Origin of the sequence: Schaalia sp. lx-100 (genome assembly GCF_021083625.1) — a bacterium.
In the GTDB taxonomy this organism is placed as follows: domain Bacteria; phylum Actinomycetota; class Actinomycetes; order Actinomycetales; family Actinomycetaceae; genus Pauljensenia.
Map to the genome: position 1 here is coordinate 115343 of NZ_JAJNRP010000003.1, position 57671 is coordinate 173013.

A 57671-nucleotide genomic window follows, 5' to 3' on the forward strand; every position below is an offset into this window, starting at 1 on the left:
TAAAAAAGTAGTTGTTTCCGGTTCAGGTAACGTTGCTATTTACGCGATCGAAAAATTGCAGCAACTAGGTGCCACAGTGATCGCATGTTCAGATTCCTCAGGATACGTCGTTGATGAAGCAGGTATTGATCTTGCCCTGCTCAAAGAGGTCAAAGAAATTCGACGAGGCCGTATCTCAGACTATGCTGCTGAACGCTCCTCAGCTCGTTTTATCTCAGGCGGTTCAATCTGGGATGTTCCCTGTGACGTCGCTTTACCTTGCGCCACCCAAAATGAACTCCCTCTGGAAGCTGCTCGTAGCCTCGTCAAGAACGGAGTTGTTTTGGTTGCTGAGGGCGCGAATATGCCAACCACCCCAGAAGCCATCGATTTCTTGCAATCAGCGGGTGTGCTCTATGCCCCAGGTAAGGCATCAAATGCTGGTGGTGTTGCGACTTCCGCTTTGGAAATGCAACAGAATTCCGGTCGCACATCATGGACTTTCGATGTTGCTGAAGATCGTTTACATTCGATTATGGTGAATATTCACCGTAACTGTTTGGAAACGGCTGAAGAATACGGTGTTGCCGGCGATTATGTCGCAGGAGCAAACCTCGCTGGATATATCAAAGTCGCTGATGCGATGGTGGCACACGGACTTATCTGATAGTCAATAGCGCAACAAAGAGGGCAGGGCCATATGGGTCCTGTCCTCTTTGATATTGGAAAATAAACGCATAGGAAAACCGAGTAACACAAACAGCAGTATGAAGCGACTTTTACCGTCATAACCTTGAGAAAAGGTGTCATAATTCCAACAAAATAGCTCAGAACCTCATTAATGCTCATCTAGGCGGCATATATCGACTAGGCTGGCGACGTGGCAATTGAGTTTCCTGAAGAAATCCAGTCCCTACGTACAACGATGGGCAATATTCTCGCTGTTGTTCAGCCGGATAAAATGCGTGCGCGTATCGCTGAACTTTCTGATAAAGCAGCGGCACCTGACCTGTGGGACGACCCTGCGCAAGCACAAGAAGTAACATCAGCGCTCAGCCACACTCAAAGTGAACTTGATCGTGTTGTGGCGATGACCTCACGTATTGATGATCTGGAAGCCATGGTTGATATGGCCTCAGAAATCGCTTCAGAAGATACCGATGAAGCCCACGAAATCCTCACCGAAGCCGAAAACGACCTCCTAAAACTACGTGAGGACCTTTCTGATCTGGAAATTCGTACCCTTCTTGACGGTGAATATGACGAACGCAATGCTGTTGTCACTATTCGTTCAGGAGCAGGCGGTGTTGACGCGGCAGACTTTGCTGAAATATTGCTGCGCATGTACTTACGATGGGCTGAACGACACGGATACCCCACAAAAGTGATGGATACTTCCTACGCAGAAGAAGCCGGTCTGAAATCAGCAACTTTTGAAGTACAAGCCCCATATGCTTACGGAACTTTATCCGTTGAGGCTGGCACGCACCGCCTCGTCCGTATCAGTCCCTTCGACAATCAAGGACGCCGCCAAACATCATTTGCAGCGGTGGAAGTTATCCCCTTAATTGAATCAACCGATCACATTGAGATCCCTGAAAACGAGCTGAAAGTGGACGTTTTCCGCTCATCAGGTCCCGGCGGACAGTCAGTGAATACAACTGACTCAGCGGTGCGTATGACTCACATTCCTACGGGAATCGTTGTTTCGATGCAGGATGAAAAATCTCAGATCCAAAACCGTGCAGCCGCGCTCCGCGTATTGCAATCACGATTGCTGATGCGCCGCCATGAAGAAGAGCAAGCAATGAAAAAAGAGCTTGCTGGCGATGTGAAAGCATCATGGGGCGACCAAATGCGTTCCTACGTATTGCAGCCCTACCAGATGGTGAAAGACCTACGAACGGAACATGAGTCGGGGAATCCGCAAAATGTTTTCGATGGGGATATTGATGGTTTTATCAATGCTGGTATTCGCTGGCGTAAAAACCAAAACGATGAGGAAGCCTAAATAAGGTTTCTTCTGATGAGGGCGGGGCTATCTGCAATTGAGTGGCAGAGGCTTTCGCCCTTTCAATTACAGCGAGGCGGAAAAACTGAGCACCCATTGCGCTTGCCGCATGGAACACTATGTGACTTAATAGTGCGCGATATTGTTGGGAATAAAGCGTGTCTCCTGATGCAAGGAATTGATGTGGCCTTTAGGCTAGATGGGACCATGACCCCGACACGGATGGCGACATGATTCGTTTTGACGATGTTTCTATGGCGTACGCCAAAGGCGCGCGCCCAGCACTTGACCACGTTTCTTTAGAAGTAGAGCGTGGAGATTTTGTTTTCCTCGTTGGAAAATCAGGTTCCGGTAAATCAACTTTCCTGCAGCTTGTGATGCGTGAAATTCAAGCAACATCTGGTCATGTATGGGTTCTCGGGCAGGACGTAGGAGCATTATCACGCTGGTCCGTGCCTAAACTTCGCCGACAAGTAGGGACAGTATTCCAAGATTTCCGCTTGTTACCTTCGAAATCTGTGTACGAAAATGTCGCATTAGCTATGCAAGTAATCGGTAAATCACGGCGTGCAATTGAAGCAGCGGTGCCAGATGTCCTTGACTTGGTTGGGCTTAAAGGAAAAGAACACCGTCTGCCGCATGAACTTTCTGGCGGTGAAGAACAACGTGTCGCAATTGCGCGAGCAATGGTGAATCGCCCAGAGCTTTTACTAGCAGACGAGCCAACAGGTAACCTTGATCCAGACACTTCTTTAGGGATTATGCGCCTTTTGGATCGTATTAACCGAGCAGGTACCACTGTTGTTATGGCAACACACGATGCGGCGATCGTGAACCAAATGCGTAAACGTGTTCTGGAACTTGATAGCGGTCACGTGGTTCGTGACCAGTCACGTGGTGTGTACGGCGAAGGAAAGTAAACTGATGAAACTTCGTTTTATTCTGGCTGAGGTCGGTAAAGGACTTTCACGTAACCGCGCCATGAGTGTCGCAGTTGTTTTGGTGACTTTTGTTTCTTTGTTGTTCGTTGGCGTGGCGGGGCTTGCGCAAATGCAAGTGAGCCGAATGAAATCGCAGTGGTACGACAAAATTGAAGTGTCCATTTATATGTGTGCTTCCAATGATGAAATACCTGCATGTCAATCTACAGAAGCCACAGAGCAGCAAATTAGTGCTGTACGTAATCGTTTAGCCTCTGCTGATATCGCTCCTTTGGTGAAGGAAGTCTACGAAGAAACAAAAGAACAAGCTTTTGAGAATTTCACGCAGCTTTTTGGGGATACTTCAATTGGTCAGTGGACAACGGTAGATATGATGCCGGTATCTTTCCGTATCAAACTTGTCGATCCGGAAAAGTATTCTGTCCTTCAACAGGAATTTTCAGGTAAACCAGGCGTGGCCGTTGTGAAAGATCAACGTGAAATTGTTGAGCCCCTGTTCAAAGTGATCGACAATGCGAAACTGATGTCCTTAGGTCTTGCAGCAGTGATGATTGTTGCTGCGGTTCTGTTGATTACGACAACGATTCGTTTGTCCGCGATGAGTCGTGAGCGTGAAACGTCGATTATGCGTCTGGTAGGTGCCTCTAGCTTATTTATTCAAGCTCCATTTATGATCGAAGGGGCGCTTGCTGCTATCTGCGGTGCCTTACTCGCAGTGGGAGCCTTGTTCGCAGGTGTGCATTTACTTGTGAAAGGTTGGCTGGCTCAAGTATTTGAGTGGACAAGTTTTATTGGCGTGCGTGAAGTGTGGATTATGGCTCCGGTTCTTATTGGTGCCGCCGTGCTTTTAGCTCTTTTTGCCTCAATGGTGTCTTTGGCTAAATACACAAAGATCTGAGTGCAATCAGGGGAGCAGCGCCTAAGCTTTTATCTTCCGTCGGATATATGATGCGAGCGTATAGATACTGCGTGGTGCTACACGATGAAAAAAAGAGGAGGTGATGAACTGTGCCGAAAGAATGGAAAAAACCAAAAATGACAGAGGCTGAGCGCCGTAAAGCTGCTTCTGATGCGAAAAAGACAATTGCGCGTCATAAAAAAGCGCATCACGAGTACCTGATTGAGGACACGTGGGAAGCGGGGCTGGTCCTTTCAGGAACTGAAGTAAAAGCTTTACGTATGGGCCGCGCATCCTTGGTGGATTCATGGGTTGAAATCGCGCGAGGGGAAGCGTGGTTGTACGGTGCAAATATCCCAATGTATGCGCAAGGGTCGTGGAATAACCATGCGCCTACACGTAAACGTAAATTGTTGCTTCACCGTACACAAATCGTTGAATTAGTGCAGAAAGTTCAGGCAAAAGGCTACACAATTGTTCCTTTGGAACTGTACTTCATCATGGGACGCGTTAAAGTGGAAATTGCTTTGGCTAAAGGCAAACAAGAATTTGATAAACGCCATGCATTACGCGAAGCGCAAGATAAACGTGAAGCAGAGCGCGCGATGCGTCGCTATGTTCGTCAAGCGCGGCACTGATTGTCTTATATTTGCCAGTGTGTGCAGGACGTTCATCAGGCAATAGAAGGCGCTGCCCAGATTGTGGGCTATTTAGCTTGGCCGCTCATAGATACGCCCATTCGACGCAACGTGCCTAGGCGTGTACACTTCCTAGTGGTCCTCCGTGTGACGTTATCATCCGAACCTCCCCAGGGCTGGAAGGCAGCAAGGATAAGGGTGCGCTGACGGGTGCGCGGAGGATCTTTTCTTTTCTTAACCTTTGCTTCCCCTAGCTCAGCCACACAGTTTGTGATTCTTTAGGGGATATATCCTTCAGGGAACGTAAAAGCAAAACATGGTCTGCACATGCATCAATGAGTTCAGAATCATGCGTGATAACAATGACCGCATGGCCAGCTTGAGCCAGTTCTGTGAGTTGCTGTGCGACGCGCTGTAAATGACGAGCATCAATACCGGATGTTGGTTCATCCCATATGTGGATATGTGCGCGGCGTGCAAGTGCTGCCGCCATTGCGACACGTTGCATTTGTCCGCCTGAAAGCGATTGAGGGTGTCGTGTTTCGACATCTGTGAGCTGATAATGCGAAATAAGGTCCTCAATATCGCTTGCGCTGACGGAAGGGTCCTTACCTAAATGTATTTCTTCGGTGACGGATTGTGTGAAAAGCTGATGATGAACGTCTTGCATGACAACGGCGCTATGTTTTTGTCGTTCACGTGCGTTGAGGAAGCGCCCATTCCATTGGATTGTGCTTCTTTTTCCTGAAGGTTCGCGCAAGCCGCATAGAATACGCGCGAGTGTACTTTTACCTGCACCATTTGGTCCGATGAGAGCGCATACACGGCCGGCTGGAATATGAAGGGAGGGGATGCGAAGAACTTGCTGATGCTGGTAGGCGTGTTCGAGGTCTGTGAGTATGAGTGCTTCCGGAGAAACAGGGGATGTGGGGGAGAGGTCAAAAGCATGACTTGTAGGGCTGTTCGTAGCTGTAGGGCTGTTTTTCTGTAGCAGGACAGGGGCAGCCAAATCAGCGCGTGTTGCAGTATGAGAGCTGTGATTTTGAGTAGATAGGGTAAAGTCATCCCACTTGGAGGGCGGTTTCAGGGTGCGCAGTCCTAAAGAGTGGCGTATCTGATCTGGGAGGGCAAAAAATTCATTTCCGCTCCACCTGTGTGTGATTTTCCCACCGTCGATACGTAATACCTGGTCGACCAGTTCGCGGAGGAAATATACGCGGTGCTCAGCGATAAGGAGAGTGCGTTTGTCGTTACGTAATTTTTGTAGGAGCAAGCGCAGGTCCTCAATTGCTTCAGGTGAGAGATTGGAACTTGGTTCGTCGAAGATAATGATGGGTGTATGTGCGATATAGGCTTGCGTGCAAGCGACTTTTTGTAGTTCGCCTCCGGATAAATGTGTGAGTGGGCGATCTAATAGCGCACTTATTCCCATTTTTTCTGCACCAGCGCAGATCGCATGGTCAATATTTTCAGGCTTTTCTGCGTAGTTTTCTGCGCGAAAAGCAAGTTCGTCACGCACGTGGGTAGTAAAAAACTGTGTTCGTGGGTTTTGAAAGACTGTGGAGGTGAGTTCACCTGCCTGATTCAAAGAATCGTAGGGAAGTTCAGTGCCATTGACGCGGATTTTTCCGCTGAGTGTTCCGCTGTGAAAAAGTGGAATCATGCCGTTGATAAGTCGCAGTATGGTGGATTTTCCGCCTCCGCTTGGGCCGCAGAGCAGCGTGGTACTTCCTGGCGGGCAAGAGAAAGTAATATCGTGCAGGCCATGTTCATATGTTTGTGTGAGGGGTTGCGTGTTTTCTTTTGTTGCCCAAGGGGAAGCTGAGCCTGTGTGGGTGGGGTAAAGGAATGAGGCCTCGTGGATATGAATACTTCCGCGTGGATTTGTGGGGGTAGCTTCATATGTCATACGTTCAATTCCCATCCGTAGAAGTAAAAAATCACGAGGACGCAGAGGCCGCAGAGGATGTAGATGTCTCCAAGCGAGCATCGTAGAGTAATTCGGCTAGTATGTGGCCCTTTTCGTCCTAATCCGCGTAGCAGAGCGGAGGCGCTGAGTTCATCGGCCATACGTGTGGTGGAAGTCAGCAGAGGAACGAGGATGTATTCAGCTGTGCGTATGGGGTGACGCATTATTTTGTGAGGGCTGACATCTATTCCGCGTAGGCGCATTGCGTCGTGAATATTATGTAGTTCCACAGAAAGTGAGGGCAGGAATCGGAGCATGACAGCGAGGGGAATAATGAAAAACTGGGGGATTTTCAGTGCTGACAGTGCTGCAATGAGGTGGGCAACTTGTGTGGAAGAAATAAGGTACCACGCGGCTCCTGCGCATACGCTGAAACGTGTAAACCAAAAGCCTAATCCTGCTGTGAGGGTGGGGATCCAACCAACCCATAGGAGTGGCGCGCACATATAGACACCGGCCCATAGGAAGGTCCATGTGAACCAGATGCATACCTTACGTAGTGGTACGGCTGATGCAAGGAGAGGAAAAAGGAGTACAGCGCATACGAGTGCCAGCAAAAAGGGGCCTCGGCCCATGACAAGAGTATTTGTGAGCAGGAGTGCAAGAATTTTCGTTCGGGGATCTACACGAAATGATGTGGCGTTATGTGCTGTTTTTCCGTGGAAGAAGTGAATGTTATTAAAGAATGACACGTGAGGATCACAGGATGCCGGCGCGTGAAAAATGCTTATCCAATATGCGGGTGCCAACCCATGCGGCTCCGACAGCGACAATACAGAGCGCAATGTGGAATCCAATGAGGAACCACGGAGTAAAGAGGCTACGCATAAAGTCTGCGTATTCTGCTCCTTGGCGTCGTGTAATGCGTTGGAAGAAAGCGTCAGATCCAATGATGACGGGGATGAGCGGTGCGATTAGCCAGAATTGGAAGATACCGAAGGCAAGGCATGCGCGCCACCGTGAAGTGTAGTGACCAGAGTAAAGGATGAGATCGGCGATAAATCCGCATAGGGCAGCTACGATAACGGTTCCCCAGAATTGTCCGAGAAGGGCCATTGTGCCGCCGATAAGTGTGCCAAAAAGCGTCATAGCGAATACGCGGGGTGTTTTCACCATGAAAAGGATAACGACGGTGGCATTGATAAGTGTGCCAATAAGGATGCCGACTAGGTGTAGTGCTGGGCTGACGAAACTGACGAGTGAGCTGAGGAAAAGTATGAAGAAATAGATTGCGCCGAAAATGCCGATGTTGATGAGTGCGCGTGGAGTGAGGGCGTGGCCTGTGGGGGTTGAGGTGGTCATTGGGGGTCCTTATGAGCGGAGGAGAAGTAAGAAAGAAAACCGAAAGGTTTGTGACAACTTGAACTAAGAATGTCATATTATTTACTGCGACACGCCATTTTGAACTGTTGTGACGTGAATGTCAGGAAAATGTTGTTTCCCATCATGTCTTTCGTGGCGTAGAAACGGCATGAATGTGGAGGTAGAAAAAGGACTTTCATGACAGTCATGTATCGAATTTCAGGGAGTCAGGAAAGCCCACAATAGGTAAAGACGAGAAAAGAAAAATGTGCCTCCCGAACAGAAAATACTGAGAAGTATAGGTTTATTCGCTGTCGTAGCACGATATGACAACTTGTCATCAGATAGGTGATGACAATGGCGTACCGTTGAGAAGGACGAGTTTTCATCTACGTATTAATTTCCCCACAGAACAAAAGACCGCGCAGGAGGAATCGTGAAAGTTCTCGCTCTCCATTCCAGTCGTTTCGGGCATACCACTCGAATTGTGTGCGCAATGACGCGAATCCTTGAACGTGAAGGGCATGAAGTTCTTATACGACCGGTACATGCTATGCGATCCCTCCCTGAGGACATAGACGCAGTTCTTGTCGGAGCTTCCGTACGATATGGTTTCTATTCGCCACGCCTCAAAAAATGGACACGACGCCACGCGCATCGCTTGAATAAAATGCCAACAGCCTTTGTTGGAATCAGCTTATCGTCAGAAAACCCTGATAAATCTGAACCAGACACAAATGTGTATTCACGTAAATTCCTTGCTTCCACACCGTGGGAACCGACACTGCTCTGCCTTTTCGGTGGGGAAATTGACTTTGATTTATATAGTGGAGTTGACGCATTTGTTATGGATAAAATACTTGCCCACACCGGTAAACCACATGGCCCCGGTGTGAAAAAGGTCTACACCGATTGGCAGGCTGTCGATGATTTTGCAGGTCAATTTGCCTCTTTAATAAAAAACATCTGATGGTCAAGGACGCAAATGTGGGTCCGGGGCTTTAGGGTTGATATGTGAGCACAGCCCTTTACCGTCGTTATCGCCCTGACACTTTCGCGCAAGTGATCGGACAAACACATGTCACCGATCCTTTACGTGCCGCTTTACGAGCGAACCGCGTAACCCATGCCTACCTTTTTTCAGGCCCACGAGGTTGTGGAAAAACCACATCTGCACGTATCTTGGCCAGATGTCTGAACTGTTTTCACGGACCTACGGACACCCCGTGCGGTCAATGTGACTCATGCCGTGAACTTGCGACAGGAGGACCAGGGTCTTTAGATGTCGTTGAAATTGACGCGGCATCCCACGGTGGTGTTGACGATGCGCGCGATTTACGAGAACGTGCCACATTTGCTCCCGTACGTGATCGCTACAAAATCTTCATTGTTGACGAAGCGCATATGGTGACACCGCAAGGTTTCAACGCTCTACTTAAACTGGTGGAAGAACCCCCAGAACATGTGAAATTTGTTTTCGCAACGACAGAACCAGAACGTGTTCTGGGCACTATTCGTTCGCGCACACACCACTATCCATTCCGTTTAGTACCCCCAGATGTTCTTGCCCCATATGTTGAACAGCTATGCAATGACGAACACATCACCATGGATTCTGGGGTGATCCCACTGGTAATACGTGCGGGTGGAGGATCGGTACGCGACACTTTATCGGTCTTAGATCAGCTGATGGCTGGAGCAATTGATGAATCCGTGTCATACGGAACAGCTGTAGCTTTGTTAGGGTACACAGATCAAGCGCTTCTCGACCATAGCATTGATGCGCTCGCCGGTGGTGATGGGGCAGCAGCGTATCGTGTCATTGAGCGCATGGTGGAATCAGGTCAAGATCCACGTCGATTTGTTGAGGACTTTTTGCGGCGTTTACGTGATTTGCTGATTATTTCTGTGGCAGGCGAGGGGGCTAAGCAAGTCCTTTCAGATATACCGCAGGATCAGCTGGAACGCATGTATGTGCAAGCCCGTAATTGGGGACCACGTCAGCTTTCACGTGCTGCTGATTTAACGGATGAAGCCTTACGAGCAATGACGGGTGCGACATCACCTCGCCTCCAATTAGAGCTGTTGATCGGTCGTATTTTGGTTCCTACGGAAAGCTGGGCGCAAGGTAAACGCACAGCTTATTTGGCAGACCTTGAGGAATCCTCGGTGCCAGGCATTGTTGGTTTAAGCGGCGGAGGAGCACCCACTCCTGAACAATCAGAAGCCCCCTCGCGCGAAACATATGAATCTGAGGTTCCGCGTCGCTTTGGTGCTCGTGAAGCACGTGAGGCATATGCGCGTAAACGTCAAGAAGCACAAGCTACTTCAGGTAAATCGCTCCAAACGGCAACTACTCACGGTGCTACCAGTGAACATAATGCTGAATTTTCGGCGCAATCGCCCAAAGCAACAATGAATATTCCTCACAGTGGTGGACTGGAATCAGGAAATACTCGCCCCGAAATGCCTGATGCGCCAACGCAGCAATCTTCATGGCCGCAAGACACGGTGCCGCGTGTTCCTGGATATCACGTTGAAGATATAAGACCTGAGGGGGCACAAGCGGATACGTTAGAAAATGGTGACCGCTTCACTAGGACTGTATCTGCCTCACCCGATAAAGAAAAGGAAAACAACGAACAGAGCAAAAAAACTGAAGATACATTCCCTGTTGCCTTTGCTCATCCTGATACTTCAACGGAACAAAGGCCGATCATCCCTGCTGAGGGTGCAGATTTGCATAAAGAAGCAGATGTTATCCGAGGGCGATGGAGTGAGATTGTTGACCGCTTAGCATCAACCAGCCGTGTGGTATGGTCCTTACTTCACCAATACGGGCAGCTGGGCGCTGTAGATGGAAATACCGTGGTCATTCTGTTGCCCACCGCAGGGCATGTCTCGCACTTTACTCACGGTGGACGTGGAAATATCGTCGCCCAAGCAATCCACGCAGTTACAGGTATACATGTTGAGGTTCGTGCTGAAATAGGACAAGTAGGGGGTGGGCGACCCGTGACGGCTGCTTCTGCAGTTGTCAATATGCCACTGCGTGAATCTGATTCACTCCCTGATGAACCACCCGTATATCGGGAAACGGAAGCAGCCCCTGCTTCTGAATCAGTGTGGCCGCAAGCAGCAATCCCCCCCACCTCTTTCCCGGCTTCTTCTGAGGAAAATACGCGAGGAATGACTGACGAGGCCAATGCCTCACCTACACAAGAAAACCATAGTCACACTTTCCCTGAAGATTATCGTGATACGTACTCTGTTGAGGGAGAAAATTCGCTGACAAGAGAGGAATCTTTTCATGAATCTGCGCTGGTAGAGCCGACAAACGCAGACTCAACACAATACGCCGATTACCGTCCTGGACCCGCTGAAGCTGAATGGGAGCCTTTGCCTGTAAAAAATATTCCTCCAGAAAGCCAAAAAAATGATCTGTCACACTCACCTGCATATCAACAAAACCCCACAGAAAGCACAAAATCCATTGATGCTTCCATAGGAATAAGCACTACTGGAGTAGAAAAAGAGGAAGGAAATATCGGTCCTTCTGCCCATGACGCAGGGCCATTTACCCCAGCAGATCCACCGCATATGCAATCTGTACCTGTGATAAATGGTTGGAGTGAAACGGTGGCTGTGCCCGGGGGAGAAGTCACATACAGTAATGAGGATCCTTTTGCATCCGAAGGTAAAGCGGCGGAATCTTTCGGATATGGAGCTTTTTCTTACAGGCATCCTCAAAGAAAACATCATGAATCCGCATCATCAGAAATGACTGTGACACAGGAAAATCAGCCTGCTGCGCACCCAGCTCGTGTAAGTGCAGCAGATGATGAATCAGCGAGTATTGACGATATTGACGCGGAAAACACAGGAAAAATTGGTTTAGCAGCAGTTTTTGATGTGCTGGGCGGGACAGTAATTGACACGAAAAACACATAAACCCACCTCTTACGCTCCAAAGAAAAGCTGACATCAACGCGTAGTATTCCTATGTTTGATCGATTCGTCATCATTTCCGGTATTTAGCTGAAAGAAAGAAACACCCATGTATGAAGGTGCTTTACAAAGCCTCGTTGATCAACTGGGACACCTTCCCGGAGTTGGCCCAAAATCAGCTCAACGTATGGCTTTGTATCTTTTAGAAGCAGAACCTGATGAAGTATCAATGCTTGTGGAAGCCATTAACGCAGTTCGTACTCGTGTTCATCATTGTGAAATATGCGCGAATCTGACAGAAGAAAATACCTGTGCTATTTGTCGTGACATACGTCGTGACCCCACGATGATTTGCGTGGTCCAAGAGCCAAAAGACATACAGGCAATTGAAGCAGCCCGAGTATTCCGAGGTCGTTATCACGTACTGGGCGGCGCAATTGATCCGATGAGGGGGATCGGCCCAGAACAATTACGCATACGTGAACTGCTCACACGGCTTCAAGACGGGCAAGTAACTGAAATTATTTTGGCAACGAATCCGAATATTGAAGGCGAAGCCACAGCCTCTTACCTTGCGCGCACCTTAGCGACTATTGGCGTGACAACATCACGACTTGCTATGGGATTACCAGTGGGAGGCGACCTAGAATACGCCGATGCTGTGACACTCGGGCGAGCACTTGAAGGCCGCAGACACATCGACTAAAAACTCGAAGAAACACAACTTCTTCAGTTTCACAGGAAAATCATAGTTTTTCAGGTGTCCTTTTTTAGTGCGACCTGACAAAATGACGAATGTGACTTCCAATCAATCTTCATTTACGCGACCCGATGGTAGCCCCATCCGTATCCTTGTTGTTGATGATGAAACTGTGCTTGCTGAACTTTTAAGTGCAGCATTGCGGCACCAAGGATGGATGACGCGCACCGCAGCTAATGGTTGGGAAGCCTTAGAAAGCACAGATGAATACCAACCGGATGTTGTTGTCCTTGACGTTCAAATGCCAGGGTTGGATGGAATGGCCACGCTGGAACGCCTTCGCAAAAAACATCCACATATCCCTGTTCTTTTCCTTACAGCACGTGACGCTGTTGCTGATCGTATAGCGGGTCTACGTGCAGGTGCGGATGATTATGTGACAAAACCTTTCGATTTGGACGAAGTAATTGCCCGCATTGATGCGCTTTTACGTCGAGCTGGCATGGCCAGCACCACAGTAAGCCACATACTCACAGTGGGTGACCTTGTTCTGGACGAAGATTCACACGATGTGACACGCGCAGGACAATCCATTCTTTTAACAAATACAGAATTTGAGCTCTTACGATATTTCATGGAAAATCCAAATATTGTGCTTTCAAAATCTCAGATTCTTGACCGTGTGTGGTCATATGATTTTGGTGGGCAAGCAAATGTTGTGGAACTGTACGTGTCTTACTTACGTAAAAAAATTGATCGTGACCGTGAACCAATGATCCACACATTACGCGGAGCAGGTTACATGTTGCGTCCACCAGCCTAGAGCAAGTAGCCATGTGTATTCGCTTTCATGAATGTTCCTCAGAGTCCTGCTTACAGAAAATGCCTCTGAACTGTCTATATGAAAACCTTTCCGCTTGGAAAAAAGGGGTGTGAAAGTGATGAATATGAAAACAACAAGACGTGCTATACGCCGATGGGCTTTATCAACACGCCTATCTATATTTATGGCCTTAATTGTTGCTGTGTCGCTTGCTTTAATGACAGGTGCTGCCAGCTATGCCATGCGCACTTGGATGGTGCATGAACTGGACATGTCAGTGCGAGAAGACTTAACGCATGTCAAAAATCTTATTGAAAATGAAGGTGTGATCCCTGCTGTGAAAGCAGCGGAAAATATTGGTCGCTCATTTGACGCCTCTGACAAGGAAAGCCAGCAAACAGAAAAACACGGTGAAGAATCTGCTCCACTTGAGCAATCGGGGGACTTAGCACACTCGGGGCAATCTGAGAGTTTACCGCTTCCTCCTTCAGGTTTGGAAGGTCCAGGATCACATGACGGTCAACTGCAACTCATATCGACAAGCCAAGGCATATACACCGGTCTTGTGCGAGGATTTCGAGTACTTACCCTGAAACAACCTGAAATTGATGTCCTCACGCATGTGCCAACAACAGGACAGTATCGCACGGTATATGTAGGACCACACGGATACTTTCGTGTAGCTGCCATAGAAACCTCGGATGGCACGCGCATTGTTGTTGGACAATCGCTGGATCATGTGTACGGACTGACGCGCACATTGTTGCTGATTGCATGCGCGTGCGCATGTGTGATTGCAGGTGTAGCTGCCTTGCTGGGACGCCGCTGGGTGCTCCGTGAAATGAAACCCCTCGGAGCAGTTGCCCAAATAGCGCGTCAAATAAGCCATAAAGATTTAAGTGCGACACAGACAATAGAACCTTTTGAACGGGTGGAACCTACTGCGATCGTTAAAGGAACAGAAGTAGGGGACGTGAGCCAAGCGTTAAACGCCATGATTGACAATGTGGAACATGCTTTCCAAGCTCGCACCGAATCTGAGCAACGTTTACGTCAGTTCGTAGCGGATGCGTCACATGAATTACGTACCCCTTTAGCCTCAATTCAGGGATACACCCAGCTTTTGCAACGAAACTCCATTGATACTTCAACAGCCTTAACTCGTATTGGCGCAGAATCAGCACGTATGTCTGACCTTGTGGAGGACCTACTATTACTGGCACGCCTTGATGCAGGACGGGAACTGAATACGGAACCTGTCAATATCATTCTTCTTGCCATTGACGCCCTGACAGATGCTCACGCAGCAAGTCCACAGCACCAATGGAATCTAAATATTCCTCAAGGTGCGCAAGCTGAACACTGCTACGTGCGCGGTGATGAAGCCGCTTTACGGCAGGTATTTGCGAATCTGTTGAGCAACGCGCGTGTACACACTCCGGCAGGAACAATTGTGGATTTATCAATCCAACCGGAGGAAGCTCAAGGAACAACATATTTCACGAATACACCTGTCGATTCTGACGCGCATGAACAATCCGCAGACAAAGGGGAAGAAAACCTTGTGATTACTGTGCGTGATAACGGCCCAGGTATTCCTCAACACTTACGCGATACGGTATTTGATCGTTTTGTTCGTGCTGATACATCCCGCACACGCGCCACTGGAAAAGGCTCATCTGGATTAGGTCTTTCCATTGTGAGCTCAATCGTAGAAGCCTTAGGTGGGAAAGTAATTTTAAGCACCGTCTGCGAGGGAGAAGAACCTATCGCAGATATGACACATGGGACGATATATACGGTTGTTTTACCGCGTATGAACTATGAGGAAACCGCAGAGCAGCCCTCATGAAAAACCCTTATTGTTGTCAGCAATAGCTCAGTAATAGTACGGATACTGCGACCAATCCGGCGTGCGATGTTCAAGGAAAGCATCACGTCCTTCTTGAGCCTCATGCGTCATATACGCCATACGTGTCGCTTCTCCTGCGAACACTTGCTGGCCGGCTAAACCATCATCAGCGAGATTGAAAGCAAATTTCAGCATCCGTATTGCTTGTGGTGACTTTGTTGCGATGATACGTGCCCACTCTAAAGCCGTATTTTCCAGCTCGCAATGCGTAACAGCACGGTTGATGGCACCCCACTTTTCTGCGGTATCAGCATCATAACGTTCAGCAAGGAAAAATATTTCACGTGCTCTGCGGTCCCCCACTTGACGTGCAAGAAGCGCAGAACCATAACCTGCATCAAAAGAACCAACATTCGCATCAGTTTGCATAAAAGCCGCATGCTCACGTGAAGCAACCGACAAATCACACACCACATGAAGTGAATGGCCGCCACCAGCAGCCCAACCAGGAACAGCCGCAATCACCACTTTCGGCATAGTCCGAATAAGTCTTTGTACCTCAAGGATATGTAAGCGTCCAGCACGCGCAGGATCAACATTTTCACGCCGCGTACCAGTATCAGCATTCGCATCTGAGCCTTCGATTTCATAACGGTACCCGTCACGCCCACGAATCCTTTGATCGCCACCAGAACAAAAAGCGTACCCACCATCACGCGGCGACGGACCATTACCTGTCAAAATAACAGCAGCCACATCAGAACTCATCCGCGCGTGATCTAAACACCGGTATAGTTCATCAACGGTATGAGGGCGGAAAGCATTACGAATCTCCGGTCGATCAAAAGCTATCCGAACAACAGGTAAATCCTTACCCGCAGGTTTTCCATCAAGCTCATAGCCACGTGAAATGCCACGATGATACGTGACATCTGACAGAGTAAATCCGCTGACCTCACGCCAGCGTGTGGGATCGAAAGTATCAGAAACACAATCTAAAGCACTCATGATCTCTAGCTTAGGTGCCACAAGCTGCACGTGTGGAATTCATAAGGCTTTGCTCCCAAGGAACGAGGGAAAACGACGCGCTCAACCCACGCCAGCAGTTCTTCAAAACTTTGCCCCCCCAAGGGATGAGGAAAAGGCAAGCAATATCAAGCAATATGAGCAATGATAGGCGGTTTCAGCCTCAATTAAATTATGCTGAAATACACGTACATGTGTACGCAAAGTCAAAGGAAGTGAAGATGATTCCAACGCTACGAACACCCGCGTATGGTGGCGACTGGAGCCCCGAACAATGGGACGAAGCAACAATCGATCAGGATATTCACCTGATGGGCGAAGCCGGGGTCACAATGATTTCCCTCGGCATCTTTTCGTGGGCTTTCCTTGAACCAACAGAAAAGCACTATGACTTTGACTGGTTGGCTTCCATTATTGACCGTTTACATGCAGCAGGAATAGCTGTTGATCTTGCCAGCGGAACAGCATCCCCACCCGCATGGATGGCCCATACATACCCTCAAACATTACCTGTAGACAAGCGTGGTGTGCGTTTAGGTTTTGGTTCACGACAGCAGTATTGTCCATCTTCCCCTATCTACCGTGCAGCTGCCCGGGGCCTGGTTCAGCGTCTTGCCCAACGTTTTGGCGACCATCCGGCAGTTGCTTTATGGCATATCGGTAATGAATACGGGTGTCACACAGCACAGTGTTACTGTGACATATGCGCAGATGCATTCCGCGTCTGGTTACGTAACCGTTACAGCAACCTCACAGAGCTCAATGAAGTATGGGGAACGGCTTTTTGGTCGCAACGCTACACCGCCTACGAACAGATCACGCCGCCTCGTGAAATGCCAACATTCCATAATCCTGCTCAGGATCTTGATTGGAAACGTTTTTGCCAAGAAAACCTGCTTTCACTTATGCGTATGGAAAAGGAAGCGATACGTGAATACTCCGATCGCCCAGTGACAACGAATTTCATGGGTGATTTTTCAAGTCTGGACTATGCGCAGTGGGCGAAATATCTTGATGTTATTTCTGATGATTCATACCCTGATCCAGCCGATCCTGCTGCCGCGCATACAGCGGCCTGGACTGCAGATATTATGCGAGGCTTAAAAGCGGGGAAACCATGGCTCCTGATGGAGCAAGCTCCCAGCGCGGTCCAATGGCGTGAACGCAATTCACCGAAACGACCAGGACAATTTACCCTCTGGTCTGTAGCAAAAATGGCGCACGGTGCTGATGGGATTTTACAGTTCCAGTGGCGGCAATCCGTGCGCGGATCAGAAACCTTCCATTCGGGGATGGTGCCACATTCAGGGAAAAAATCACGTACATGGCATGAGGTGGTACGCACAGGCGAAGTCATACAGCGTCTTGCCCCCGTGATGGGTTCATCATATGAGGCTCAGGTGGCGGTTGTGATGGATTGGCCTTCCCAATGGGCGAAAGAATCTGCTATCGGCCCGGTTTCTGATGCGCCTTTTGAACGCACACGGGCGTGGCACCGCACTTTATGGGAAGCGGGGATTGCAACAGACGTTATCCCAGTGGATGCAGATTTTCGTAAGTATCGCCTCATTATTGTTCCGGAACTTTTCATTGACTATCCAGATTGTGCTCAACGTTTACGTGAAGCAGCCCAGCAGGGAGCACACGTGATTGTGGAAGGACCTTCAGGTGTTGTTGATGAGCACATGAAAGCAGTCACAGGCGGATACCTCGGGTCTTTGCGTGAACTTGTAGGTGTTGCTGTGAGCGACCACGCCGCTTTAACGGGTGAGGTTATTTCTCCCAGTTCAGCAAGTAATAGTCGTGGAGATGCTGTGAACCGTTTGAGTCGTGCTGTGGGTGTGCCAAGCGCGTGTACGTGGGCAGGGTTAAGTGTAGTGTCTGAGCCTTTGCGTCGCTGTCTGGAACGTATTGGTTCTCCTGCGCCAGATATGCGTTGCGGTATGTGGGCAGAAGAAATCATGCCGTATCGAGGAGATGCGTGGCAGAAAACAACAGACATTGACATTATCGCAGTATTTGATGGCCGAGGCGGTGGCGCAGATCTTTCAGGTATGCCCGCAATTACCCGACATCTGTGCGGGCAAGGGGCAGCCTGGTATATCGCATGTGATGTGGATGCTCTATCACGCTATGCCATAGCAACTTTGGTCTGTGCTTACGCGCGTGTGCGACCGGTGATGGCAGACCTTCCTGATGGGGTAGAAGCGCAACGACGCGGACCGTACCTGTTTTTGTTGAATCATTCAGATAAATCTGTTGAATTACGAGGGATTATTGGGACAGATTTAGTCGATCAGCAAGAATGCCGTGGGCACGTGATGCTTGCTCCGCGTAGCGCCATGGTGGTGGATACAGGAGGACATGCAGCTCTTGAGTCCACAGCTAAGGGCAAGCAATGACACAATACCTGTGTGGATTACGAGTTTTCGGCGCGTGAGGATTCTTCTTTTGTACAGACAAACGCATTAAAGCGTGAAACTGTGGCGCAACCGATGAAACCCCAAAGCCTACCTTTTTCACGATCGTATGCGGCAATGCGTGAGGTTGATATGTCCTCATGCTCGCCGCATATTCGGCGTAGCTTGCGGGGCGTGGATCGCATAGTTGTGTATTCGCTTCCTTTAGTGACGCGCTTTCGCGGTGTGACGATACGTGAGGGCCTGTTGCTCCACGGTGAATACGGCTGGGGGGAAGCTGCGCCTTTTGTTGAATACGGGCCGCAAGAATCTTCACGCTGGCTATTTTCAGCATGGCAGGCAGCCTGTGTAGCCCCGCCGCAGGTACATGCTGATCGGGTCCTTGTGAATGTTACTATCCCTGTCAGCTCTCCAGAAGAAGCAGTGCAGCGTGTGGAAAAAAGCGGTGGCTGTGCGACTGCGAAAGTAAAAGTCGCAGATCCTCGTACTCGTTTACATGATGACTGTGAGCGCGTAGAAGCTGTTGCTGATGCGCTTGTGCGTACTGTGGGACAGGAGTGTGCTCGCGTGCGCGTGGATGTTAATGGAGTGTGGGATAAGGATGAGGCTATTCGTGCTTTAGCGGAGCTTGACCGTGCAGCCAGTAGCGTTGGTGGTCTTGAATATGCGGAGCAGCCGTGTGCGACAGTTGAAGAATTAGCTTATGTGCGTAAAGCCCAACATGTTCCCATTGCTGCAGATGAATCAATTCGCAGGGCAGATGACCCGATGAAAGTCATACGTAAGCAAGCTGCAGATGTGGCTGTTGTGAAAGTAGCGCCTTTAGGTGGATATGAGCGCACAGTGGATCTAGCTGAACGCACAGGAGTACGGGTGGTTGTTTCCTCTGCTTTGGAATCATCGGTCGGATTGGCGACCGGTATCCGCACAGCCGCATATCTGATGGATCAGCAAGAGCCTGTGGCCTGTGGTCTGGCAACATCCCAATTACTGGCAGCAGATGTCACGTATCAACCATTACAGGTTGCGGAGGGCTTCTTACCGGTTACCCCTATTGAGCCGTATGAGGAGGCAATAGGTAAAAAACTGTTACCGGATGGAACCTATGACAGGTGGGTGAGTCGTTTAGGGGATATGTGCGCATATATGGAGGCGTTTTCATGAGGGATAAAACAAGCCAAGAGAATATTACTGGTCATACGGGGGAGACAGAGCCTAAGGAGGAAAAGAGGAGGCATGCCTCAATGATTTCTCCGAGTGTTCGCTTGGCTGCGTCAATTTGTGGCGCCTTATATGCGCAGGGCGTCCGTGATGTGGTGTATTGTCCTGGATCTCGTAGCGCACCTTTTGCTTACGTATTGGATGCTTTAACAAAGCGTGGCTATCTGCGTTCACATATTCGTGTGGATGAACGTTCAGCAGGTTTTTTGGCACTGGGGTTAAGCCGTGGCGCAGAGGTTCAGGGGAAAAATCCTGCTCCGGTCGCTATCGTGACAACCTCAGGGACTGCTGTCACTGAACTTCATGCAAGTATTGCCGAGGCCTCTCATGCGAAGATTCCGCTCCTTGTGCTTTCGGCGGATCGTCCGTTTGAAATGCGAGGAGTAGGCGCATCTCAAACGACAGATCAGGTGGGAGTTTTTGCTTCGCATGTGCGGGGCAATTGGGATATTCCTGCGGGAAGTGACGAAGTAGCATCGCTGCCGGCAATTGTGGGACGGGCTCTGGCTTGTGCTCAAGGAAAACCAACAGGTGAAGCGGGTCCAGTCCATATCAATGTGGGTTTACGTGACCCTCTTACTCCTACATCTTTTTGCGAGGATAGTGAATGGGTTGCTGATGTTGTGTGCGACTATGCAGATGAAGCAGCTAGGCGCACGCCGACAGTACATGCGGCTGTGCCTGTGCCTGTGTCGTGGAATAGTGTCATTGTTCCTGAACTGCGAACGGTTATCGTAGCAGGTGAAGGCGCTGATAAGCAGGTTGGTGAATGGGCTTCGCGTGCCCGTGTGCCTTTGATCGCAGAGCCGTCTGTTCCTCGAAGTGAGTTCGTGTTGCCATACGAACAAAGTTTGCTGTCGCGCTCGCAGCTGATGGAGGGGATTGAGCAGGTTATTGTTACTGGTCGACCGACTCTTTCGCGTGTGGTTCAGGGGCTTTTGGCGAAAAAAGGTGTGCGTGTTATTGTGCAGTCTCCTTCAGGACCGTGGACTGATGTGGCGGGCTGTGCTGCTCACGTTGTGGCAGCTCTTGCTGGGCCTGAGGAGCCTCATTCAGATCACGCATGGTATGACCTGTGGTGGAAAGTGGCGCACGATGAGGGTGCGCGTATTCGTGATGTATTGGCTCAAGAGCCTGCTGATTCTTCTGCTGTGCAGGTTGCGCGTCATGTGTGGGAATCAGTTTCAGGTGTCCTTGTCTTGGGGGCATCGAATTCTGTGCGTGCTGTCGATCTTGTTGCGAGGGGAGGGGGGCCTCGCTTAGTGATTACTAATCGGGGGCTTGCAGGTATTGATGGGACTCTTGCAACGGCATGTGGTGTGGCGATTGCTTCAGGTGAGTGTGTGTCTGCTTTGATGGGTGATTTGACTTTCTTCCATGACGCGGGTGCTTTAGCTGTGCCTCATGGTGAGTATGTGCCGGATGTACGTATTTTTGTTGTTGATGATGGGGGTGGTTCTATTTTTTCTACTTTGGAACATGGGGCGGCTCCTGTAGAGCTTTTTGATCGGTGGTTTCGTACGCGCCTTGATGTTTCAGTGAAAGGATTGTGTGAGGCTTATGGAGCGGATTATCGGTGTGTGAGTGTGGAAGATATTCCTGCTGTGTGTCAGGCTCCGTGGCGGGGGATTCAGGTGGTTCATATTCCGGTGCATCATGTGCCTGAAGTGTATAAACGTATTCGAGGGTGACCACCTCTTTTAGATTTTCAGAAAACTTTCAGAAAAGGTTCGGTAAACTTCTAAAATTCTCCGGCAGACTAAAACCGTAGAACAGAGTTTGCGAAAGAAGGAATAATGAACGAGTCACATGGAAACGAAACAGGTGGATGGCCCATTCCGCAACCTCATGAACGCTGGGAAGGTAACGATGAGGCACAAAATACGCCTCTTTCCACTTCTGCTCAGGACATGCCTACCTCGCCTCATACCGCACCTGTTGAGTACGCAGATACACATAGTTCAACGCCCATTGCTTCACAGGAGCATATTCGCGCAACTGAAGGGCAGACAACTCACACAGCCGAAGGACGCTCACAGGACACTGATCTGATACGCGAACACTTTCAGGCACCTACGCAACCCCTGCCTCCACACGAACCAGAAGCGCAGCGTGTAGCAGCTCAGCCTGCCCAAGAAAATCCTCGCCCCTATATGGCGCCCCAGATGAGCCCTCAAGAAATACGACCAACATATTCTCAGTCGCAATCTTTCCCCTTTGCCGCTCCTCAAGAGCCTCGCGTTACTTCTCACAATCAGAATCCGGGCACATCTGCGCTACCCTATGCGCCTGCACCGTTACCTGTTACCAGAAGTAAACGGAAAAAACGCAAAGCTCCCGGGTGGATTGCCCTCCTATGCGCAATGGGGGTCACTGCGGCTTTATCAGTGAGCGTAACAATAGCAATAACAGGATTACGAGGCGCTTCGGCTCCTGCATACACAACGCAAACAGTTGCTCCTGTCAGCTCCGATGGAACAATAGCTGATTGGAAAGCTGTTGCTGCTGCTGTTTCGCCGGCAGTTGTGACAATCAATGTGAGCAGCCAAAACGCTTCAGGTGTGGGCTCTGGTGTTATTTATGATCCCCGCGGCACAATCGTGACAAACTACCACGTCATCTCCAGCGCATTGAACGGGAAAGGGAAAATTTCTGTCACCCTCGCTGATAACAGAATTTTTGACGCAACCGTTGTTGGACACGACCAAACAACTGACCTCGCGGTTATTCGCCTAACAAATCCGCCCTCTGATTTAACTGTTGCGCAGTTTGGATCTTCGTCGCAGCTAACAATCGGTACGCAGGTGATGGCGATTGGTTCACCACTAGGACTTTCAAATACCGTGACAACAGGCATTATCTCTGCTGTGAACCGGCCAGTTGCGGTTTCCACTTCCTCAGAAAACGATCAAGACCAGCAAGTGAATCCTTTTGATCCTTTCGGCCAATTGCCGCGTGAAGATGAAGGAAATCGTAGTGCCAGCAATGAACCTGTTATTACAAATGCTATTCAAGTGGATGCTTCAATTAATCCAGGAAACTCAGGTGGGCCACTTTTTGATGAAACAGGCTCAGTGATTGGCATTAATTCCTCTATCGCTTCTAACAGTGGCTCCGCTAGCTCCGCTGGTTCTATTGGTTTAGGTTTTGCAATCCCTTCAGATCTTGTAGTCTCTGTTGTGAAACAACTGGTAGAAACAGGAAGTGTCGATCATGCGGTTCTGGGAGTAACCATTAAGACTGCTGCTGTTGGAGTTGATTCATTTACTCGTGCAGGTGCGCAAATTGAAGAAGTCGTACCCGGCGGTGCCGCTGAAAAAGCAGGGCTGAAATCTGGGGACACAATCACCGCTGTTGACGGTGCTGATGTTGCTTCAGGGAAAGCCCTATCAGGCTATGTTCGTCGCTACAAAGGTGGCGACACAGTGAAACTGACAGTTGTTCGTGAGGGTAAGAGTTCAGAGATCTCTGTGACTTTACAATCAAAGAAGTAAAAGAAAGATGAGTAGTGATTGTGTGGCCTTGTGTGATGGCAAGACCACACAATCATAAAGCTAATGTGATGAGCTGCTCGTATTCTTATATGCCGAGTGCTTCAAGAAGCGGTGACATTTTCGCTCGTGTTTCTGCGAGTTCTGCTTCTGGAACAGAATCGGGCATGATTCCGGCACCTGCGAAAAGTCGTAAGTTGGTCCCATCTTTACTGAGCTGAGCGCATCGCAAAGCGATACCAAATTCGCCTTCACCTTGAGCATCAATCCAACCGATAGGGCCGCAGTATCGTCCGCGTTCGGTGGTTTCATATGTTGATAAAAGATCAAAAGCCAAAGGAGTAGGGCTTCCGCATACGGCAGCCGTGGGGTGTACAGCAGAAACCACGTCAAGGACATTTGAATCCCTGAGGTGCCCGTGGATATCTGTTGCCAAGTGCGTAACATTTGGAAGCTCTAAAAGGAAAGGTTCGCTAGGTACGTCAAGTGAATCAACCAGAGGTGATAATGCGCGTACAACAGACTCCACAGCCAGAAGGTGTTCTGTCCGTTCTTTCATATCAGTCATGAGACGATCAGCATGTGTACGTGCGGACCCAGCGAGAACACGTGAATGAACGGTGCCGTCGCGCGTACTGGCAAGCAATTCAGGAGTTGCTCCGATGAGTTTGTCAACGGCGTACACCCATGTGGTGGGATACAGTTTGCTTAAACGTTGGAGTAAAAATCGTTCGTCTACTGGTAAAGGGCTGGTGACGCGCATATCACGTGCCATCACGACTTTTGATGCGCTACCTAAACGCAAACGTTCAATGACACGTCTGACTGATTCTGCCCAAGCGTTTTGTGTCATGCGGCCTGGTTGAGTCCGTAGCCCTGAGGGAATATGAATAGGATTCTTTTCTTTTTCCTGTGCTGCTGCTTCTGCGCTGGCTAGTGGGTCAGGTGCTGGAGCAGATAAAGCTGCTGTTGCAATAAAACGTTGATAATCATGGTCGATAATTGTGACTTCAGGTACGCGGAGGATTCCTGGGGTTGTCGATGCAAAACCAAAGGAACCGAAAGCGAAAGGAGCACGTGGTGCCTGGGTAGGCGAGTCCACATGAGCCACAGAACGCACCTCATCCCATATTCGCGCAGCATCACGTATAGCGTGAGGGCCATCGACTGTGATGCTGAGGGCATTGCCCCACCCGAGTAACTGGTGACCCGTCCCGTTCCACGCGAGGAGCTGCTGTCCATGCGGAGCAAGGTCGAATAAGGGGACATGAGTCAGTGGGTGATTTTCTGGCAAGGCTTCTATTCGAATATGAAGTGCAGAAAAATCTGAAGTCAGACATGTAGCCATACGCACATGCTAATGCTCAAATAGCTTCTTGGCTTCACTCTGAGGGGGACAACGTGTAAGGATTGAGCTATGAATTCTTCTCATATGTCTCAGGGAACTTCACCGGTTAAACGTGCAGATTTGGATAAAGCGCCGCATGAAATCGCTTCAATGTTCGATCATGTTTCTGCGCGTTACGATGTGACGAACGCTGTATTAACTGGTGGTATGAGCTATATCTGGCTTGCTGCTTTAGCGCGCGCGGTCGCTCCGTGCCCGTCAGATCGTATTCTTGATGTGGCTGCAGGAACGGGAACATCTTCACAGGTTTTAGCTCGCAGTGGTGCGCATGTGGTGGCCTGTGATTTGTCTGAGGGGATGATTGAAGTAGGCCGTCGTCGTCATCCTTCCTTAGAGTTTGTGCATGGTGATGCCATGGAATTGCCTTTTGACGATGACTCTTTTGATGCTGTGACTATTTCATATGGTTTGCGTAATATTCCTCATCCGGATCGGGCTTTAGGTGAGATGTATCGTGTAGTGCGTCCAGGAGGTCGTCTGGTTGTTTCAGAGTTTTCTACTCCGACGCATCCGCTTTTTCGTCGCCTGTACGACCTTCATTTGGACTATGTCATGCCGCGTGTGGCTTCGCTGGTGTCCTCTGATGATGTGGCCTATGACTATCTTGTGGAATCAATTCGTTCATGGCCGGATCAAAAAACGGTGGCTCATATGATAAAGAGTGCGGGCTGGTCAAATGTTCATTATCGCAATCTTACGGGCGGCATTGTTGCCTTGCATCGCGCTCAGAAATGAAAGAGGGAAAATATTGCTTTCATATGAAGCACTCAAATCCACTCACATTAAATTGAAAACATAAGTCTTTCCGAAATAGTGCGTGTATTATTCCTTGCTTACCCTGATGATCGCTTAAAAACAAGGGATTAATTGGCTTTGCTCCCTCTTACCTGTCTTAACCGGTAGTGTTATCCCTTGGACTGTAGTGTTCCTTCCTCACGGAATATGAAAGAGCGACCTGGAGGACGCGAGTGATTGAAGACATGGGCGTTGCTGCCACCGCCGACGTTGTCGTCGTTGGGGCAGGTCCTGCTGGTGCCTCCACCGCATATCATTTAGCAACTATGGGGATTGATGTCCTCATGGTTGATAAAGCTGTTTTCCCGCGCGATAAGGTATGCGGTGATGGCCTAACACCAGCAGCAGTACATGAGCTTCTTTTCATGGGAATCGACACAACAGGCTGGACACGTAACCGCGGCCTCACCGTTATTGGTGGGGGGCATACCGTTCACTTAGAATGGCCCGACCAAAAATCTCTCCCAGGCTACGGTATGGCGCGTCGCCGGATGGACTTAGACCATGCGCTTGTGCAGCGAGCACGCGAAGCCGGGGCGCGTGTCAACGAAAATGTGACAGTCACAGGCGCTCTCCAAGATTCAACGGGACGGGTTATTGGTATCACCACACGTTCAGGACGTGGACCTCAAGCCGTGACAGGGCAGATCAAAGCAAAACTTGTTGTTGACGCGGGAGGCGTATCTGCTCGCCTTGCCACAAGCCTCGGAATAAAGAAAAACCCCAACCGGCCTATGGGAGTTGCAGCACGCACCTACTTCCGTTCTCCTCGTGGAAACGAAGAATGGATGGAATCACATTTAGAGCTATGGGCTGGAAAACCAGGGGAATCAGATTTACTGCCCGGCTATGGGTGGATTTTCCCACTGGGGGATGGGCTGGTCAATGTGGGCCTTGGGTCAGTTGCCTCTCACGCTCAAGCAACACACCTGCCGTACAAAAAAGTTTTTGCACAATGGGTACAAAACCTACCACCCGAATGGGGCTTCACACCTGAAAACCAAGTTGGCCCACTTGCCAGCGCAGCTTTACCTATGTCTTTCAACCGTACACCTCACTACACAAACGGCCTGCTACTCGTAGGAGATGCAGGAGGTATGGTGAGTCCTTTCAACGGTGAAGGTATCGCACCAGGTATGAAAGCAGGGCGCTACGCGGCCGCAGCAATAGCGCAAGCAATGGGACGGAGCACGCGAGTCGGTATTGACCGCGCTTTAAGTGAGTACCCCGAAGCCATGCGTACAGAATACGGCGGCTACTATCAACTGGGTCGAATTTTTGTGCGCCTCATTGAAAATCCGCACATTATGCGGCTATGTACGACGCGAGGCTTACCTTTACCTCGACTGATGACCCTTGTTCACAAACTGCTCTCCGACGGATACGAACGAAACGGCGGAGACTTTGACGACCTACTGATTACAGCCCTGTCAAAGGTGGTGAAACCTGTATGAATTTTTCAGGACACCGCTGTTGGCCCCTCAAGGATATGAGGGCATTAACCCAAAACTGGGAGGTATGGAAATGAACCCCTATGTGCCGCTGCTTATCATGGCAGCCGCTGCACTGGTACTGGCTTTCGGAGGCTTAGCTGCTTCTGCGATCTTTGGTCCAACAAAGAAATCGCGTACAAAAGCTGATAACTACGAATGCGGTATTGATCCCAGTTCTCATACGGCAGACTTGGGTCGTTTTCCTGTGCGTTATTACCTTGTCGCCATGACTTTTATCATCTTTGATATTGAAGTTGTGTTCATGTATCCGTGGGCTGTCAGCTTTAACCAATTGGGCCTATTCGGTTTGATCGCAATGCTCACTTTCATTGCGCTTATTACGGTTCCATATATTTACGAATGGCGCCGCGGCGGACTGGACTACTGAGCGAAGGTCAAGGAGAAAACTATGGGACTGGAAGAAAGTATTCCTGCGGGCATTGCCCTGACAAGCGTTGAAAAAGTTTTAGGGCTGGCACGTAAGCACAGTCAATGGCCTGTCACAATGGGCTTGGCCTGCTGTGCTATTGAAATGATGGCAGCAGGTACACCGCGCTTCGATATGTCACGTTTTGGTCTTGAAGTATTCCGTGCCTCGCCACGACACTCAGACCTCATGATCGTATCTGGTCGCGTGTCACACAAAATGGCACCAATCGTTCGCCGCGTCTACGATTCAATGCCTGAGCCCAAATGGGTGATTTCCATGGGAGCTTGTGCATCCTCCGGTGGAATGTTCAATAACTATGCGGTTGTCCAAGGATGCGACCATATCGTGCCAGTGGATGTGTACTTACCGGGATGCCCACCGCGACCAGAAGCACTGATTCACGCAATTTTGACTTTGCGTGAGCAAATCGGCAAAGAACCTTTGGGCGCACATCGCCGTGAAATTGCTCGTAAAGCCGAACAAGCAGCTCTTGCTGCAACACCGACCCACCAACTGAAAGGACTCCTGGCATGAACAACGAAGTACACGCCGAACAGATTCCTGAAGCGGGTGTGGAACTTACTCAAACGCATCGTGGTTTTGCTGCAACTGAACCTATTGCACGCCGTCAGGGTATGTTTGGGGTAAATGATGCTGGTGACACCACAGGTTTTGGTGGATTAGTTACTCAGGAATACCTACCAGGTGAGTCTCAACGTCCTTACGGTGGATGGTTTGACTCGGTGGTTGACATTTTAGAAGAACTGATTACTTCTGCTGAACTCCCCATCGCAGATGTGATTGAAAAAGTAGTGGTCGACCGAGGTGAACTCACTATTTTCATTACACGCGAGCATATTCAACGTGTATGCCAGTGGCTCCGCGACGACCAAGACCTACGTTTTGAATTGTGCCTAGGAACAAATGGGGTTCACTACCCTCACGATACTGGACGCGAACTCCACGCGATCTATCCTTTGCAGTCACTGACACATAATCGAGTTCTCCGTCTTGAAGTTGCCTGCCCAGAAAGCGATCCGCATATCCCTTCAATTGTTTCCATTTATCCAGCAAACGACTGGCAAGAACGTGAAACATGGGATCTGATGGGAATTATTTTCGACGGACATCCTTCACTGACTCGTACCGCTTTGCCTGATGACTGGGTAGGTCATCCTCAACGAAAAGACTACCCACTGGGCGGTATTCCTGTGGAATTCCGTGGTGCAACTGTTCCGCCTGCTGACACGCGGAGGTCCTACAACTCATGAGTATCCAGAACACAAAAATTCACGCTGCTGCATCTGCCGCGGGCCTCAATATTGAGGAACTTCCTGAAGTCCTCGCACAAGGCGGTGACTGGGAGGATGTTTTAGCGGAAATTGAAAAAATCAGCCACGAACGCATCGTGTTGAATATGGGACCGGTTCACCCTTCCACTCACGGTGTGCTCCGCCTGATTTTGGAACTTGACGGTGAAACCGTTCGGGAAACCCGTGTTGATACCGGTTACCTGCATACCGGTATTGAAAAAAATATGGAGTACCGCACGTGGACCCAAGGGGTAACCTTCTGTACACGAATGGACTATGTGGCACCCTTCTTCCAAGAAGTGGCCTACTGCTTAGCAGTTGAAAAACTGTTGCGTATCACCGACGATGTTCCTGAACGCGCCAGCCTCATTCGTATCCTGTTAATGGAACTGAACCGCATTGCCAGTCACATGGTGGCTATCGGCACAGGCGGCAATGAATTAGGCGCTACAACAATGATGACCATTGCTTTCCGTGGTCGTGAAGAAATCCTCAGGATTTTTGAACGTATCACCGGTTTGCGTATGAATCATGCCTATATTCGCCCCGGTGGTGTTGCGCAGGATTTACCAGCCGGCACGGTTGAGTACATTCGTGAAAAACTTCCGAAAGTTCGCCGTGACATTGGTGAAATGCAGGACCTCGTTTTACAAAATCCGATTTTTAAGAAGCGTTTCGTTGACGTAGGTTATATGCCTTTATCGGGTCTGATTGCTTTGGGGATGACCGGTCCAAGTTTGAGGGCTGCTGGCTTGCCGCAAGACTTACGTAAAGATCAACCATACTGCGGATACGAAGAATTTGATTTCGACGTGGTTACTGCTGATGCTTCCGACTGTTATAACCGTGTCGTTGTTCGCTTCAACGAGTGCTACCAGTCTTTGAAGATTATCAACCAGGTGCTTCGACGTTTAGAAGCATGTGAAGGCGCGCCCACAATGGTTGCTGATGCTCATATCGCATGGCCTTCCCGTTTAAGTGTTGCCAGTGACGGTCAAGGTAATTCCTTGGAACATATTGCTGAAATTATGGGACAGTCAATGGAATCTTTGATCCATCATTTCAAACTGGTCACTGAAGGTTTCACTGTGCCATCTGGTCAGGTGTATCAGACGGTGGAGCATGCAAAAGGTATTCTCGGCGTGCACCTCGTATCTAACGGAGGAACACGTCCATACAGGGCACACTTCCGTGACCCCTCATTTGCAAACTTGCAGTCCACAGCAATGATGACTGAGGGCGGACAGCTCGCTGATGTTGTGGTTTCCTTGGCAAGTATCGACCCAGTGTTGGGAGGCGTTGACCGGTGACTTACACTCCTGAAGTTGAAGCTCGTCTACGTGACGAAGCACAGCAGATCATTGATAGGTACCCCACAGGACACGAACGTAGTGCGCTTTTACCGATGCTGCACCTCGTCCAATCCGAAGACGGCTACGTGTCAGCTGACGGCATTGCATTATGCGCAGATGTCCTGGACATTACACGCGCAGAAGTCAGCGCTGTCGCTACTTTCTACACCCAGTACAAACGACACCCTAACGGCGACTACCTGGTAGGCGTATGCACTAACTCTTTGTGCGCAGTTATGGGCGGCGACGAAATCTGGGAAGCCGTATCTGAACACGTTGGCGTAGGCTCTGATGAAACCAGCCCCTCGGGGAAAATCACCCTTGAACGATTAGAATGTAACGCTGCCTGTGATTACGCGCCAGTCATCATGGTGAACTGGGAATTTTTCGATAACCAAACGGTTGAATCCGCTATCGCCTTGGTTGATGCTTTAGAAGCAGGCCGTCCTGTTAGCCCGACCCGTGGACCTGACACGGTAGCCACATTCAAAGAAAATGAGCGCGTCCTCGCTGGTTTCCCTGATGGGCGAGTACATGAAGGTCCAAGCGCCGGTGAAGCATCACTTCTTGGCCTCAAAATTGCCGACACAAATGGCTGGACAGCTCCGACACCTATTGACAGTGCGGACACAACAGACCACGTAAAGGAGGGACAGGACGCATGAGTACATATAGTGCTCCCAGCACACTGACCCCGATTCTCACCCGAGGGTGGGGGGATGATCGTTCGTGGACCCTCGACTCTTACCTGTCACGTGGAGGATACGAGGGCCTGAAAAAAGCAAATGAAATGGAACCTGCGCAGATCATTGATCTGGTCAAGGCCTCTGGTCTGCGTGGTCGTGGCGGCGCAGGCTTCCCCACAGGTTTGAAATGGTCATTCTTGCCTCCAGACGACGGCCAACCTCGCTATTTGGTGGTTAATGCTGACGAGTCTGAACCGGGGACCTGTAAAGACATTCCAACGATTATGGCTAACCCGCATGTCCTCATTGAAGGTATGGCGATTACAAGCCGAGCAATTAACTGCACACATGCATTCGTTTACCTACGTGGTGAGGTCGTTCATGTGTACCGTCGCTTAATGAATGCAATCGAGGAAGCAACACAATCCGGTATTTTAGGTGATCTAAAAATTACAGCACATGCTGGTGCCGGTGCGTATATCTGTGGTGAAGAAACAGCTCTCCTCGATTCTCTTGAAGGGTATCGTGGACATCCTCGCCTGAAACCACCTTTCCCAGCGGTCGCAGGCTTATATGCGCGTCCCACGGTGATTAACAATGTCGAATCTGTCAGCCAAGTGGCAGGTATTTTCCAGCACGGTGTTGACTGGTACACGCAGATGGGCACGGAAAAATCAAAAGGACACGGTATTTTCTCGCTTTCCGGCCATGTTGCTCACCCTGGACAATTTGAAGCACCATTCGGCATCACCATGCGTGAGCTGATTGATATGGCTGGCGGTATTCGTCAGGGGCACCGCTTGAAGTTTTGGACACCGGGTGGTTCCTCAACGCCTTTATTTACAGAAGAAGATCTGGACGTACCGTTAGATTACGAGTCCGTAGGCGCTGCAGGTTCCATGCTTGCCACACGCGCATTGCAGGTTTTTGATGAAACCACGTCAGTCGTCCGAGTAATTACGCGGTGGATTGAGTTTTATCAACACGAATCATGCGGTAAATGCACGCCCTGTCGTGAAGGAACCTACTGGCTGAAACAAATTATGCTGCGTTTAGAAGCCGGTAAAGGCAAACCCGGAGATGTGGATTTGCTGGATGAAATCGCGCACAACATTTTTGGGCGTAGCTTCTGTGCATTAGGTGATGCTGCTTCAACACCGATTATGTCCGGTATCAAGAAATTCCGTTCCGAATTTGAAGCTGGGTTAACAACGCCTGCGCGGGAATTATTCCCGTATGAGGCATCCGCTGTGTTCGCGCGAGGAGGGGCACGATGACTACTTCCATGGTTGATGTCACTATCGATGATGTGCAGCTGAGTGTCCCTGCCGGAACACTTGTCATCCGCGCAGCTGAACAAGCAGGTATTCGTATTCCTCGTTTCTGCGACCATCCGTTACTTGAACCAGTGGCGGCCTGTCGTCAGTGTTTAGTCGAAGTAGGAATGCCGGATCGTAACACGGGTGAGCTGCGTTTTATGCCTAAACCACAGCCTTCCTGTGCTCAGACAGTTGCCCCAGGCATGGTCATTAAAACTCAGGAAACCTCTGAAGTTGCTGCCACAGCTCAGCAAGGCGTGATGGAATTCCTGCTACTTAACCACCCCCTTGACTGCCCAATTTGCGATAAGGGAGGCGAATGTCCTCTACAAAATCAAGCAATGACGGATGGGCGAGCAAAGTCACGTTTCGTTGATTCTAAACGGACATACACGAAGCCTTTACGCTTAACAAGCCATATTCTGCTTGACCGTGATCGTTGTATTCTGTGTCAGCGTTGCGTACGTTTCGGTAAAGAGATTGCCGGCGATGCCTTCTTAGATCTACAAGGACGAGGCGGCGGCACAGCCCCTGATGAACACCACGTATTTATGGGTGAGCAGATCGGCTCTTTTGATACTGCTGTCCTCGGCTACCACGATGATACCGCTCAAGATAACCATTTAGCGGGAATATCAGGTCCTTACGGGGATGAAGGGCTGATTGGTTCTGTGAACTCAGGACCCGTCGCAGAAAATGATCGTGACATGTCTGGACGCGCTTTCGCCTCATATTTCTCTGGAAATATTGTTCAGATTTGCCCGGTAGGTGCTTTAACAGCCGCGTCCTACCGTTTCCGTTCGCGCCCATTCGACCTGCACTCCACGGTATCGGTAACTGAACATGATGCTTCAGGTTCTTCTATTCGTGTGGATGTGCGACGTGGCGAAGTTGTTCGTCGTATGGCGGGAAATGATCCACAGGTCAATGAGGAATGGATTACTGATAAAGATCGTTTCGCCTTTGACTGGGCAAAACACAACCGCATTACGACTCCACTTGTTCGTGAAAATGGTGAACTTGTTCCTACCTCATGGTCGGATGCCCTTGAGCGTGTACACGAAGGGCTGACGAAAGCGAGTGAACGAGGGACTGTGGGCTTCTTGCCGGGTGGTCGCCTCACGTTTGAAGATGCATGGGCATGGTCAAAGTTTGCTCGCACAGTTGTAGGTTCCGATGCGATTGATTTCCGTTCACGTGAAATCAGCGAGGAGGAGCGTTCTTTCCTTGCATCCCATGTTGCCGGCAGCGGCTTAGGAGTGACATACGAGGATGTAGAAAAAACCTCCCATGTCCTGCTTGTTGCCATTGAACCAGAAGACGAATGTGGATCGTTATTCTTGCGTATGCGCAAATCAGCACGTAAAGGCACGTTGACGGTATCGGCTGTTGCGCCGATGACTACAGCAGGTCTGCGTAAGTTGAATGCGCATGTTCTCCATGCGGCTCCGGGAACAGAAGTGGAAGTTGTCACTTCGATTGCTTCAGGTGGTATTCATTCAGATCTGGCAGGTGATTTAGCTGGCGGTATCATCCTTGTCGGTGAGCGTGCAGGTCGAGTACCTGGTTTACTGACAGCGGTTACACGTCTGGCAGAGCGCACAGGGGCACGTATGCAGTGGATTCCACGTCGCGCAGGTGACAGGGGAGCCATTGAAGCAGGTTTGTTGCCAGGTCTGTTGCCTTTTGGTCGTTCTTTATGTGCTGAGTCAATTACCGAACTGGGATGGGGAAACGTCCCGACCACACGTGGTTTAGATATCACTCAGATTCTTCACGGAGCAACCGAAGGGACAGTGTCCGCACTTGTTGTTGGCGGTGTAGATGTGCGTGATCTTGCTGATCCAACACAGGCACGTCACGCATGTGAATCTGTTGAATTCTTGGTCAGTATTGAAGTGTGCCATTCAGATATCACCAAACGCGCTGATGTTGTTTTGCCGGTCGCTCCACCTATTGAAAAACACGGCACGTACATTAACTGGGAAGGGCGTTTACGTCCTTTCGGTCAGGCAATTTCAGCTCGCTCATTGACAGATCGTGACATATTTGTTCGTCTCGCGGAGCACTACGATACGGACCTAGGTGGCCGAACACTTGTCGATCTGTACGAGGAAGTCAACGCGGTGATGTCCTATCGCGGACCGCGCGCCTCATTCGATATGGTGGATGCTCCTGCGCCGACGGCGGTAAGAAGTGGACAGGCCCTCCTTGCTACGCATAAGCCCATGCTTGATGCTGGTCGTTTACAAAACGAAGCTCCATATCTTGCAGGAACTGCTCGTCGGCCTGTGGCGTATATTTCCGCTGGAACAATGGCGGCTTTAGGGTGTGAACCTCGCTTGCACGGCCCCGCCTTGACGTTGAGCACTGAACGTGGTGCTCTGACCTTACCCGCGCATATTGCGGACCTGCCTGACTGCGTCGTGTGGGTGCCTGAATGTTCGGAAGGCTCTTATGTCCATGAGTCGCTCGGCAGGGCAGGTACTGTCGTCACTCTGAGCACCACTGGGGAGGTGGACCGGTGAACTACACGCCGTTAGCAGCGCAGTACGTTGCCGCAGATTTTTCACAAGAAACCTGGTGGCTGACTGTCATCAAGGCTGTCTTTATCATTGTTTTCCTTATTTTGAACGTTCTGATCGCCCTGTGGGTGGAACGCCGTGGTTTAGGGCGTATGCAAACACGCCCGGGACCGAATGTGGCAGGTCCTTTAGGTTTGCTGCAAGCTATTGCAGATGCCGGCAAACTCTTGTTCAAAGAGGACATGTGGACCCGGCGTTCTGACAAGTTTTTATACTTACTAGCACCAGCGATCTCGGCTTTTTGTGCTTTCAGTGTTTTCGCTGTGATCCCAATGGGACCGAATGTAACGATTCTTGGTCGCTCTACACCGCTGCAACTTGCAGATATGCCTGTAGCAGTCCTGTACATTTTGGCCATTACATCTTTAGGGCTCTACGGAATTGTCTTGGGCGGTTGGTCGACTCGTTCAACTTTGCCTTTATATGGTGCGGTACGTTCCTCTGCGCAGGTGATTTCCTACGAATTATCAATGGGATTGGCGCTCGTATCAGTCTTTTTGATGGCGGGCTCGATGTCTACCTCACAGATCGTTGCCTCGCAAGGATACACATGGTGGTTCTTACCTCTGGCCCCAGCATTTGTGATCTACTTGATTTCCATGGTCGGTGAAGTAAACCGTTTGCCTTTCGACTTACCTGAAGCGGAAGGCGAATTGGTGGCCGGCCATATGACGGAATACTCGTCAATGAAGTTTGGTTGGTATTACCTGTCAGAATACGTCAATATGTTGAACGTATCGGCAGTGGCAACCACAATGTTTTTTGGTGGCTGGCATGCGCCGTGGCCTCTGAGCCATATTGAAATCCTCAATGGTGGATGGTTTGCTTTAGGGTGGTTCTTCCTGAAGATGTGGTTCTTTATGTTCCTCATGATTTGGACTCGTGCTACCTTACTTCGTTTCCGGTACGACCAGTTCATGGCTTTAGGGTGGAAACGTTTAATTCCGTTCTCTTTGGGCTGGCTTGTCACAGTTGCTCTGGTCAGAGGCATCAGCCAATGGGTTAATGTGTCACTTCCTGTGCTGATTGGTGCAATTGCCGGTATCTTCCTGATTGTCCTGCTGATCTTGTGGTTTACAGATCGTGCTGATGAAAAGAAGAAAGCAGCCATTGAAACAGCAAAGCACGCTCAGCGGAATGCGCCATTTGATGCTTTTGCTGACGGTTTCCCTGTGCCGCCTTTGCCGGGGCAATCTTTGCCGCCATCGCCTCGTGCAGGCCGAGTCCCTATCGCTGCGACCATCACTGAGGAGGACGCACAATGACAGACAAGTCCGTATCCCAGGATGACGAAATGCGTTACGAACAAGATCCTAAGGGTCCTATTGGTGAATTCTTTGCACCTTTCGCAGGCTACGGGGTCACCATATCGTCTTTCTTTCGTCCCACAGTTACTGAACAGTATCCTTTCGAAGGCCCTTTCGTTGAACCACGTTTCCATGGCCGCCATCAACTGAATCGTTATCCTGACGGTTTAGAAAAATGTATCGGCTGCGAATTGTGCGCATGGGCTTGTCCTGCTGACGCGATTTTGGTTGAAGCTGCTTCTAATACACCGCAAGAACAATATTCACCGGGAGAACGCTATGGAGCGGTCTACCAGATCAATTACTTGCGTTGTATTTTCTGCGGTTACTGCATTGAAGCATGCCCCACTCGTGCTTTGACAATGGGCCATGATTTTGAGCTTGCTACATATGAGCGTCTGGATGACATCTACGAAAAACAAGATCTGCTGGTTCCACTGGCAGAAGGGATGTTAGCTCCACCGCATCCGCAAGTGCAGGGGCTATCTGATGGTGACTACTATCGAGGTGAGGTCACTGGGCCATCAAGTGAACAAATCGAATGGGTACGTCAGAACCGTCCAGATGATCCAACCCTTGCCACAGCACGCCCCACCGATAAGGAGGCACAGCAGTGATTGAGTTAGGAACTTGGCCTGCAATGAGCTCCACTTCAGAAGCAATTCTTTTCTGCTGTGTGGCTACAATCATGGTTTTGGGCGCTTTAGGTGTTCTTTTCTTCCGTAAAGCAGCTTATGCCGCGTTGTGTATGGTCCTTGTCATGTTAGGTCTGGCTGTCATCTATCTGACTCATGGAGCAGCTTTCCTTGGAACCGTTCAAGTGGTGGTCTATACGGGCGCCATTATGATGCTGTTCTTATTCGTCATCATGATGATCGGTCTGGGTGCCTCTGATGAATACAGGATTCAGCGTCAAGGAAATATTGTCGCGGCCCTGCTGTTGGCTCTTGGGCTGGTTGTTATTCTTGTTGGCGTGGTAGCGAGGACCCATAAAGGGACGGAGCTTCCTGTGACCCAGGTGGATCCATACTCCAATGCGCCGGTCACTAATCTTGCTACCGAGTTGTTCGGGCAGCACTGGTTCACCATGGAACTATCGGGAGCTTTGCTGATTACCGCAGCCATTGGAGCTATGCTGCTTACTCACACAGATAAGCTTGGTCCTCGTACTGACCAGCATGGTACTGCTGAAGCAAAGATGCGTGCTTTCAAAGAACGTGGTCGCCATATGGGGCAGCTACCGGCACCCGGTGTGTACGCCCATTCAAATGCTGTCGATGTCCCCGCGCTTTCCGGTGAAACAATGGGACCGGTTGAAGAATCTGTTCCTCGTGTTTTGCGAGTCAAGGGACTTCTGCGAAATATCAGCCAAGTCGATTCATCTGTGGCTGATGAACTGGTTCATATTCGTTTAGGTCGTGCCGATCAATCTGTTTTCGGCCCGTTAGCTTCTTCGCGTGTCCCACGTTCAGGAGCATGGGGGATGCCTGGAACGAAAGCGCCGACTGGCCTCAACGATCTACCTACGCGATCTGTAACTGATGCTGGTGAACCCGAAGTGCAAGAAAACGAAAGCACACCTGCTGTCACTGAGGAGGAAAGCAAGTGAGCATGTCCTATTATCTGATTCTTGCTGTACTCCTGTTTGCGATAGGTGCGGCGATTGTCCTTGTGCGTCGAAGCGCAGTTATTTCACTCATGGGCGTTGAACTCATGTTGAACTCCGCGAATCTTGCTTTTGTCACATTTGCTCGTATGCACGGTACCGTGTCGGGTGAAATCATGGCATTTTTCGTTATGGTTGTTGCGGCCGCTGAAGTAGTGGTCGGGTTAGCCATCATTGTGTCGATCTTTAAGTCGCGGAGCACTACCAGCCTCGACGACGCGAATCTGCTGAAGAACTGAGGGAGGTTAACAGCATGTCATCCTTGGTCTTCTCTGCGCTTGCCGCTACGCAAACGCATATGCACACAGCAACGGAGGTGCTTCCAGCTACCGGTGTTGCGCAGTATGCGTGGCTGATGGTTGCTATTCCGGCATTAAGTGCTGGAACATTATTGCTGCTTGGACGTAAAACCGATAAATGGGGCCATTGGCTGGCCACATGTGCGTCCTGGGCTTCGTTCATTGTAGGTTTGCTCATTCTGATTCAGTTGATTCAAGCTCCTGCTGGGGAACGTCGTTTACTCGACCATGTATTTACGTGGATTCCAGCGGGCTCTTTCACTGTGAATGTGGCGTTCTTACTGGATCCGTTGTCTTTGACTTTCGTTATGCTTGTGACTTTCGTGGGTTCCCTTATCCACGTGTACGCGGTGGCATATATGGAGCATGATACGGATCGTCGTCGATTCTTCGCTTATCTCAACCTGTTCATTGCAGCGATGCTGACATTGGTTTTAGGCGATTCATACGCGGTTCTTTTCGTAGGTTGGGAAGGCGTTGGCTTAGCCTCCTACCTGCTTATCGGTTTCTGGAACCATGTGCCAGATAACGCAAAAGCAGCGAAAAAAGCATTCGTTATGAACCGTGTGGGCGATATGGGACTCCTTTTAGCGATGATGACAATGGTTGCGGCTTGCGGCACAGTCAATATTTCGCAAGTGAACAGCATGGTTCCCGGCCTACCAATGAGTGTTGTCACCGTGATGGGCTTGTTCTTGCTGGTGGGTGCGTGTGGTAAATCAGCACAATTCCCATTACAAGCATGGTTGGGTGACGCTATGGCTGGCCCGACACCGGTATCAGCCCTCATACACGCTGCAACAATGGTTACTGCGGGTGTGTACCTTGTTGTTCGTTCAGGTTTGATTTATCAGGCTTCACCTGTTGCGGCTGCAGCTGTCGTCACCATCGGTGCTATCACCTTGGTTTTCGGAGCTATTGTGGGTTCAGCAAAAGACGATATGAAGAAAGTCTTGGCTGCTTCAACAATGAGCCAAATTGGTTATATGATGCTTGGCGCAGGCCTTGGTCCGATTGGTTGGGCTTTCGCAATATTCCATCTATTCACTCACGGTTTCTTTAAGGCACTGATGTTCTTGGGTGCAGGTTCTGTTATGCACGGTATGGCTGACCAAGTGAATATGCGTCGTTTTGGTGCTTTACGTACAGCTATGAAAGTAACATGGGTGACTTTCATGGCGGGATGGCTTGCCATCTTAGGTGTCCCACCTTTTGCAGGGTTCTTCTCGAAAGACAAAATTATTGAGGCCGCATTCTCCTTGCACACATTCGGCGTAGAAGCATCGTGGGCTGGCTGGCTTTTCGGTTGGATCGCTATGCTGGGTGCCGGTGTGACAGCGTTCTACATGTCGCGCCTGTTCTTCATGACATTCCACGGCAAAGCACGTTGGACTACTGAAGCTGAAGGAAGCCCAGTTCATCCTCATGAATCCTCACCGTTCATGACGATTCCAATGATTATCCTCGCGGTTTTCGCAGTGGGAATTGGTGGGCTTTTGTCCTTTGGTGATCTTTTTGTTCACTGGCTCGAACCATCACTGGGAGCTGTTGAACACGGCCATCCTGTGATGCCTGTGTGGGTCATTCAAGTTCTGACATTACTGTTAGTCGCTGCGGGCGCCGCGTTGGCATGGGTTAAATACGCGCAGCATGATGTCCCGATTGCTGTTCCGTCAGGGAATGTCCTGGTACGGGCAGCACGTAACGACATGTATCAAGACCAAGTAAATGAAGCGGTTTTCATTACTCCGGGTTCTGCGCTTGTCACTGCTGCAACGGCGGGTGACAGCAAGGGAATTGATGGTTTAGTTCGTGCTATCGGTGCATGTTCTCGTGGTCTGGGGCGCCTAGTGACGCATACTCAGAACGGATATATACGGGCGTATGCGTCATACATCCTTGGTGGGGTTGTCCTTGCCTTGGCTATCATCCTCGGCTTTAGGCTGTGAGGGGAGTTCACAGATATGCAGACTTTTGAGATTATGAATGCGTCAATGCCTTTATTGACACTACTTGTTGCTGTACCGCTTATCGGTTCCGCATTTTTGACTATTCCAGCAGTACGTAACTATGGACGCATTTTTGCTGTAGTAGTTTCAGTCATTGAGCTAGTGATTTCCCTCGTAGCTTTCATTGTTTTCTTTGACTGGTCAACACCAGCGTCCTATCAGCTGGTTGAATCGTATTCTTGGATACCGCAAATGGGGGTCAGCTGGGCTCTTGGCGTGAATGCTTTGGGCGCGGTAATGCTGCTCCTAGCTGTTGCGCTTGTGCCTGTTGTGCTTGTCGCAGGATGGTCTGAGGATGCACACCCACGTAGCGGTGGCGCATATGCTGGATGGGTGCTCCTTCTGGAAGCATTCATGGTGCTGATATTTGCCGCTTTTGATGTCGTCGTCTTTTATATTGCTTTTGAAGCGATGCTCATTCCGCTATATGTGATGATCGGTCGTTACGGTCGTGGTGAGCCTGAGGCCCGTCGCGCAGCTGCGATGAAATTCCTTCTGTTCTCCCTCGCGGGTGGTTTGGCGATGCTTGGCGGTTTGGTTGCTTTATGGGGATGGGCACCTACAGCGGCGCGTGAAACTGGAACATTCTTCCGTTTAGATTCCTTAGCTATGCTGACCAGTAACTTGTCTGGCAGTGTACAGCTGGGTGTTTTCGTTACCTTTATGATTGCTTTTGCCATCAAAGCGCCGATGGTTCCCGTTCACACTTGGTTGCCTGATACGGCAGCAGTTGCCCGTCCTGGCACGTCAGTGCTCCTTGTCGGTGTGCTCGACAAAATTGGCACTTTCGGAATGATTACTTTGTGCTTGCCATTATTCCCTGCGGCTTGCGCACAGGCACGATGGGTTGTCATTATCCTTGCAGTCATTTCGATTCTGTGGGGTGGCCTTGCCGCTATAGGACAAAATGACATCATGCGTTTGGTGTCCTACACCTCGGTTTCACACTTTGGTTTCATGGTTTTAGGTACCTTCATTGGAACATCAATTGCTCTCGTAGGTGCGATGTTCTACATGGTGGCTCACGGTGTTTCCATTGCCGCAATGTTCTTACTATCTGGTTGGCTGGCTGAACGTGGTGAGACTGCTGACATGAACCACTACTCAGGTATGCAACGAGTCACTCCGGTGCTTGCTGGTTTGTGGTTGATCTCAGGTTTGGCTTCTGTGGCATTGCCAGGTTTGTCAGGTTTCGTTCCTGAATACCTGGTTCTCATGGGTACATGGCAGGTCAATATTGTGGTAGCGATATTTGCTGTCTTTGGTGTCGTCATTGCGGCCCTGTATTTGCTTTTGCCGTATCAACGTGTTTTCACAGGTAAAGCTCACCGTGATGTAGAAAAGATTACTGATTTAGGTGGGCGCGAACGTGCAGTTATGGTTCCTTTGATTGCTGCCATGCTCATCCTCGGTATTTGGTCGGCTCCGCTGGTAACAGCTGTCACTCCGGTTGCCGACGCTGTTGTTGTTCCGGTTTCTTCCTCGGCTCTTGAAGGGAGTTCGAAGTGAATCTCCTTCCTACAGAAACTTTGGCGGCTCCGGATATCCACTGGGCTTCCATTAGTCCGGTTATTGTTGTCCTTGCAGGCGCGGTTTTGGCTATTCTCGTTGAATCCTTCGCGCCGACGAAAACTCGACGACCCATCGTTATTGGTGTTTCTTTACTGACAACCCTAGTTGCGCTCGTGACCTTGGTAGCGCGATGGCTTGTTGTTCTTGATGCTCCCGTATCAGTAGGGGAATACGTTGAAGATTCTCTGACTGTGGCAACGCAGTTCTTGCTGGTACTTGTCGCTTTCTTTGCCTTCATGGTCATGGCAGAACGCACATCGGTGGGGGATGGGGCATTTGCTGCCCAGCCTTCAGATCGTCCAGGTTCACATGATGAGGAATTATCTGATCGTAAAAACTATCAGCGTTCTGAAATGTTTCCTCTGGCGTTATTCTCGCTTGCAGGGATGATGGTATTTCCTGCAGCGAATTCTTTTGTCACACTTTTCGTGGCATTGGAAGTCATGTCTTTACCTTTGTACGTTTTAGCTGCAACAGCGCGTCGTCGTCGTCAGCTTTCTCAAGAAGCAGCTCTGAAGTATTTCATTTTGGGTGCTTTTGCTTCAGGTTTCATGCTGATGGGGTCGGCTTTCCTCTATGGATTCTCAGGTTCTTTAACGATTTCTCAGGTGGCTACAGCTTTACCGGGAACCACCGGTATGGACTGGTTGGCTTTAGCTGGCGTTTTCATGGTGTGTGTGGGCTTACTCTTTAAGATTGGTGCCGCGCCTTTCCATGCGTGGACTCCTGATGTGTACACAGGTGCTCCGACACCGGTGACAGGTTTCATGGCTGCTGCGGTTAAAGTAGCTGCTTTTGCTGCTTTGCTGCGTTTCTATCAGGTTGTCGCTGCCCTTCTGCAGTGGGATTTGCTTGCTGTTTTGCTTGGCCTCGCAGCTTTGACAATGTGTGTTGGTACTTTTGCTGGTTTATTGCAAAAAGACATCAAACGTATGCTCGCCTATTCGTCGATTGCTCACGCTGGATTCGTGCTTTTAGGTGTTTTATCGCTGACACACGGTGCTTCAGGTCATGTGATCTTCTACCTTGCGGGCTATGGTTTTGCGACCGTTGGAGCCTTCGGAATTATCTCTTTGGTCCGAGGAGTGAACGAGAACGGGGATGCCACGGGTGAAGTGACAGATATTACTCGTTGGGCAGGAATTGGTCGAACGAATCCGCTTATTGCTTCTGCGATGCTGGTATTCCTTCTGTCATTTGCAGGTATCCCGTTAACCTCGGGTTTCATCGGTAAATTCCTGATTTTCTCTGACGCATTTGCGGCAGGAATGGGCTGGTTTGTTGCCCTAGCTTTGTTATGCTCGGCTGTTACTGCTTTCTTCTATTTCCGCGTTGTTCGTCTCATGTTTTTCACTGAGTCAACGGGTGATGTAGAGGTTGTACAGTCAGAAGGCTTTAGCGCTGTCACTGTTGTTTTATGCGCTTGTGCAACTATTATCTTGGGTGTATTCCCGAACGTTATTCTGTCTTTGTTGGACAAGGTGGTTATTCTTCTTCCGTGAGTGTAAAAATTCCTGACTTTCACGTGCCAGCTTTGCAGGCTCGCATTACGCCGAGCCTGCAGGTAGTTGAAGCGCATTTACTTGAAGCTGTTACTGGTGCGCGTGACTTGGTAGATGATCTAACATCCCATCTAGCGCAGGCTGGTGGTAAGCGTATTCGTCCTGTTTTGACCTTGGTGTGTGCGCAACTTGGGTCAGATGATGCTGCTTCTCGTGAGAAAGTAATTACCGCTGCAACAGCGATTGAGCTTACGCACCTTGCTTCTTTGTATCATGACGATGTTATGGATTCAGCTCCAACTCGTCGTGGTACTCCGTCGGCTCAACACTTGTGGGGTAATAATCGCGCGATTTTAGCTGGCGATGTCCTTTTTGCGCGCGCCTCGGTTCTGATTGCGCAGCTTGGTCCAGAAACGGTTGAACGTCACGCTCACACATTTGAACGCTTGTGTTTAGGGCAGCTGAACGAAACTTTTGGTCCAACGCCTGATGCGGACCCGGTGGACTTTTATTTGCAAGTGCTTGCAGATAAAACAGGTTCTTTAGTGGCCGCTGCTGCTCATTTTGGAGCATGGCATGGCGGAGCAGGGGATGAAGTAGCGGAAATCGTTGCGGCTTTTGGTGAAAAAGTCGGGGTGGCTTTCCAAATTGCTGATGATGTCCTTGATATTGCAGCGGAAGGTACTTCAGGTAAAACACCGGGAACGGATTTACGTGAAGGTGTAGACACTTTACCTGTGTTGCTGCTGCGACGTCGCGCAGAACGTGGACAGATTGATGCTGATGGGCAACGTATCTTGTCGCTTTTGGAACAAGACCTGTCATCTGATGAGCTGCTGGCAGAACTCGTTGAAGCTTTGCGTTCGCATGATGTACTCGAAGAAACACGTCAGCTTGCTCGTACCTGGGCTGATGAAGCGGTTGCTTTGCTTGATTCTTTGCCGCCGAGTGAAGCGAAAATAGCTCTTGAATCTTTCGCTGGGCTAATGGTTGATCGTCTCGCATGAGGAAGCCGTGTGGAACTGGAAATGTTTCACACGGTTTTCTTTTGGCAATGTGGCTGTCTAAGGGATATCGAATGGGAAAGTAAGGTTGAGAGCTTTTCTTTGTTGGTGGAGAAGCGGAAGTCTTTGAGGCGAGTTTAGTACGTAAAATTTTTCAGTGAAGAGGTAAAAATGCGCAGGCTACAAGAAAATGAAGTCTGGTTTCCTACAAAATCAGAGTACGATCCTGGAATAAGTATTGAAGAATGGGTTTCTTTACTAGAGGATTCTGAGATTTTTACAGAAAAAAGTCTGAGAGTCATGAAATGTATGAAAGATATAGGCGGAACAGCTTCCTGTAAGCAGCTTGCTATGGAATATGGTGCGAGCTCAGGTACGTATCAAAATGTTTCTAGTGCGTTAGCAGAGCGTGTTTTAGCGGCACGAGGGGCATCAAAACCACCGGGAGCCGGTGTAGCTGTACTTTATCAAATTCGAAGAGCCACGAGATATGAAGCGGGTGGTTGGGTTTGGCGTTTACGTGAAAACCTGTCAAAGGCTCTTGAACGTGTAGATCTTAGTACTATTCCGCTTTATGAAAATTTTATCGAAGATAAGGAAATAAACTTGTCATATTGGATGCTTGATTTTCAAAAAGAAAACTTTACTTACATAGCTATGCCTGTGAAAAATATTGAGGCATGTTTTATATTCAAGGATCAAGAGGAAATAATTTATAAAAAGTTACAGAGAATTAGAAAAGGTGACTACGTCGTATGTCTTGGAGAATTTTCTGAAGGTCAACTTATAGCGAAGTGTATTGTTGACAATGTTGACGAGGATTTTATTACTTTAATTGAGCTTGAAAACTTTGTGAGTACAGAAACTTGGGGGAGCCTCGTATCTACAGGAGTTTTACCAAAGTTTGTGATGGATGATCTTGATGAAAAAACTCTTATTAAACTTGATGAAGAAGTCTATGAAAATATTTTGAAATCCCTCGGATTTGTTTTAACTGATAAACCTTCTGAGGTAGAGATTTCTTACCCTATAGATGATTTCTTAAAAGAAGTGTATATGAGCGAGGAGAAGATTCGCTCTATTATTCGAACACTTGAACGTAAGAAAAATATAATTCTTCAGGGGCCTCCTGGTGTTGGAAAAACCTTTGCTGCAAAGCGTATAGCTTGGTTGCTTCTTGGTAGCGCGAAAACTAATAATATTGAATTCGTTCAGTTCCATCAAAATTACTCATATGAAGAATTTATTATGGGTTTTCGTCCTCTGGCTGAGGGCTTTGAACTTCGTGAAGGCATATTTTATAATTTTTGCATTAAGGCGAAAAAGTGTCCGAATGAAAAATTCTTTTTTATTATAGATGAAATAAATAGGGCAAATGTATCAAAAGTTTTCGGTGAACTTCTGATGCTTATGGAGAATGATCATCGTAATGAAGAAATTACCCTTTCCTATAATGGTGAATCTTTCTCTATTCCTGATAACCTATTTATCATTGGAATGATGAATACTGCAGATCGATCAATTGCGATGATTGACTATGCTCTGAGGCGGCGATTTAGTTTCTTTGAATTGGAGCCACAGTTTGATTCAGAGGGTTTCAGGGTGTATCAAAAAAACTTAAATAGTCCTTTGTTGGATGCTCTGCTTGAGCAGATTAAAGAGCTCAACAGTGTTATACGATCTGATCGGGTATTGGGCAGGGGATTTTGTATCGGGCATAGCTACTTTACCGGCTATTCTGCTATAGATTTTGAAACTCTTTCTTCTATTATCTCTTTCGATATTCTTCCTCTCTTATCTGAATATTGGTTTGATAATGAAGAAGAATATTTTTCATGGAAAGAACGCTTAGAGGGAATATTGGCGCATGATCGTCGATAAAGGTATTGAAATTAAAAATATATACCATATGCTCTGCTATGTTTTCCATGATTGGAAATTATTGAAGCACTATTCATTAAATACTGAAAAATTTGAGAATGTGCATGAATTTCTTGCCCGCTTGTTGTCTTCGGCTCTTTCAAAGCAAATTAAACATGGTCTGCATAAAGACTATATTTCTGTTAAAGAAAACATTTATCTCCTGAGAGGTAAGCTGATAAGTGGCGAAACGATGAATAACTTCATGTCGAGGCGAAAGACTTTTTTCTGTGAATACGATAGCTTTTCGGAAAATAATCTAATAAATCAAGTGTTAAAGTCGATAATTCTTTCAATGCTTACTGATTCTTTTATTAGTGCTGAAAATAAGGATAATCTAAAAAAGTATTTAATTTTCTTTTCTGATGTAGATGATATTTTCTTAGCTAATGTTAATTGGTCATATGTTAATACTTTCAAGGTAAGTGAAAATTATCGTTTTCTCTTGAATATCTGTCAGTTGGTATGTGAAGGCCTTATTGTGACAACTGATAAGGGTGATATGCGTTTTCTTTCTTCATTCAAAGTGGAGTTTATTGAAAAACTATATGAAAAATTCATTTTAGAATATTATCGGAAAGAACATCCCTTGCTCTCCGTATCTGCTTCGAGAGTTTCATGGGCTTTAGATGATAATTTTAATGATTACTTGCCTTTAATGAAAACCGATATAATGCTGCGATATAAAGATAAAATTCTCATTGTTGACGCTAAATATTATTCTGATATTTTTCAACATAATAGGGGGAGTGAAACTGTGAGATCTTCTCATCTTTATCAAATTTTTTCATATGTAAAAAATGAGCAGGAAGCCTTTCGATCTTCTGGCTGTCAGATAAGTGGCATGTTGTTGTATGCGAAAACTCAAGACATGATGAACCTTGATTTAAGGTACGCTATGTCGGGAAATCGTATTGATGTGCGTACACTCGATTTGGGTAAAGAATTTATTCACGTATCAAATTTTTTAGATAGAATTGCCGCCGAGTTTTTATATTCTGATCGTTAGAGCCCTTGATACGTAATAATCCTGCATCTTTTTCAGAAAATAGAGAATACTCGTGTGGTATTCGAGATAGCGGAATTCCTTACCTTGCAGGCTGTTTTGTTGTCCTCAAGTAGCTTTTTGAATACAGTATGCTCTGTGCCACTGAACAGAAGTCTAATGCAGCGTTAGGATATCGGAAGTGAAATATTCGGTGTACTTTACAAAGTGCACAGCATGAATGAAGGAAATATTGAGTGAGTACTGTACATGTTGCCGTTGTAGGCGCAGGCCCTGCAGGAATCTACGCTTCAGATATTCTGTCCAAATCAGGACTGGATGTCAGCATTGACCTTTTTGAACGCCTCCCTGCTCCCTACGGCCTCGTGCGATACGGCGTAGCCCCAGATCACCCGCGTATTAAACAAATCATCACAGCCCTATACAGGATTTTGCAGCGTGGCGATATACAACTACTCGGTAACGTCGAAGTAGGCCGAGATATCACAATTGACGACCTACGCGATCATTACGATGCGATTATCATTGCTTCCGGTGCTGACCGTGATGCTCCGCTGAATATCCCAGGCATTAACTTACCTGAATCCTACGGAGCAGCTGACTTTGTGAGCTGGTACGACGGACACCCCGATTATCCGCGCGAATGGCCTCTGAATGCTCGTGAAATCGCTGTCATCGGTGTAGGAAATGTTGCTTTAGATGTTGCTCGTGTACTCGCTAAACACGCTGAGGATATGCTGGTCACAGAAATTCCTGAAAATGTGGCGAAAACTCTGGCCGAAAACCCTGTGACAGATGTTCATGTTTTCGGTCGTCGTGGCCCTGCTCAAGTAAAATTTACCCCCCTTGAATTACGAGAACTTGGCCATGTGCCAGATGTTGACATTATCGTTTCAGAAGAAGACTTTGAATTCGATGAAGGGTCCGAAGACCAACTGCGCTCATCGAATCAACAGCGTCAAGTAGTGAAAACTTTAACCGCCTACGCAAGCGCTGACCCTGAAGAACACGTAGCTTCGCGTCGCATCCATATTCACCTTTTCCAATCACCTATCGAAATCGTTCCCGATGATAAAGGACACGTGCGCGCGCTACGCACTGAACGTATGGAACTGGTTGGCGACGGCACAGTACGAGGAACCGGGGTGATGACAACATGGCCAGTGCAAGCTGTGTACAGGGCCGTCGGGTACTACTCCAGCCCAATTCCAGGTATGCCTTTTGATACGGTACGCGGCATCATCCCTAATGATGAAGGACGTGTACGTGAAACATCTGACCCAGACAGTGCAACTATCGACGGTCTGTACGCAACAGGGTGGATTAAACGCGGCCCTGTCGGACTCATTGGCTCGACAAAATCTGACGCGCAACAGACAATCACGCATCTTGTGGAAGACGCGCAAGCTGGTCGCCTACGCGCGCGAGGAACTTCAGTCGGGCATGAAGCCATCGTGAAGCTGCTGGAAGAACGCAACATTGAATACACCACGTGGGATGGCTGGGAATTACTTGACGAATATGAGCAATCTTTAGGAGCCTCTTATGGGGATCTTCCAGGTGATCGCGGAAGCCGTGAACGCATCAAAGTCGTGTCACGCCGCGCAATGACGGATATTTCTCGAGGACAACAAGTAGATCCTGCGCAAACTGACTTAATTGGACGCATGGGAGAGATGGGTGTTCCCAGTGCTCCCGAACGTTTCGATGATTATACGGGGCCACAGTCACACTGAAATTTTGTTGCGTGCAAGGAAAAGCAGACAAGGGTAGCGAGTAGGCGTTTCATCCTGTCATTCGTTTCATCCTGTCATTAATGCATGCAACCGAGAGGTGCGGGAAGCCCGTGCATAATAGCTGTGAGGGGATGTAATCCTTTTGTGATTGCATCCCCTCATGCGTGTAGTTACGCCTAAAACTAGAGGTGTAGTGCTGTGAATTCTCTGAGGTTGATACTAGGCTTGCTCGGTGGCCACAGTGAAACGACGACGAAGATTTTGCTTCTTTTCAGCTTCGTCAATAATTGCGATTGCGAAGTCCTGAGTAGAAACAAAATCTCCAACAGGCGAATCTGACCCCAGTATGTACCTGCCGGTACGGGTTGCAGGAGCAATTTCGGGGGAGGGGGCTGCGATTGTCCACTGTACATCTGTAGGGGCTGAGCGGTAGAGGTCGAGAATCTGGCCGAATGTACGGGCTTCGACACTGTAATCACTTGGGAAATCAGGGGTTTCATAGAGGCGAGTAGCATTAATTTCCAGTGAGCCAGCGCCGCCAACGATAAGGAAGCGGCCCGTGGGGGCAGCATGAATGAGAGCAGTATGTGCATCAATTGCGGCTTGATAGTTGTCGCGGCTGGCAACTGTAATCACGGTGAAATCATGGGAATTAATAGCCTTGGCAACTGCGGAAGTGTTTGTTAATTCGAGGGCGACGGATGTGGTTCCCTCAATCTGTGTGCCGCTGCGTGTGTAAGCGGTGACCTGATACTTGCGTGAAAGTGCCTCAGAAACAATCTGTGAGCCAATCATTCCATTTGCGCCGATCACTGCAATCTTCATGATTTTTCCTTTCGGTGGTGGAGTTTGTGACGCACACGAGAATAACTATTGGTAACAGATTACCTCAAAGTAACTAAAGGGGAGTTGGAAGTGATCTCGGGCATAAATTTTGGCGGGAAGAAGTAAATCTTTTGGAGGTGGTAAGTGATCGTCATTGGAAAGGAAGGCGAAGTTTTAGTCCTTTGAATCCCCTCAAACTGATAAAAGAATACGCAGATGCGCGGGCAATAGGTGTGCGCAGATACGCATATTCTGCGACTGGAAAGAAATAGTGGTGTGAGGAAGTGTTTGCGTTACTCAAACTATTCGCGATGATCGATAAAAAACTTAACGACGCGATACATTAACTTCCGAATAGGAAAATCGAACTCCCCAAGTTTTTCAATAACGATGGGGTTGAAATGCGACTTAAACTTCATTAATCCATCATCAAGAGTATTGGATACGCCTCCAATAGAACAATACTGGGCGCCACGGTCAAAAGCCTCTGTCATGGATTGAATATACACAAGATCTTGTGCAGTAATTTTTGAAAAATGACGATTCATTCCCGCATACAGCATTTCAAGCCCAGTCCCATAAAGCACAGATAAACACCCTGCTAAAGGAATAACATCTTGAGGATTAGCGGAATACTCTTTTTCTAAAAAGTCAATTTGTTGTTGATGACTTTTAATTTGCTGTTCGTATTCTCGGCGTTTCTGATTCGCATTTTCATCAAGTTCAGAAAGTTTCTTTTCTGTTTCACTTATACGGTTACGATATTTCTTAATAGCTGAAGGAACATTAAGATAAGCGATATACAAGAGGACATCATTACCGTATACATCGAATATTTTTTCAAAATACTCACGTGGTCGTAAATATATTGATTTTGCTTCCTCTGTTTGCGCAATGAGGAACATGAAATCATCAAGTGCCTCAATATTGGCACGTCGGACTTCCACATAACGATTCACTGCATCCTTCACGAAACGCCTTGTGCGCTTAGGGACATGCTGCAAAATACTTTCACCTTCAGGTGGTCGCAGAGTCGCCGTAGTGAAACGCGGTTGCAAAGTATCACTCATTTTTTCCGTGAAACCCAGATGCCTAAAACCTGATTCTTGAAATACATCCCTTATTTCAAGTGAATCGGCTGAATAACCACTTGTTAATTCTTCGATTTTTGCAGCTCTTAGTGGCACAGGAGGATCAATTTTAATAAATATACACGAAGATTTTTGAGCGAGTTTCTTTAATGAATCTAAAAAGAAAACTAAAACAGCATGGTCAGAATAATCAAGAATAGGCCCATGCGGGAGATACCACATAGTAAATCCACATTTAATGGGACGAATAAGAATTAACCCGGCAGCGACAATATTTCCCTGTGTATCGCGTACACATGCGCGGAAAGAATCCCATGAGTCTTTTACTTCTGCCCAGCAAGCAGATTGCAGCACGTTGCAATTCTTTTGTGAAGTGACAAAAGCATCGTAATCGTCAGCGCTAATCTGAGTGTCAAAAATATACGAGGAATTCACAGAAATCTTTCTTTCACTGAGGAAAAGCATATTCCACATGTGAGCTACATTGTTTTATTGGTCTTGAGAGTCTGACAGAAACGGAGCGGCAAATGCCCTTCCATCCATGATAACGCTTCTTTTATGATTCTGGTCCTGTAGAACGACTTTGGAAGTAATATAAAAATCCAAGTATTTGAAACTTGAAGGATGAGAATATTTCGTTTGCTTTCATCTTTTCAAAGGTTTAGAATGAAAAATCTGTTCTTTGGGGCAGGAAGAGTTGTGAACTCAATAGGGGATGATCGGTTTCGACGACGGTTGTCGATCAAGGGGAAGCGGGCCGAGGATGTGCGCTCACCTCGTAAACGACGCGCGCAAACCAATAGGTGCCGAACAGAACCGCACCGACTACGTTCTCGCCGCCTGATATCGCCGCGTGAACCTTTAGTCCGTCAGCCCGAGTGGTGCTCTCAGCTCGGTTCCTGGCGTCATTCAGAGAGCCACTGGAGGAACACCGTGTCGGTCGGTTTTCCTCAACACTTTATCGACTGAGCCTATCCGGTAGCAGGTCTGCATGATGCCGGAGGCCGAGAAATATCAAGCAGACTGCGCCCGGAGAATACCTTGGGGCCAGCCGTCGGACCGGGGTTCGATTCCCCGCATCTCCACTCTACCTAATCCCGGAACCGCTTGATTCCGGGATTTTTCGTTGAAATCTCGGGGAAAAGTCGGCTTTGTTCAGTAAAAGCAAATTCCGTAATGTACCCTAAAAGGGTCTAGTTGCTCCTAATTTTTAGGACCAATTTAGGACCAATTTAGGACCAGATTAGGACCGAAAAAAGGGATGCACCAGGTGGCCGAGGCTGGGCATCGGATCGTGATGTGCGTCCACGACGAGATCGTTGTTGAAGGCACCAGCGCCAGCGTTGAGGAGATCTGTGGTCTTATGGCCACAGTGCCCGAGTGGGCGGCGGGGTTGCCGCTATTAGCGGACGGGTATGAGTGCGACTTTTATCGTAAGGATTAGCAGTTAGAAGCTGTGATTCCAGTTTTCTGGTAGGCCCAAACTGGTGGGGTTGACAAGAGGGTTTGCTAAGAACTCGTTGTTAATGAGGCTGCTGATTTTGTTTGGCCAGGTTGTTCCTGGCGATGTGACGCGGATGAGCCCCGCCATAACAGTGAGGACACCGAATATTTGTCCGCTTTGCCCGAGGGGCAGCGACGCGAATTGCGGGAGCGTTCGTAATGCTGCTGTCGGTGCCGGGGCGAAGGATTTGTTCCACAGCCTGGCGTGGTGTGCACAGAAGTTACGGACGATACTCAGTTGTTCCATCCATCGCACGAGCGGTGATTGGAGTTTGGTTTTGCGTTGCTGGTTTTTCGACAGTGCTGTTAAGTCGATGACGAGTCCCATGTCCTCGGCGATTTTTCGCTGGTCAGATGCCGGTAATCCTTCGTAAAGGCGTGAAATGTCAGCGAAATCGAGCACCTCAGCTAGTACCCAAAACGGGTATTGGCTGTCGTAGGAGTCTCGGTAATGCTTGATTGCTTCATTGTTTCTGCCTGCACGGTTGATGCGCTTGTCGAGTGTCGTCATCCATTTCTTGTGGTTAAACGTCGGGCGAAACCGTTGCGGATCGGTGTAAGCGAGTGGGTCGGTTGCGGTCAGCGCTTCCCCTATGCGGGTGCGCATCGCAATTTCGACGCGTTCCATTCCGTCATGCACAAGTGCACGTAGTTTGCGATCTGCTTCGTAAAGCGCAACAGCATCACTGAAACGAGTGCCCAGTGTGAACGTATCTTGGCGTACGTCGTGTGCCGAGAGGTGTCGGGCAGGATACCAATACGCTGATAGCCGGTAATAGCTGACGAAACTAAGCCATTGTGATGCGACGTCGGTATCGACTTGCATACCGCGAGAACGTAGCAGATCGATGTGTTGAGCGATTGTCGCTGCTCGTTTTACCGGCTTGCTCAATATGTTGGCTCCGACCCTGAATAGAGATCCAGCCCACTCCCGATCGAAGTCGAGGCGGGCTGAACGATTGAGTCAAGTATAGCTCGATCGATGCTCCGGGAGTCAACAGGAAGATGATTCCGCAGGCGCAGGTTGCGGTTGCGGCTCCAACACCCGGCTTATACGACAGATCTTGTTGGTGGGGGTTTATTCGTTGATGGCCTTGAGCGTGTTGGTTGACCATGTGAGGTCGGCCCAGGTGATGGCTTGTCCCCAGTGTTGTTGGCGGGCTTGGTCGGTTTCTGCTTGGTGTTGTGCGGTTTGTTGGTAGAGTTCGTGGATCTGAGTGTCGGTGGGCATGAGGGTAGTGAGTTCACTGGCGGGGCGCGGGTTGCTTGTGTGCTGGTAGCGCCACCACATGCACGCTTTGATTTGGCGTAGTAGTGGCCAGCCACGATGTGTGCGCAGCATTGCTCTGAGTTGAGAGTTGAGTCCTTCGATTCGGTTGTTCGTAGCCGGGATCGGCTCACCGTCCATGTGGAGATGTGGGTCAAGGTAGGTGAACATGTCACCGGCTTTAACACGTCGGTTGATAAGGTTACGGGCAGCGACGAGACGCTCGTGAGTATTGACGATGCGCCCATCAGCTAGGCGTGTTTTTTCTGCCAGGGTCATTTTCCATTTCTGACACCACCTCGTGTAATGATCCAGCCAGGCGGTTTGCTCGTCTTGAGTGCGGATATGGGTCAGTGCTTTGGCTAGGGCGTAGAGCTCAACTCCTGCCTGATGGCGTGGCCTGCTGGTGGTGCGGGAACGAACATTGGCTTGAATGTGGAAAAGACAGCGCTGAATACGGGTGTTGGGCCATTGGGTGCGGCAAGCTTTCACGAATCCTGACCCGCCATCGGTGATAACAACATCAGGAGGAGCGATCTTGGCTAACAGGTCAGCCCACGAGCTTGCTCGTTCGCTTCGAGCCAGGTGCCAGGCAAGAACGTGTCGTGAGCTCATCGCGATCAGCAGGACGCAACGGTGAGCCAGATACAGGCCATCAACGTGGACAACGTGATGGACTTCGTCAACTGCCGGTGCGACAGGCCAGTATTCCCACGCCCTAGCGAGGCGACGCTGAAGTGTGCGTCCGCCACCGGCAAACTCTGCCAGGGTGAGTTTCCCGGTCACAAAGTCTATGAGCATCGCGATTTCGCGTGCTTTGGAATCCACGCGCGAATTCGTTGTAGCTGCACAGGCCTGGCAACGCCAACGCACCTTCTTCCCGGTCTTTGTTAAATACGATCCCCAGCGGATCATCCGAGCATGGCAAGTCTGGCAACGATGTAGTCGATTCACCCATCACCATTACACGCCCGGGAAAAAAAGGGGGAGTTAACGACCGAGTTTTGACCACCAACACACCACAAAAGTTCACTCCACACCAACAAGATTTGTCGTATAAACCCCACCCGACACCCCGAACCTAAGAACGGACCTTTCCGTGTCACTTCAACAAAAAACCCCTGATCTCACCAACAGGATTTGTCCAACCTTAAACTCCAGTCAAACCAACCTAAAAAGGCACCTTTCAGCACCAACACAACAAAAAACAAGAACCCCACCAACAAGATCTGTCGTATAGGCCCAACACCCCGGTGACCTTGGTTGAGAACAACGAAGACCGGCCCTGGACTCCCACCTCGGTGGGTAGCGGAACCGGTCATGTTGACATTAAGACTAGGTCATAGCTCAGGGGCACGCAACCTCAACTTTCGGGGTGTGGTTATAAATCTGGCGTGCTCGAAGCCCTCCTGCTAGGAAGCCATAACTTTCCGTGTTGTTCATCTGTCGGCTTCCTAGGAAGGAGCCGATCATGGCTGCTAATACTCTCCAGACATTCGCGAATGATGCATTCGGGACGATCCGCACCGTCGAGCAGGAGGACACGATTCTGCGCCGTAACAAGCCCGATAGCAAGGGACGCAACCCGTGGAAAGCCGAAGCCGCCGAAGGGGCTTCCAAAGTCACATCCAAAACGATCACCGACTGATATAAGGCCGTCTACGAGCCTGCCGCACCGTCCGTATCAAGCTAAGGAGAACCAAACATGACAACGAAAATGCGGCTTCTGATGCGGTAGTGGTTATTGGCGGACGCTCCGATGAACTGATATTGACCATGCGTGCCACGAGAGAATATGCAAACCCTGCTGGCCTTTGGCATCAGCCTGGAGGGCGCGAAGAAGCACCTGATGCATATTGGTGACATCTCCCAAGGTGATGCGCAGAAGATGGAGTCACTGACCTTGGCGTTCGCCCAGATGTCCTCGACAGGCAAGCTGACCGGCCAAGACCTGATGCAGATGATCAACGCCGGTTTCAACCCGCTGGAGGAGATCTCCCGTAAGACCGGTAAATCCATCGGCGAGCTGAAAGAGGAGATGGCTAAGGGCACGATCAGCGCCGAGATGGTCACCGGGCCCAACGCGGAACTCCGCGACAAGATCCGCGCTCTCCAGAACCAATAAGAAGTCGTCACCGTGCATACCGTCATCGCGTTCGATGCTGACGAAGAGTCCTTCTTCGCCTATATCACGAGGCTGTCCGCTGACGAACGCCCCGCATTCGGGATCCCTGTTTATCGGCTGCTCACGTTCCGCATGAAGCGTCAAGGCAAGGGTGGCAGTGACGGGCAACTTGAGTTCAGCTTTGACGAGTTTGATTGAGCAAACCGCATGATTGTGGGGCACGCACGGCCCCGCCTCACCCCTCCGAGAGCCCAAAGAACCGATAATGGAAGACAGGGTGTCTCCTCGCGGCTGTTTCGAGCATCGAGCTGAGACAACCAAGGCAGCCGCGATGCTCCACGCTGGAGCAGGCCAGGAGGAGATGTGAGCGAGCAGGTGCAACTAGTTAAGTCGAAGCAGCGCGTGGCCGACCATGGCGAGGTATTCACCCCGGAATGGATGGTCAACGACATGCTCGACCTGGTCAAAGATGAGTCGGAGCGTATTGATGCCCGCGTCTTGGAGCCGGCTTGCGGTGAGGGCGCTTTCCTTCAGGAGATCTTGCGCCGCAAGCTCTCGACTGTCCAAGCTCGCTACGGCAAGAATGACTTTGAGCGCCGCCACTACGCGCTCTTGGCCCTCATGAGCACCTATGGCATTGAGCTGCTTGCTGACAATGCCAAGATCTGCCGCGACAATCTTCTCGCTATCTTCATGGACTTCATCGGTGAGGATCCTGACGGCACGTGGGCGGCGGCGGCTCGCGCAGTCCTGGAGATCAACATCGTGCAGGCCGATGCTTTGACCATGACGGTCCCCAGCGGGGAGCCTTTGACCTTCGCCGAGTGGGGTTACCTTGGGGCGGGCAAGTTTCAACGGAGAGACTTCCAGTATCAGAACCTGACAAAACGTGCGGCTTTTGGGGAGGACACCTTGTTCGGTTCCATGGACATGGCCGAAATCTTCACCCCCGATACCTCGTTCCCTCCAATGACTGTGGCTGAGGTTGCCGCTAGAGGAGTGCAGCAAGCATGAGCGCGTCGAACCTCCTGTTGAACAAGCACAACCCTGATGTGCTCACCTGCATCGCGAACCTCTCGAACGATGAAGTGTTCACGCCTCCAGAGATGGCTGCAGCGATGCTTGACCTCGTCACCGAAGCATGGGCACGTGACCATGACGGGGAGAACCTGTGGGCGAACCCGAACGCCCGGGTACTAGATCCGTTCGTCAAAACCGGGGTATTTCTACGGGAGGCGACCCGCCGTTTCAACGAAGGCCTCATTACCGTTATTCCTGATGCTCAGGAGCGGGTCAACCACATCCTCACCAAGCAGATTTACGGGATTGCTATCACTGAGCTCACTGCCCTCATGTCCCGCCGCAGTGTGTACTGCTCGAAGTACGCTAACAGTGAGCACTTCATCTGTACCGCCTTCGACACGCCAGACGGTAATATCTGGTTTGAACGCACCGAGCACATCTGGGATGACAAAACCGGCACACGCGAGAGCCGTGTTGACCCGCTTTCTGGCGAGGAAATCTTTATCCGCACTGGCCGGCGCTGCTCCTACTGCGGGGCAGGCGAGAACGACTACGGGCGCGGCGAAGACCTTGAGACCCACGCTTACGCTTTCATCCACACAAACAACATTAGGCAACGCATTAACGAAATCTTTGGAGCAGACATGCACTTTGATCTGGTGATCGGGAAGCCAAGAGAGCAGATAATGATACGGGCTAACTGTGCGGGTGCGTATGCGCTTTCCGCTTGATACTGCGGGCAAATCTTGGGTGGCGGCATTCAGGCCGCTTTTTTCATGCCCTCTCACACCAGGGTTTTGTGGCGTGTTCACGTAGTTTCACCAGGTGGCTGCACCCAACTGTCTAACGCAAGTGTGGCCGCGTTAGACAGCGTGTTTCCCTCGTGGTTCTGATGCCGTCAGGAGGGGTGGGAGGATATTCCGTCCCAGGTGGTGCTTGGTGTTGTCACCAGCGCCGAACGACAAGGAGGAACCATGACGCAGCGAGGGCAAGCCGCGAAGCCACTCCCGGAAATACACCCCACACCGTTGGAAGGCCCTGACCCGGGTGTGCGGGAACTGACCTTACAGCATCACCGGCGGATACTAGTGTGACTAGACCTTACGGTAGTCCTGAACTTCATGAGCGGTTGTGGGAGCATCTCAGCTCCTTTGCAAGCCTTGAGGGCGTTGAAGGTAACTATAAGCGCATTCGATATCAATAGAAGGCGGCGTGA

At 49.4% G+C, this 57671-nt stretch carries 47 protein-coding genes, 2 other RNA genes and 1 pseudogene (1 of these 50 cut by a window edge); 41 read left to right on the forward strand and 9 right to left on the reverse strand.

Annotation, left to right across the window (positions count from 1 at the left end; all coding sequences use genetic code 11):
* The 6 genes from gdhA to ffs form a co-directional block, all read left to right on the forward strand.
* Positions 1 to 646, forward strand: the final stretch of a protein-coding gene (gene gdhA, locus LRP54_RS03295; RefSeq protein ID WP_231234946.1) for an NADP-specific glutamate dehydrogenase. It extends 716 nt beyond the left edge of the window; the window shows 646 of its 1362 coding nt (coding positions 717-1362); its start codon lies beyond the left edge, outside the window; its stop codon occupies positions 644 to 646.
* 213 nt (positions 647 to 859) lie between these two features.
* A complete protein-coding gene (gene prfB, locus LRP54_RS03300; RefSeq protein ID WP_231204337.1) occupies positions 860 to 1990 on the forward strand; it encodes a peptide chain release factor 2 in 1131 nt (376 codons plus the stop codon).
* Between the two features lie 230 nt (positions 1991 to 2220).
* Complete coding sequence (gene ftsE / locus LRP54_RS03305; RefSeq protein WP_231234947.1) at positions 2221 to 2910, forward strand: cell division ATP-binding protein FtsE; 690 nt, start codon at positions 2221 to 2223, stop codon at positions 2908 to 2910.
* 4 nt (positions 2911 to 2914) lie between these two features.
* On the forward strand, positions 2915 to 3829 hold the full coding sequence (ftsX, locus tag LRP54_RS03310) for a permease-like cell division protein FtsX (RefSeq protein WP_231204341.1): 915 nt from the start codon (positions 2915 to 2917) through the stop codon (positions 3827 to 3829).
* A 110-nt stretch (positions 3830 to 3939) separates the two neighbouring features.
* The gene (gene smpB, locus LRP54_RS03315; protein WP_231234948.1) at positions 3940 to 4467 is read left to right on the forward strand and encodes an SsrA-binding protein SmpB; all 528 of its coding nucleotides are present in this window, start codon (positions 3940 to 3942) and stop codon (positions 4465 to 4467) included.
* Positions 4468 to 4601: 134 nt separating this feature from the next.
* Positions 4602 to 4697, forward strand: an RNA gene (gene ffs, locus LRP54_RS03320) — signal recognition particle sRNA small type.
* A gap of 20 nt (positions 4698 to 4717) precedes the next feature.
* Here ffs and LRP54_RS03325 read toward each other — a convergent pair.
* Genes LRP54_RS03325 through LRP54_RS03335 form a run of 3 tightly spaced genes read right to left on the reverse strand, consistent with a single transcriptional unit; the run spans position 4718 to position 7738 of the window.
* The gene (locus tag LRP54_RS03325) at positions 4718 to 6391 is read right to left on the reverse strand and encodes an ATP-binding cassette domain-containing protein (protein WP_231234949.1); all 1674 of its coding nucleotides are present in this window, start codon (positions 6389 to 6391) and stop codon (positions 4718 to 4720) included.
* On the reverse strand, positions 6373 to 7128 hold the full coding sequence (locus tag LRP54_RS03330; protein WP_231234950.1) for an energy-coupling factor transporter transmembrane component T: 756 nt from the start codon (positions 7126 to 7128) through the stop codon (positions 6373 to 6375). The genes LRP54_RS03325 and LRP54_RS03330 overlap by 19 nt, the downstream gene beginning before the upstream one ends.
* A gap of 7 nt (positions 7129 to 7135) precedes the next feature.
* Positions 7136 to 7738, reverse strand: a complete 603-nt coding sequence (locus tag LRP54_RS03335) for an MptD family putative ECF transporter S component (RefSeq protein ID WP_231234951.1) — start codon at positions 7736 to 7738, stop codon at positions 7136 to 7138.
* 436 nt (positions 7739 to 8174) lie between these two features.
* Between LRP54_RS03335 and LRP54_RS03340 the strand changes: the two genes are divergently transcribed.
* The 5 genes from LRP54_RS03340 (at position 8175) to LRP54_RS03360 (ending at position 15061) form a co-directional block, all read left to right on the forward strand.
* Entirely contained in the window at positions 8175 to 8708 is a 534-nt protein-coding gene (locus LRP54_RS03340) for a flavodoxin domain-containing protein (protein WP_231234952.1), read from the forward strand.
* A gap of 44 nt (positions 8709 to 8752) precedes the next feature.
* Complete coding sequence (locus LRP54_RS03345; RefSeq protein WP_231234953.1) at positions 8753 to 11689, forward strand: DNA polymerase III subunit gamma and tau; 2937 nt, start codon at positions 8753 to 8755, stop codon at positions 11687 to 11689.
* 106 nt (positions 11690 to 11795) lie between these two features.
* Positions 11796 to 12392, forward strand: a complete 597-nt coding sequence (recR, locus tag LRP54_RS03350) for a recombination mediator RecR (RefSeq protein WP_231234954.1) — start codon at positions 11796 to 11798, stop codon at positions 12390 to 12392.
* A gap of 82 nt (positions 12393 to 12474) precedes the next feature.
* A complete protein-coding gene (locus LRP54_RS03355; protein WP_231234955.1) occupies positions 12475 to 13209 on the forward strand; it encodes a response regulator transcription factor in 735 nt (244 codons plus the stop codon).
* A gap of 124 nt (positions 13210 to 13333) precedes the next feature.
* On the forward strand, positions 13334 to 15061 hold the full coding sequence (locus LRP54_RS03360; RefSeq protein ID WP_231234956.1) for a sensor histidine kinase: 1728 nt from the start codon (positions 13334 to 13336) through the stop codon (positions 15059 to 15061).
* 27 nt (positions 15062 to 15088) lie between these two features.
* Here LRP54_RS03360 and LRP54_RS03365 read toward each other — a convergent pair whose 3' ends face one another.
* Positions 15089 to 16069 carry a 1,4-dihydroxy-2-naphthoyl-CoA synthase gene (locus tag LRP54_RS03365; RefSeq protein ID WP_231204363.1) on the reverse strand — a complete coding sequence of 327 codons (981 nt, stop codon included), beginning with the start codon at positions 16067 to 16069 and terminating at the stop codon, positions 15089 to 15091.
* 239 nt (positions 16070 to 16308) lie between these two features.
* Here LRP54_RS03365 and LRP54_RS03370 point away from each other — a divergent pair, with 239 nt between their 5' ends.
* The 4 genes from LRP54_RS03370 (at position 16309) to LRP54_RS03385 (ending at position 23222) form a co-directional block, all read left to right on the forward strand.
* Complete coding sequence (locus tag LRP54_RS03370; protein ID WP_231234957.1) at positions 16309 to 18489, forward strand: beta-galactosidase; 2181 nt, start codon at positions 16309 to 16311, stop codon at positions 18487 to 18489.
* 12 nt (positions 18490 to 18501) lie between these two features.
* Positions 18502 to 19671, forward strand: a complete 1170-nt coding sequence (locus LRP54_RS03375; RefSeq protein WP_231234958.1) for an o-succinylbenzoate synthase — start codon at positions 18502 to 18504, stop codon at positions 19669 to 19671.
* Positions 19672 to 19751: 80 nt separating this feature from the next.
* On the forward strand, positions 19752 to 21419 hold the full coding sequence (gene menD, locus LRP54_RS03380) for a 2-succinyl-5-enolpyruvyl-6-hydroxy-3-cyclohexene-1-carboxylic-acid synthase (RefSeq protein ID WP_231234959.1): 1668 nt from the start codon (positions 19752 to 19754) through the stop codon (positions 21417 to 21419).
* Positions 21420 to 21524: 105 nt separating this feature from the next.
* Positions 21525 to 23222 (forward strand): S1C family serine protease, encoded by a 1698-nt coding sequence (locus LRP54_RS03385; RefSeq protein WP_231234960.1) that lies wholly within the window; start codon positions 21525 to 21527, stop codon positions 23220 to 23222.
* Positions 23223 to 23307: 85 nt separating this feature from the next.
* On the opposite strand, the gene LRP54_RS03390 is transcribed toward LRP54_RS03385, so the two are convergent.
* Positions 23308 to 24567: an isochorismate synthase gene (locus tag LRP54_RS03390; RefSeq protein WP_231234961.1), complete on the reverse strand. Its 1260-nt coding sequence runs from the start codon at positions 24565 to 24567 to the stop codon at positions 23308 to 23310.
* Between the two features lie 84 nt (positions 24568 to 24651).
* Here LRP54_RS03390 and LRP54_RS03395 point away from each other — a divergent pair, with 84 nt between their 5' ends.
* The 20 genes from LRP54_RS03395 (at position 24652) to LRP54_RS03490 (ending at position 48621) form a co-directional block, all read left to right on the forward strand.
* Entirely contained in the window at positions 24652 to 25362 is a 711-nt protein-coding gene (locus LRP54_RS03395) for a class I SAM-dependent methyltransferase (protein WP_231235091.1), read from the forward strand.
* Positions 25363 to 25607: 245 nt separating this feature from the next.
* Positions 25608 to 26876, forward strand: a complete 1269-nt coding sequence (locus LRP54_RS03400) for a geranylgeranyl reductase family protein (protein WP_231235093.1) — start codon at positions 25608 to 25610, stop codon at positions 26874 to 26876.
* A 70-nt stretch (positions 26877 to 26946) separates the two neighbouring features.
* Entirely contained in the window at positions 26947 to 27303 is a 357-nt protein-coding gene (locus tag LRP54_RS03405) for an NADH-quinone oxidoreductase subunit A (RefSeq protein ID WP_231204377.1), read from the forward strand.
* Positions 27304 to 27324: 21 nt separating this feature from the next.
* Positions 27325 to 27879, forward strand: a complete 555-nt coding sequence (locus tag LRP54_RS03410) for an NADH-quinone oxidoreductase subunit B (protein WP_231204379.1) — start codon at positions 27325 to 27327, stop codon at positions 27877 to 27879.
* The gene (locus LRP54_RS03415) at positions 27876 to 28616 is read left to right on the forward strand and encodes an NADH-quinone oxidoreductase subunit C (RefSeq protein WP_231204382.1); all 741 of its coding nucleotides are present in this window, start codon (positions 27876 to 27878) and stop codon (positions 28614 to 28616) included. Before LRP54_RS03410 ends, LRP54_RS03415 begins: the two co-directional genes overlap by 4 nt.
* Positions 28613 to 29968, forward strand: a complete 1356-nt coding sequence (locus tag LRP54_RS03420) for an NADH-quinone oxidoreductase subunit D (protein WP_231204384.1) — start codon at positions 28613 to 28615, stop codon at positions 29966 to 29968. The genes LRP54_RS03415 and LRP54_RS03420 overlap by 4 nt, the downstream gene beginning before the upstream one ends.
* Entirely contained in the window at positions 29965 to 30675 is a 711-nt protein-coding gene (gene nuoE, locus LRP54_RS03425; RefSeq protein WP_231204386.1) for an NADH-quinone oxidoreductase subunit NuoE, read from the forward strand. The genes LRP54_RS03420 and nuoE overlap by 4 nt, the downstream gene beginning before the upstream one ends.
* Positions 30672 to 31973 carry an NADH-quinone oxidoreductase subunit NuoF gene (gene nuoF / locus LRP54_RS03430; RefSeq protein WP_231204388.1) on the forward strand — a complete coding sequence of 434 codons (1302 nt, stop codon included), beginning with the start codon at positions 30672 to 30674 and terminating at the stop codon, positions 31971 to 31973. Before nuoE ends, nuoF begins: the two co-directional genes overlap by 4 nt.
* Complete coding sequence (locus LRP54_RS03435) at positions 31970 to 34543, forward strand: NADH-quinone oxidoreductase subunit G (RefSeq protein ID WP_231234962.1); 2574 nt, start codon at positions 31970 to 31972, stop codon at positions 34541 to 34543. Before nuoF ends, LRP54_RS03435 begins: the two co-directional genes overlap by 4 nt.
* Positions 34540 to 35865 carry an NADH-quinone oxidoreductase subunit NuoH gene (nuoH, locus tag LRP54_RS03440; protein WP_231204392.1) on the forward strand — a complete coding sequence of 442 codons (1326 nt, stop codon included), beginning with the start codon at positions 34540 to 34542 and terminating at the stop codon, positions 35863 to 35865. Before LRP54_RS03435 ends, nuoH begins: the two co-directional genes overlap by 4 nt.
* Positions 35862 to 36524, forward strand: a complete 663-nt coding sequence (gene nuoI / locus LRP54_RS03445) for an NADH-quinone oxidoreductase subunit NuoI (RefSeq protein WP_231234963.1) — start codon at positions 35862 to 35864, stop codon at positions 36522 to 36524. Before nuoH ends, nuoI begins: the two co-directional genes overlap by 4 nt.
* A 23-nt stretch (positions 36525 to 36547) precedes the next feature.
* Positions 36548 to 37516, forward strand: coding sequence for an NADH-quinone oxidoreductase subunit J (locus LRP54_RS03450; protein ID WP_231204601.1), 969 nt, complete (start codon positions 36548 to 36550; stop codon positions 37514 to 37516).
* Positions 37513 to 37812, forward strand: a complete 300-nt coding sequence (gene nuoK / locus LRP54_RS03455) for an NADH-quinone oxidoreductase subunit NuoK (protein ID WP_231204396.1) — start codon at positions 37513 to 37515, stop codon at positions 37810 to 37812. The genes LRP54_RS03450 and nuoK overlap by 4 nt, the downstream gene beginning before the upstream one ends.
* Before the next feature lie 59 nt (positions 37813 to 37871).
* Entirely contained in the window at positions 37872 to 39821 is a 1950-nt protein-coding gene (gene nuoL, locus LRP54_RS03460; RefSeq protein WP_231235094.1) for an NADH-quinone oxidoreductase subunit L, read from the forward strand.
* Between the two features lie 15 nt (positions 39822 to 39836).
* Positions 39837 to 41390 (forward strand): complex I subunit 4 family protein, encoded by a 1554-nt coding sequence (locus tag LRP54_RS03465; RefSeq protein WP_231234964.1) that lies wholly within the window; start codon positions 39837 to 39839, stop codon positions 41388 to 41390.
* Positions 41387 to 42955, forward strand: a complete 1569-nt coding sequence (gene nuoN, locus LRP54_RS03470) for an NADH-quinone oxidoreductase subunit NuoN (protein ID WP_231234965.1) — start codon at positions 41387 to 41389, stop codon at positions 42953 to 42955. The genes LRP54_RS03465 and nuoN overlap by 4 nt, the downstream gene beginning before the upstream one ends.
* Complete coding sequence (locus tag LRP54_RS03475; RefSeq protein WP_231204403.1) at positions 42952 to 43962, forward strand: polyprenyl synthetase family protein; 1011 nt, start codon at positions 42952 to 42954, stop codon at positions 43960 to 43962. Before nuoN ends, LRP54_RS03475 begins: the two co-directional genes overlap by 4 nt.
* Positions 43963 to 44130: 168 nt before the next feature.
* Entirely contained in the window at positions 44131 to 45840 is a 1710-nt protein-coding gene (locus tag LRP54_RS03480) for an AAA family ATPase (protein ID WP_231234966.1), read from the forward strand.
* Positions 45827 to 46888: a 5-methylcytosine restriction system specificity protein McrC gene (locus LRP54_RS03485; RefSeq protein WP_231234967.1), complete on the forward strand. Its 1062-nt coding sequence runs from the start codon at positions 45827 to 45829 to the stop codon at positions 46886 to 46888. The genes LRP54_RS03480 and LRP54_RS03485 overlap by 14 nt, the downstream gene beginning before the upstream one ends.
* Positions 46889 to 47121: 233 nt before the next feature.
* A complete protein-coding gene (locus LRP54_RS03490; protein ID WP_231234968.1) occupies positions 47122 to 48621 on the forward strand; it encodes an FAD-dependent oxidoreductase in 1500 nt (499 codons plus the stop codon).
* Between the two features lie 219 nt (positions 48622 to 48840).
* On the opposite strand, the gene LRP54_RS03495 is transcribed toward LRP54_RS03490, so the two are convergent.
* Positions 48841 to 49446, reverse strand: coding sequence for an NAD(P)-dependent oxidoreductase (locus tag LRP54_RS03495; RefSeq protein WP_231234969.1), 606 nt, complete (start codon positions 49444 to 49446; stop codon positions 48841 to 48843).
* Between the two features lie 302 nt (positions 49447 to 49748).
* Positions 49749 to 51011, reverse strand: a complete 1263-nt coding sequence (locus tag LRP54_RS03500) for a peptidoglycan bridge formation glycyltransferase FemA/FemB family protein (protein ID WP_331274800.1) — start codon at positions 51009 to 51011, stop codon at positions 49749 to 49751.
* 237 nt (positions 51012 to 51248) lie between these two features.
* Here LRP54_RS03500 and ssrA point away from each other — a divergent pair.
* Positions 51249 to 51625, forward strand: a transfer-messenger RNA (tmRNA) gene (gene ssrA / locus LRP54_RS03505).
* A gap of 359 nt (positions 51626 to 51984) precedes the next feature.
* On the opposite strand, the gene LRP54_RS03510 is transcribed toward ssrA, so the two are convergent.
* Positions 51985 to 52932 carry an Abi family protein gene (locus LRP54_RS03510; RefSeq protein WP_231234971.1) on the reverse strand — a complete coding sequence of 316 codons (948 nt, stop codon included), beginning with the start codon at positions 52930 to 52932 and terminating at the stop codon, positions 51985 to 51987.
* Between the two features lie 186 nt (positions 52933 to 53118).
* A complete protein-coding gene (locus LRP54_RS03515) occupies positions 53119 to 54261 on the reverse strand; it encodes an IS1249 family transposase (protein WP_331274801.1) in 1143 nt (380 codons plus the stop codon).
* 517 nt (positions 54262 to 54778) lie between these two features.
* Between LRP54_RS03515 and LRP54_RS08520 the strand changes: the two genes are divergently transcribed.
* The 5 genes and pseudogenes from LRP54_RS08520 (at position 54779) to LRP54_RS03540 (ending at position 57186) form a co-directional block, all read left to right on the forward strand.
* A complete protein-coding gene (locus LRP54_RS08520) occupies positions 54779 to 54955 on the forward strand; it encodes a phage tail protein (protein WP_442984589.1) in 177 nt (58 codons plus the stop codon).
* Between the two features lie 150 nt (positions 54956 to 55105).
* Positions 55106 to 55432 (forward strand): annotated as a pseudogene (locus LRP54_RS03525) (tape measure protein); the annotation flags it as partial.
* Between the two features lie 12 nt (positions 55433 to 55444).
* On the forward strand, positions 55445 to 55630 hold the full coding sequence (locus tag LRP54_RS03530) for a hypothetical protein (protein ID WP_231204520.1): 186 nt from the start codon (positions 55445 to 55447) through the stop codon (positions 55628 to 55630).
* 165 nt (positions 55631 to 55795) lie between these two features.
* On the forward strand, positions 55796 to 56446 hold the full coding sequence (locus tag LRP54_RS03535) for an N-6 DNA methylase (protein WP_231234973.1): 651 nt from the start codon (positions 55796 to 55798) through the stop codon (positions 56444 to 56446).
* The gene (locus LRP54_RS03540; protein WP_231234974.1) at positions 56443 to 57186 is read left to right on the forward strand and encodes an Eco57I restriction-modification methylase domain-containing protein; all 744 of its coding nucleotides are present in this window, start codon (positions 56443 to 56445) and stop codon (positions 57184 to 57186) included. The genes LRP54_RS03535 and LRP54_RS03540 overlap by 4 nt, the downstream gene beginning before the upstream one ends.
* Positions 57187 to 57671 lie beyond the last annotated feature (485 nt).

Bases quoted from the DNA above. Each gene is read 5' to 3' on its own strand.
- ftsE (WP_231234947.1), top strand. From the start codon at position 2,221: ATGATTCGTTTTGACGATGTTTCTATGGCGTACGCCAAAGGCGCGCGC.
- ftsX (WP_231204341.1), top strand. From the start codon at position 2,915: ATGAAACTTCGTTTTATTCTGGCTGAGGTCGGTAAAGGACTTTCACGT.
- LRP54_RS03325 (WP_231234949.1), bottom strand. From the start codon at position 6,391: ATGGGAATTGAACGTATGACATATGAAGCTACCCCCACAAATCCACGC.
- LRP54_RS03335 (WP_231234951.1), bottom strand. From the start codon at position 7,738: ATGACCACCTCAACCCCCACAGGCCACGCCCTCACTCCACGCGCACTC.
- recR (WP_231234954.1), top strand. From the start codon at position 11,796: ATGTATGAAGGTGCTTTACAAAGCCTCGTTGATCAACTGGGACACCTT.
- LRP54_RS03355 (WP_231234955.1), top strand. From the start codon at position 12,475: ATGACGAATGTGACTTCCAATCAATCTTCATTTACGCGACCCGATGGT.
- LRP54_RS03360 (WP_231234956.1), top strand. From the start codon at position 13,334: ATGAAAACAACAAGACGTGCTATACGCCGATGGGCTTTATCAACACGC.
- LRP54_RS03365 (WP_231204363.1), bottom strand. From the start codon at position 16,069: ATGAGTGCTTTAGATTGTGTTTCTGATACTTTCGATCCCACACGCTGG.
- LRP54_RS03370 (WP_231234957.1), top strand. From the start codon at position 16,309: ATGATTCCAACGCTACGAACACCCGCGTATGGTGGCGACTGGAGCCCC.
- menD (WP_231234959.1), top strand. From the start codon at position 19,752: ATGATTTCTCCGAGTGTTCGCTTGGCTGCGTCAATTTGTGGCGCCTTA.
- LRP54_RS03385 (WP_231234960.1), top strand. From the start codon at position 21,525: ATGAACGAGTCACATGGAAACGAAACAGGTGGATGGCCCATTCCGCAA.
- LRP54_RS03390 (WP_231234961.1), bottom strand. From the start codon at position 24,567: ATGGCTACATGTCTGACTTCAGATTTTTCTGCACTTCATATTCGAATA.
- LRP54_RS03395 (WP_231235091.1), top strand. From the start codon at position 24,652: ATGTCTCAGGGAACTTCACCGGTTAAACGTGCAGATTTGGATAAAGCG.
- LRP54_RS03400 (WP_231235093.1), top strand. From the start codon at position 25,608: ATGGGCGTTGCTGCCACCGCCGACGTTGTCGTCGTTGGGGCAGGTCCT.
- LRP54_RS03405 (WP_231204377.1), top strand. From the start codon at position 26,947: ATGAACCCCTATGTGCCGCTGCTTATCATGGCAGCCGCTGCACTGGTA.
- LRP54_RS03410 (WP_231204379.1), top strand. From the start codon at position 27,325: ATGGGACTGGAAGAAAGTATTCCTGCGGGCATTGCCCTGACAAGCGTT.
- LRP54_RS03415 (WP_231204382.1), top strand. From the start codon at position 27,876: ATGAACAACGAAGTACACGCCGAACAGATTCCTGAAGCGGGTGTGGAA.
- LRP54_RS03420 (WP_231204384.1), top strand. From the start codon at position 28,613: ATGAGTATCCAGAACACAAAAATTCACGCTGCTGCATCTGCCGCGGGC.
- nuoF (WP_231204388.1), top strand. From the start codon at position 30,672: ATGAGTACATATAGTGCTCCCAGCACACTGACCCCGATTCTCACCCGA.
- LRP54_RS03435 (WP_231234962.1), top strand. From the start codon at position 31,970: ATGACTACTTCCATGGTTGATGTCACTATCGATGATGTGCAGCTGAGT.
- nuoI (WP_231234963.1), top strand. From the start codon at position 35,862: ATGACAGACAAGTCCGTATCCCAGGATGACGAAATGCGTTACGAACAA.
- LRP54_RS03450 (WP_231204601.1), top strand. From the start codon at position 36,548: ATGAGCTCCACTTCAGAAGCAATTCTTTTCTGCTGTGTGGCTACAATC.
- nuoL (WP_231235094.1), top strand. From the start codon at position 37,872: ATGCACACAGCAACGGAGGTGCTTCCAGCTACCGGTGTTGCGCAGTAT.
- LRP54_RS03465 (WP_231234964.1), top strand. From the start codon at position 39,837: ATGCAGACTTTTGAGATTATGAATGCGTCAATGCCTTTATTGACACTA.
- LRP54_RS03480 (WP_231234966.1), top strand. From the start codon at position 44,131: ATGCGCAGGCTACAAGAAAATGAAGTCTGGTTTCCTACAAAATCAGAG.
- LRP54_RS03485 (WP_231234967.1), top strand. From the start codon at position 45,827: ATGATCGTCGATAAAGGTATTGAAATTAAAAATATATACCATATGCTC.
- LRP54_RS03495 (WP_231234969.1), bottom strand. From the start codon at position 49,446: ATGAAGATTGCAGTGATCGGCGCAAATGGAATGATTGGCTCACAGATT.
- LRP54_RS03500 (WP_331274800.1), bottom strand. From the start codon at position 51,011: ATGTGGAATATGCTTTTCCTCAGTGAAAGAAAGATTTCTGTGAATTCC.
- LRP54_RS08520 (WP_442984589.1), top strand. From the start codon at position 54,779: ATGGCTGCTAATACTCTCCAGACATTCGCGAATGATGCATTCGGGACG.
- LRP54_RS03540 (WP_231234974.1), top strand. From the start codon at position 56,443: ATGAGCGCGTCGAACCTCCTGTTGAACAAGCACAACCCTGATGTGCTC.